This window comes from Streptomyces sp. NPDC001816, from assembly GCF_042892235.1.
In the GTDB taxonomy this organism is placed as follows: Bacteria; Actinomycetota; Actinomycetes; order Streptomycetales; family Streptomycetaceae; genus Streptomyces.
On the sequence record NZ_JBIATY010000006.1, the window covers coordinates 1 to 56233 of the forward strand.

Annotated in this window: 54 protein-coding genes, 2 tRNA genes and 1 riboswitch (1 of these 57 cut by a window edge); of the genes, 40 read left to right on the forward strand and 16 right to left on the reverse strand. The window is 71.9% G+C overall.

The genetic code is table 11. The annotated features are described in order from the left end of the window. Nucleotides 1-396: 396 nt before the first annotated feature. Nucleotides 397-945 (reverse strand): MarR family winged helix-turn-helix transcriptional regulator, encoded by a 549-nt coding sequence (locus tag ACFYZZ_RS21665; RefSeq protein WP_386580518.1) that lies wholly within the window; start codon nt 943-945, stop codon nt 397-399. A gap of 110 nt (nt 946-1055) precedes the next feature. Between ACFYZZ_RS21665 and ACFYZZ_RS21670 the strand changes: the two genes are divergently transcribed. Continuing rightward, entirely contained in the window at nt 1056-2345 is a 1290-nt protein-coding gene (locus ACFYZZ_RS21670; protein WP_389178285.1) for an MFS transporter, read from the forward strand. A 170-nt stretch (nt 2346-2515) separates the two neighbouring features. On the opposite strand, the gene ACFYZZ_RS21675 is transcribed toward ACFYZZ_RS21670, so the two are convergent. Together ACFYZZ_RS21675 and ACFYZZ_RS21680 are read right to left on the reverse strand one after the other, a co-directional pair. Next, on the reverse strand, nt 2516-4159 hold the full coding sequence (locus ACFYZZ_RS21675) for a SpoIIE family protein phosphatase (RefSeq protein ID WP_389178289.1): 1644 nt from the start codon (nt 4157-4159) through the stop codon (nt 2516-2518). A 130-nt stretch (nt 4160-4289) separates the two neighbouring features. Beyond that, entirely contained in the window at nt 4290-5669 is a 1380-nt protein-coding gene (locus ACFYZZ_RS21680; protein WP_389178292.1) for an NAD(P)/FAD-dependent oxidoreductase, read from the reverse strand. A gap of 380 nt (nt 5670-6049) precedes the next feature. Here ACFYZZ_RS21680 and ACFYZZ_RS21685 point away from each other — a divergent pair, with 380 nt between their 5' ends. Continuing rightward, a complete protein-coding gene (locus ACFYZZ_RS21685) occupies nt 6050-6820 on the forward strand; it encodes a TetR/AcrR family transcriptional regulator (protein ID WP_389178295.1) in 771 nt (256 codons plus the stop codon). Between the two features lie 299 nt (nt 6821-7119). After that, nucleotides 7120-9057 carry a sigma-70 family RNA polymerase sigma factor gene (locus ACFYZZ_RS21690; protein WP_389178298.1) on the forward strand — a complete coding sequence of 646 codons (1938 nt, stop codon included), beginning with the start codon at nt 7120-7122 and terminating at the stop codon, nt 9055-9057. Here ACFYZZ_RS21690 and ACFYZZ_RS21695 read toward each other — a convergent pair. After that, nucleotides 9054-12347 (reverse strand): BTAD domain-containing putative transcriptional regulator, encoded by a 3294-nt coding sequence (locus tag ACFYZZ_RS21695; protein WP_389178301.1) that lies wholly within the window; start codon nt 12345-12347, stop codon nt 9054-9056. The two genes, ACFYZZ_RS21690 and ACFYZZ_RS21695, sit on opposite strands and share 4 nt — an antisense overlap. Nucleotides 12348-12421: 74 nt before the next feature. Next, a complete protein-coding gene (locus ACFYZZ_RS21700; RefSeq protein WP_389178303.1) occupies nt 12422-14533 on the reverse strand; it encodes an asparagine synthase-related protein in 2112 nt (703 codons plus the stop codon). A gap of 757 nt (nt 14534-15290) precedes the next feature. Here ACFYZZ_RS21700 and ACFYZZ_RS21705 point away from each other — a divergent pair. The 4 genes from ACFYZZ_RS21705 (at nt 15291) to ACFYZZ_RS21720 (ending at nt 20309) form a co-directional block, all read left to right on the forward strand. Beyond that, nucleotides 15291-16715, forward strand: coding sequence for an MFS transporter (locus ACFYZZ_RS21705; RefSeq protein WP_389178306.1), 1425 nt, complete (start codon nt 15291-15293; stop codon nt 16713-16715). A 75-nt stretch (nt 16716-16790) separates the two neighbouring features. Further along, complete coding sequence (gene lhgO, locus ACFYZZ_RS21710; protein WP_389178309.1) at nt 16791-17999, forward strand: L-2-hydroxyglutarate oxidase; 1209 nt, start codon at nt 16791-16793, stop codon at nt 17997-17999. Between the two features lie 135 nt (nt 18000-18134). Continuing rightward, the gene (gene trmB, locus ACFYZZ_RS21715; protein WP_389178312.1) at nt 18135-18986 is read left to right on the forward strand and encodes a tRNA (guanosine(46)-N7)-methyltransferase TrmB; all 852 of its coding nucleotides are present in this window, start codon (nt 18135-18137) and stop codon (nt 18984-18986) included. Nucleotides 18987-19022: 36 nt separating this feature from the next. Further along, nucleotides 19023-20309: a PrsW family intramembrane metalloprotease gene (locus ACFYZZ_RS21720; RefSeq protein WP_389178315.1), complete on the forward strand. Its 1287-nt coding sequence runs from the start codon at nt 19023-19025 to the stop codon at nt 20307-20309. Between the two features lie 78 nt (nt 20310-20387). On the opposite strand, the gene ACFYZZ_RS21725 is transcribed toward ACFYZZ_RS21720, so the two are convergent. From ACFYZZ_RS21725 to ACFYZZ_RS21745, 5 genes are all read right to left on the reverse strand, one after another. Beyond that, the gene (locus tag ACFYZZ_RS21725; protein ID WP_389178318.1) at nt 20388-21332 is read right to left on the reverse strand and encodes an aldo/keto reductase; all 945 of its coding nucleotides are present in this window, start codon (nt 21330-21332) and stop codon (nt 20388-20390) included. Nucleotides 21333-21405: 73 nt separating this feature from the next. Continuing rightward, entirely contained in the window at nt 21406-22437 is a 1032-nt protein-coding gene (locus ACFYZZ_RS21730; RefSeq protein WP_389178321.1) for a M23 family metallopeptidase, read from the reverse strand. Nucleotides 22438-22444: 7 nt separating this feature from the next. Then, nucleotides 22445-22604, reverse strand: a riboswitch (cyclic di-AMP (ydaO/yuaA leader). Nucleotides 22605-22845: 241 nt separating this feature from the next. Beyond that, nucleotides 22846-24057 carry a PP2C family protein-serine/threonine phosphatase gene (locus ACFYZZ_RS21735; RefSeq protein ID WP_389178324.1) on the reverse strand — a complete coding sequence of 404 codons (1212 nt, stop codon included), beginning with the start codon at nt 24055-24057 and terminating at the stop codon, nt 22846-22848. A gap of 200 nt (nt 24058-24257) precedes the next feature. Further along, nucleotides 24258-24331, reverse strand: a tRNA-Met gene (locus ACFYZZ_RS21740). A 67-nt stretch (nt 24332-24398) separates the two neighbouring features. Continuing rightward, entirely contained in the window at nt 24399-25532 is a 1134-nt protein-coding gene (locus tag ACFYZZ_RS21745) for a dihydrofolate reductase family protein (protein ID WP_389178327.1), read from the reverse strand. 75 nt (nt 25533-25607) lie between these two features. Here ACFYZZ_RS21745 and ACFYZZ_RS21750 point away from each other — a divergent pair, with 75 nt between their 5' ends. Together ACFYZZ_RS21750 and ribA are read left to right on the forward strand one after the other, a co-directional pair. Then, nucleotides 25608-26138 carry a MarR family winged helix-turn-helix transcriptional regulator gene (locus ACFYZZ_RS21750; protein ID WP_389178330.1) on the forward strand — a complete coding sequence of 177 codons (531 nt, stop codon included), beginning with the start codon at nt 25608-25610 and terminating at the stop codon, nt 26136-26138. 146 nt (nt 26139-26284) lie between these two features. Continuing rightward, entirely contained in the window at nt 26285-26920 is a 636-nt protein-coding gene (gene ribA / locus ACFYZZ_RS21755; protein ID WP_389178333.1) for a GTP cyclohydrolase II, read from the forward strand. Between the two features lie 315 nt (nt 26921-27235). Here ribA and ACFYZZ_RS21760 read toward each other — a convergent pair whose 3' ends face one another. Together ACFYZZ_RS21760 and ACFYZZ_RS21765 are read right to left on the reverse strand one after the other, a co-directional pair. After that, entirely contained in the window at nt 27236-28198 is a 963-nt protein-coding gene (locus ACFYZZ_RS21760) for a DMT family transporter (RefSeq protein WP_389178336.1), read from the reverse strand. Nucleotides 28199-28435: 237 nt separating this feature from the next. Further along, entirely contained in the window at nt 28436-29707 is a 1272-nt protein-coding gene (locus ACFYZZ_RS21765) for a glycosyltransferase 87 family protein (protein ID WP_389178339.1), read from the reverse strand. A 336-nt stretch (nt 29708-30043) separates the two neighbouring features. On the opposite strand from ACFYZZ_RS21765, the gene ACFYZZ_RS21770 reads away from it, so the two are divergent. Then, on the forward strand, nt 30044-30334 hold the full coding sequence (locus ACFYZZ_RS21770) for a DUF6087 family protein (RefSeq protein ID WP_389178342.1): 291 nt from the start codon (nt 30044-30046) through the stop codon (nt 30332-30334). Nucleotides 30335-30469: 135 nt separating this feature from the next. Here the strand turns inward: ACFYZZ_RS21770 and ACFYZZ_RS21775 are convergent. The 4 genes from ACFYZZ_RS21775 to ACFYZZ_RS21790 form a co-directional block, all read right to left on the reverse strand. Further along, a tRNA-Lys gene (locus ACFYZZ_RS21775) sits at nt 30470-30542 on the reverse strand. A gap of 202 nt (nt 30543-30744) precedes the next feature. Beyond that, nucleotides 30745-32406 (reverse strand): tyrosine recombinase XerC, encoded by a 1662-nt coding sequence (xerC, locus tag ACFYZZ_RS21780; protein WP_389178346.1) that lies wholly within the window; start codon nt 32404-32406, stop codon nt 30745-30747. Nucleotides 32407-32411: 5 nt separating this feature from the next. After that, nucleotides 32412-32675 carry a hypothetical protein gene (locus ACFYZZ_RS21785; protein ID WP_389178349.1) on the reverse strand — a complete coding sequence of 88 codons (264 nt, stop codon included), beginning with the start codon at nt 32673-32675 and terminating at the stop codon, nt 32412-32414. A gap of 156 nt (nt 32676-32831) precedes the next feature. Next, nucleotides 32832-33260, reverse strand: a complete 429-nt coding sequence (locus ACFYZZ_RS21790; RefSeq protein ID WP_389178352.1) for a hypothetical protein — start codon at nt 33258-33260, stop codon at nt 32832-32834. Between the two features lie 279 nt (nt 33261-33539). Between ACFYZZ_RS21790 and ACFYZZ_RS21795 the strand changes: the two genes are divergently transcribed. From ACFYZZ_RS21795 to ACFYZZ_RS21940, 30 genes are all read left to right on the forward strand, one after another. After that, on the forward strand, nt 33540-33830 hold the full coding sequence (locus ACFYZZ_RS21795) for a helix-turn-helix domain-containing protein (protein ID WP_389178355.1): 291 nt from the start codon (nt 33540-33542) through the stop codon (nt 33828-33830). Then, nucleotides 33827-34147 (forward strand): hypothetical protein, encoded by a 321-nt coding sequence (locus tag ACFYZZ_RS21800; protein ID WP_389178358.1) that lies wholly within the window; start codon nt 33827-33829, stop codon nt 34145-34147. The genes ACFYZZ_RS21795 and ACFYZZ_RS21800 overlap by 4 nt, the downstream gene beginning before the upstream one ends. A 15-nt stretch (nt 34148-34162) precedes the next feature. Next, nucleotides 34163-34648: a hypothetical protein gene (locus tag ACFYZZ_RS21805; protein ID WP_389178361.1), complete on the forward strand. Its 486-nt coding sequence runs from the start codon at nt 34163-34165 to the stop codon at nt 34646-34648. After that, the gene (locus ACFYZZ_RS21810; protein ID WP_389178364.1) at nt 34645-34923 is read left to right on the forward strand and encodes a hypothetical protein; all 279 of its coding nucleotides are present in this window, start codon (nt 34645-34647) and stop codon (nt 34921-34923) included. The genes ACFYZZ_RS21805 and ACFYZZ_RS21810 overlap by 4 nt, the downstream gene beginning before the upstream one ends. Continuing rightward, on the forward strand, nt 34920-37580 hold the full coding sequence (locus ACFYZZ_RS21815; RefSeq protein ID WP_389178367.1) for a bifunctional DNA primase/polymerase: 2661 nt from the start codon (nt 34920-34922) through the stop codon (nt 37578-37580). The genes ACFYZZ_RS21810 and ACFYZZ_RS21815 overlap by 4 nt, the downstream gene beginning before the upstream one ends. Before the next feature lie 360 nt (nt 37581-37940). Next, nucleotides 37941-39578 (forward strand): DEAD/DEAH box helicase, encoded by a 1638-nt coding sequence (locus ACFYZZ_RS21820; RefSeq protein ID WP_389178369.1) that lies wholly within the window; start codon nt 37941-37943, stop codon nt 39576-39578. A 56-nt stretch (nt 39579-39634) separates the two neighbouring features. Then, complete coding sequence (locus tag ACFYZZ_RS21825) at nt 39635-40735, forward strand: DNA cytosine methyltransferase (RefSeq protein WP_389178372.1); 1101 nt, start codon at nt 39635-39637, stop codon at nt 40733-40735. Between the two features lie 61 nt (nt 40736-40796). Beyond that, complete coding sequence (locus ACFYZZ_RS21830; protein ID WP_389178375.1) at nt 40797-41159, forward strand: hypothetical protein; 363 nt, start codon at nt 40797-40799, stop codon at nt 41157-41159. Then, a complete protein-coding gene (locus ACFYZZ_RS21835) occupies nt 41156-41416 on the forward strand; it encodes a hypothetical protein (protein ID WP_389178378.1) in 261 nt (86 codons plus the stop codon). The genes ACFYZZ_RS21830 and ACFYZZ_RS21835 overlap by 4 nt, the downstream gene beginning before the upstream one ends. Next, complete coding sequence (locus tag ACFYZZ_RS21840; protein WP_389178381.1) at nt 41413-42060, forward strand: hypothetical protein; 648 nt, start codon at nt 41413-41415, stop codon at nt 42058-42060. Before ACFYZZ_RS21835 ends, ACFYZZ_RS21840 begins: the two co-directional genes overlap by 4 nt. 354 nt (nt 42061-42414) lie before the next feature. Further along, nucleotides 42415-42750, forward strand: a complete 336-nt coding sequence (locus ACFYZZ_RS21845) for a hypothetical protein (RefSeq protein ID WP_389178384.1) — start codon at nt 42415-42417, stop codon at nt 42748-42750. Next, complete coding sequence (locus ACFYZZ_RS21850; RefSeq protein ID WP_389178386.1) at nt 42747-43901, forward strand: hypothetical protein; 1155 nt, start codon at nt 42747-42749, stop codon at nt 43899-43901. Before ACFYZZ_RS21845 ends, ACFYZZ_RS21850 begins: the two co-directional genes overlap by 4 nt. Then, nucleotides 43901-44053, forward strand: a complete 153-nt coding sequence (locus tag ACFYZZ_RS21855; protein WP_389178388.1) for a hypothetical protein — start codon at nt 43901-43903, stop codon at nt 44051-44053. Before ACFYZZ_RS21850 ends, ACFYZZ_RS21855 begins: the two co-directional genes overlap by 1 nt. Beyond that, nucleotides 44050-44394 carry a hypothetical protein gene (locus ACFYZZ_RS21860; protein WP_389178390.1) on the forward strand — a complete coding sequence of 115 codons (345 nt, stop codon included), beginning with the start codon at nt 44050-44052 and terminating at the stop codon, nt 44392-44394. Before ACFYZZ_RS21855 ends, ACFYZZ_RS21860 begins: the two co-directional genes overlap by 4 nt. 20 nt (nt 44395-44414) lie before the next feature. Further along, nucleotides 44415-44939 carry a plasmid transfer protein TraA gene (gene traA, locus ACFYZZ_RS21865; protein WP_389178393.1) on the forward strand — a complete coding sequence of 175 codons (525 nt, stop codon included), beginning with the start codon at nt 44415-44417 and terminating at the stop codon, nt 44937-44939. A gap of 12 nt (nt 44940-44951) precedes the next feature. Beyond that, nucleotides 44952-46949 (forward strand): plasmid transfer protein TraB, encoded by a 1998-nt coding sequence (gene traB / locus ACFYZZ_RS21870; protein WP_389178396.1) that lies wholly within the window; start codon nt 44952-44954, stop codon nt 46947-46949. A gap of 124 nt (nt 46950-47073) precedes the next feature. Beyond that, nucleotides 47074-47274, forward strand: a complete 201-nt coding sequence (locus ACFYZZ_RS21875) for a hypothetical protein (protein WP_389178399.1) — start codon at nt 47074-47076, stop codon at nt 47272-47274. Nucleotides 47275-47387: 113 nt separating this feature from the next. Next, nucleotides 47388-47558, forward strand: coding sequence for a hypothetical protein (locus ACFYZZ_RS21880; protein WP_389178402.1), 171 nt, complete (start codon nt 47388-47390; stop codon nt 47556-47558). A 36-nt stretch (nt 47559-47594) separates the two neighbouring features. Next, nucleotides 47595-47990: an HNH endonuclease gene (locus ACFYZZ_RS21885; protein ID WP_389178405.1), complete on the forward strand. Its 396-nt coding sequence runs from the start codon at nt 47595-47597 to the stop codon at nt 47988-47990. A 17-nt stretch (nt 47991-48007) separates the two neighbouring features. After that, on the forward strand, nt 48008-48250 hold the full coding sequence (locus ACFYZZ_RS21890; RefSeq protein WP_389178408.1) for a hypothetical protein: 243 nt from the start codon (nt 48008-48010) through the stop codon (nt 48248-48250). 69 nt (nt 48251-48319) lie between these two features. Next, nucleotides 48320-48775: a phage terminase small subunit P27 family gene (locus tag ACFYZZ_RS21895; RefSeq protein ID WP_389178410.1), complete on the forward strand. Its 456-nt coding sequence runs from the start codon at nt 48320-48322 to the stop codon at nt 48773-48775. Next, complete coding sequence (locus ACFYZZ_RS21900) at nt 48744-50513, forward strand: terminase large subunit (RefSeq protein ID WP_389178413.1); 1770 nt, start codon at nt 48744-48746, stop codon at nt 50511-50513. The genes ACFYZZ_RS21895 and ACFYZZ_RS21900 overlap by 32 nt, the downstream gene beginning before the upstream one ends. A 13-nt stretch (nt 50514-50526) precedes the next feature. Beyond that, the gene (locus ACFYZZ_RS21905; RefSeq protein WP_389178415.1) at nt 50527-52581 is read left to right on the forward strand and encodes a phage portal protein; all 2055 of its coding nucleotides are present in this window, start codon (nt 50527-50529) and stop codon (nt 52579-52581) included. 2 nt (nt 52582-52583) lie between these two features. After that, nucleotides 52584-53390, forward strand: coding sequence for an HK97 family phage prohead protease (locus tag ACFYZZ_RS21910; protein WP_389178418.1), 807 nt, complete (start codon nt 52584-52586; stop codon nt 53388-53390). 11 nt (nt 53391-53401) lie between these two features. Next, complete coding sequence (locus ACFYZZ_RS21915) at nt 53402-54676, forward strand: phage major capsid protein (protein WP_389178421.1); 1275 nt, start codon at nt 53402-53404, stop codon at nt 54674-54676. A gap of 13 nt (nt 54677-54689) precedes the next feature. After that, a complete protein-coding gene (locus tag ACFYZZ_RS21920) occupies nt 54690-55043 on the forward strand; it encodes a hypothetical protein (protein ID WP_389178425.1) in 354 nt (117 codons plus the stop codon). Continuing rightward, the gene (locus tag ACFYZZ_RS21925) at nt 55030-55575 is read left to right on the forward strand and encodes a mobile element protein (protein ID WP_389178428.1); all 546 of its coding nucleotides are present in this window, start codon (nt 55030-55032) and stop codon (nt 55573-55575) included. The genes ACFYZZ_RS21920 and ACFYZZ_RS21925 overlap by 14 nt, the downstream gene beginning before the upstream one ends. Continuing rightward, on the forward strand, nt 55572-55910 hold the full coding sequence (locus ACFYZZ_RS21930; RefSeq protein ID WP_389178431.1) for a hypothetical protein: 339 nt from the start codon (nt 55572-55574) through the stop codon (nt 55908-55910). Before ACFYZZ_RS21925 ends, ACFYZZ_RS21930 begins: the two co-directional genes overlap by 4 nt. Beyond that, nucleotides 55910-56215, forward strand: a complete 306-nt coding sequence (locus ACFYZZ_RS21935) for a hypothetical protein (RefSeq protein ID WP_389178433.1) — start codon at nt 55910-55912, stop codon at nt 56213-56215. The genes ACFYZZ_RS21930 and ACFYZZ_RS21935 overlap by 1 nt, the downstream gene beginning before the upstream one ends. Further along, nucleotides 56215-56233, forward strand: the 5' end (the start) of a protein-coding gene (locus tag ACFYZZ_RS21940; RefSeq protein WP_389178434.1) for a hypothetical protein. It continues 365 nt past the right edge of the window; 19 of the gene's 384 nt are visible here — the first part of the coding sequence; the start codon lies at nt 56215-56217; its stop codon lies off the right edge, out of view. The genes ACFYZZ_RS21935 and ACFYZZ_RS21940 overlap by 1 nt, the downstream gene beginning before the upstream one ends.

The following is a 56233-nucleotide window of genomic DNA, read 5'->3' on the forward strand; positions in this document are numbered from 1 at the left end:
GCTGTTGAGTTCTCAAGGAACGGTCGCTTCCTTTGTACTCACCCTCTCGGGCTTTCCTCCGGGCTTCCCTTCGGTGTTTCCGACTCTATCAGATCCTTTCGGCGTCTGACCCCCAGTCAGCGGGGTTTGTCTTCACGGCCGTTGGGCCGTTCCGACGTCTCAAACCTTAGCGGATCCGCCCGGCGATTCCCAATCGGGCCGCCGAGTCCCTATTCGAATTGAATTCGGGCATGCCGAAATCAATCCCATCGGGAGATCGTGCTGGTGGTGTGAGGTGCCGCTCGAAGCGGCGGAGGTGCTGTCGAAGAACCGTTACGGCTCTGCGGCAACCCGGAGAACTTTACGGATCGCGCAGGGGCGTGTCAACCGCCCCTGTCAAGATCTTTTCTGGGTGCCTCAGTCCAGGTCGCTGAGGCGGCCGCCGGCGTCCGGCTGGGCGTGTTCCACTCGGCGGAGCAGCCTGGTCAGGACCTCGCCGAGCACGGTGCGCTCCGCAGGGGTGAGGTCCTGGAGCAGGTCCTCCTCGAAGACGGTCGCCAGGCGCATCGCCTCCAGCCACTTCTCCCGGCCCTCGGGGGTCAGCTCGATGATGACCCGGACGCGGTTGGACTCGTCGCGCTCCCGGGTGACCAGCCCCTCGGTGACCATGCGGTCGATCCGGTGGGTCATGGCGGCCGGCGTGAGGCCGAGTCGCTTGGCGAGGTCGCTGGGGCCCATCCGGTACGGGGCGCCGGAGAGGACCAGTGCCTTGAGGACCTCCCAGTCGGCGCTGCCGATACCGAGGGCGGCGGTCTGGCGGCCGTACGCGACGTTCATCCGCCGGTTCAGCCGGGACAGTGCCGACACGATCTTCTCGACCTGGGGGTCGAGGTCCTGGAACTCGCGCTGGTAGGCGGCGATCTGTTCTTCGAGCGTCGGCTCCGTGACGCCGGGAGTCTCGGACATGGCCGCAGTATCGCACGGAGCCACTTTGCCTTGAAGTCCTTCGGTGTGTACTCTTTAGCTTCGAACTTTAGCTTTGAAGTCTTCACTCCTAACTAGTGAGAGAGGTGAACGTGACCAGGGCGATGGGCGCAGCGATGCGCCGGATCCACGTGGGCAACGCACTCAGCGCATTCGGGCTCGGCTTCACGGTCCCCTACCTGTACGTCTATGTGGCGCAGGTGCGGGGCCTCGGAGCCATGACGGCGGGGCTCGTGCTCGCCGTCTTCGCCGTGGCCGCGCTGATCGTGCTGCCGTTCGCCGGCAGGGCGATCGTGCGGCGCGGCCCGCTGCCGGTCCTGCTCGCAGCCCTGGTCACCGCCGCGCTGGGAGCGCTGAGCCTCGGGCTCGCGGGCAACGCCACCGCCGTACTGCTGTCGGCCGCGGCGCTCGGGGCGGGGCAGGCCGTGATGCAGCCGGCGCTGGCGACGATGATCGTGGACTGCTCGACGGCGGAGACGCGGTCGCGGGCGTTCGCGATGCAGTTCTTCCTGCAGAACCTGGGGCTCGGCGTCGGTGGGCTCATCGGTGGTCACCTCGTCGACGCGACCCGGGTCTCCTCCTTCACTCTGCTGTTCGCGATCGAGGCGGCGATGTTCCTGCTGCTGGTCGTGGTGATGGCGACGGTGCGGATGCCGCACTCGCCGCGGATCGGCGACGCGCCGGCCGCGTCCAGGAAGGGCAGCTGGAAGCGGCTGCTCGGGAACCGGGCGATGGTGCAGCTGTGTGTGCTGGGCTTCGTGCTGTTCTTCGCCTGCTACGGGCAGTTCGAGTCGGGGCTGGCCGCGTACGGCGTGGAGGCCGCGGGGATATCCACCTCCGCGCTCGGTACGGCGCTGGCTGCGAACACGATGATGATCGTTGTCGCGCAGTTCGCCGTGCTGAAGTTCGTGGAGCGGCGTCGGCGCTCTCGGGTGATCGCCGGTGTGGGGCTCATCTGGGCCGTGGCGTGGCTTACGGCGGGGTACGCGGGGCTGGGGCATGGGAGCCAGGAGATGGCGACCGCTGCGTTCGTGTCGACGTACGCGTTGTTCGGGCTGGGTGAGGCGATGTTGTCGCCGACGGTTGCTCCGCTGGTGGCCGATCTGGCGCCGGAGGGGATGGCTGGGCAGTACAACTCTGCGTTTGCCCTGGTCAAGCAGCTGGCGCTGGCTGTTGGGCCGGCGGTGGGCGGTCCTCTCGGAGCGTCGCTGCATGCCCCGTACGTGGTGACCTTCCTGCTGTTCTCCCTTGGCATCACCGTGCTGGCGCTGCGACTGGGACGGCGGCTCACCGTTGCCCAGGATCAGCCGTGGGCTGCGGCGAGGACCAGCCGGGTGGTGGCCCGGGGTGGGGCCGCGGAGCCGGTCGCCGCGGAGGCATAAGGGCACCCGGTGCTGCGGCTGGCCGGGGGTGGGTTCCGCTCACCGGCGCTGGCCGGGTGCCGCTGCGCCCACCCTCCCCCAAGCTCTCGACTTCGCTCGAGCAGGGGGGACCCCCATCGCCCCAGCGGCACGACTTGCCCGCAGCTAAGCGCCTCCCAAAAGGGTGCTCCCTACCCCCTCGGCAACAAGAACTCGCACCACACAGCCTTTCCTCCGCCTGGTGTTCTTCTCGAACCCCAGTTGGAGGCAATGGTCGCCACGATGGCGATCCCTCTCCCCGACTCGTCGCCCGGTTCTGCGCGGCGGCGGCGGGGGAGGTGGTCGTCGCCGTCCGTGACCTCGATGATCAGGCGGCGGTCGGTGCGGCGGAGCCGGAGTCGCATGGGTGGGGTGCCGTGCTGGAGGCTGTTGGCGACCAGTTCGCTCGTCGCCAGGACGCCCAGGTCGTGCAGGTCGGCCGGGAAGCGCCAGCTCGTCAGGACGCCGGAGGCGAACGCGCGGGCGCGGGGGGCCGCCTCCACGCCGCCGAGGAGTTCCAGGGCCGCGTTGCGGAAGAGATCGCCCTCGGGGCCCGTACGGGCGGGGTGCTGGAGGACGAGGACGGCTACGTCGTCGTCGTGGTCGGCGGTGACGCCGGCCGAGCGGACCAGGCGGTCGCAGACGACCTGGGGGGTGCCGGTCGCGCCGGACAGGGCGCGCTCCAGGGAGGCGATCCCCTCGTCCAGGTCCTCGTCGCGGCGCTCGACCAGGCCGTCCGTGTAGAGGACGGCCGTGGAGCCGGGGCCCAGCGCGATCGAGCCCGAGGCGTGCATCCAGCCGCCGGTGCCGAGGGGCGGGCCGGTGGGTTCGTCGGCGCGCAGGACCGTGCCGTTCTCGTCGCGGACCAGGATGGGCAGATGGCCGGCGGATGCGTACACCAGGCGGCCCTCGTTCGGGTCGTGGATGGCGTACACGCAGGTGGCGATCTGGTTGGCGTCGATCTCGGTGGCGAGGCCGTCGAGGAGTTGCAGGACCTCGTGCGGCGGGAGGTCGAGGCGGGCGTAGGCGCGGACGGCCGTGCGGAGCTGGCCCATGACGGCGGCGGCGCGGACACCTCGGCCCATGACGTCGCCGATCACGAGGGCCGTGCGGCCGCCGCCGAGGGTGATCACGTCGTACCAGTCGCCGCCGACCGCGGCCTCCGTGCCGCCGGGCTGGTAGGTGGCGGCGATGCGCAGGTCGTCGGGCTGCTCCAGCTCCTGGGGGAGGAGGGAGCGCTGCAGGGTCACGGCCGTCTCGCGCTGGCGGCGCTCGCTGGCGCGCAGGCGCTCGGCGGCCTCGGCGTGGTCGGTGACGTCGGTGGCGAAGACGAGTACGGCGCCGTCCCCGGCGGTCTCGGAGACCGGGGTGCAGGTGAACGTGTAGGAGCGGCCGTCGAGGGCCCTGCGGGACTTGAGCGTGCGGAGCTTGCCGCTGCGCAGGACCTGGTCGAGGAGCGGGAGCAGACCGAGTTCGGCCAGTTCCGGGAGGCCGTCTCGGGCGGGTTCGCCGAGCGGTCGTACGCCGAAGGCCGCCGCGTAGGCGTCGTTGACGTAGGCGATGCGGTGGTCGGGGCCATGGAGGAGGGCGACGAGGGCCGGGACGCGGTCGAGAACGTCGCGCGCGGGCAGTTCGTCCACGGCGGGTACGGATGGTGCCCCGTCGGCCGGTTGTCCGGCCCGGGCCGCGGGCACGGAGCCTTCCCCCCGCCGGTCCGGGGAGACCGCGGTCTCGGTCCGCGCTGCGGCGCGGCGCTGCGTTCCGGGGAGCCGGGCGCTCCAGCGCGTGAAGTTCACAGTGGGGAAAGCCTCGTGGGTGCTGAGGGCGGGCAGGTGCCCGTCCGAGGACGTGGGGCAGTCTGGCAGGTGACCGTCCGCGGCGATATCCGTCAGACGCCGGGGTGGGCCGGGTAGTTCCTGAGTCCGGTCAGGACGACCCCTTCGGGTTGTCCGAGGGGCTGTGAGGAGGCTTTCCACCGGCCGCGAGTTCGAACTCCGCTCGGGGATGTTCGAGCGAACCGAGCGAGACGATCTCCCGTTTGAAGAGCCCGGCCAGGGTCCATTCCGCCAGCACGCGGGCCTTTCGGTTGAAGGTGGGCACCCTGCTGAGGTGGTAGAGGCGGTGCATGAACCAGGCAGGGTAGCCCTTCAGCTTGCGCCCGTAGAACTGGGCGACGCCCTGGTGGAATCCGAGGGAGGCTACGGAGCCGACGTACTTGTGCGCGTACGTCTCCAGGGGTTCGCCGCGCAGCGCGTGGACGATGTTGTCGCCGAGGACCCTGGCCTGGCGGACCGCGTGCTGGGCGTTGGGGGCGGTGTCGGTGCCGGGTTCGGCGGCGGTGACGTCGGGGACGGCGGCGGCGTCGCCCGCGGCCCAGGCGTGCGGGGCGCCGTCGACGGTCAGTTCGGCGGTGCACTTGAGGCGGCCGCGGCCGCCCAGCGGCAGGTCGGTGGCGGCGAGCAGCGGGTGCGGTTTGACGCCGGCGGTCCACACGACCGTACGGGTCGGGAAGCGCTGGCCGTCGCTGAGGACGGCGACGCGGTCGGCGCAGGATTCCAGGCGGGTGTCGAGCAGGACCTGGATGTTGCGGCGGCGCAGCTCGGTGATGGTGTAGCGGCCCATCTCCTCGCCGACCTCGGGGAGGATGCGGTCGGAGGCCTCCACGAGGATCCACTTCATGTCCTCGGGGCGGAGGTTGTGGTAGTAGCGCGCGGTGTAGCGGGCCATGTCCTCGAGTTCGCCGAGTGCCTCGACTCCTGCGAAGCCGCCGCCGACGAAGACGAAGGTGAGGGCGGCGTCGCGGATCGCGGGGTCGCGGGTGGAGGAGGCGATGTCCATCTGCTCGATGACGTGGTTGCGCAGGCCGATGGCCTCTTCGACGGTCTTGAAGCCGATGCCGTGCTCCGCGAGGCCGGGGATGGGCAGCGTGCGGGAGATCGAGCCGGGGGCGAGGACCAGTTCGTCGTAGCCGAGGAGTTCGGCGGCCTTGCCCTCCTCGGCGGTGGCGAGGGTGGCGACGGCGGCGGTGCGCACCGCGTGGTCGATGGAGGTCACCTCGCCGATGACGACGTGACACTGGTCCAGGACGCGGCGCAGCGGTACGACGACATGACGAGGGGAGATCGAACCGGCGGCCGCTTCGGGGAGGAACGGCTGGTACGTCATGTAGGGCTCGGGTGAGACGACGGTGATGTCGACCTCACCCCGCCTGAGCTCCTGCTTCAGCCTCTGCTGCAGGCGCAGGGCCGTGTACATCCCGACGTAGCCGCCGCCGACAACCAGAATGCGCGCACGTTCCTTCACCATCCCATGACGCACCCGGCGCTGTTGTTTGTCCACAGCCCCGGCAATTTGTGTGACCGGCGAGCGGGTGTGCGCGGGGCCGGGCGCGCCGTCGGGGTCGGGCGAAAGCGGGCAGGTCAGCGGGGGCGGGAGGCAGGGGGCGAAGGCGTGGAATCGGGACATAGATGACCCGTACTCCGATCGGGGGGCGCACTGTGCGGAACCTGCCCCTTCTGAATTGACCCTCACTCAACTATGTTCGTGTGTCGACGGGGTGTAGGGGATGTGGTCGATACGGGTCCGCGACGGGCGGGTCCGGTCGTGACCGATGCCAGTTCCGCGCACTCCGGTGTTCAGTGACGGGGAAGTCTCCGGGGGGAGACGTCATTAACCGGGGGAAACACATGCATGTTCAGGACACTCATTGGTCGTCGGCAGCCGCTCTCGCGTCGGGCGGACCGGCGGTGAGCGCGGCGGTGGGCAACGGGCGCGCGGACGGGATACGTACGACGCCGCTGCGGGTGGACGCACAGCGCAATCTGGAGCACGTGCTGCGTGCGGCGCGTGAGGTGTTCGGCGAGCTGGGGTACGGCGCGCCGATGGAGGATGTGGCGCGGCGGGCGCGGGTCGGTGTCGGCACGGTGTACCGGCGCTTTCCGAGCAAGGACGTGCTGGTCCGGCGGATAGCCGAGGAGGAGACCGCGCGGCTGACCGAGCAGGCGCGGGCCGCGCTCGGGCAGGAGGACGAGCCGTGGTCGGCGCTGTCCCGGTTCCTGCGGACGTCTGTGGCGTCCGGGGCGGGGCGGTTGCTGCCGCCGCACGTGCTGCGGGTCGGGGTCGCGGAGGAGGGCGACGCCGGGTCCGGCGGTTCCGCCGGGTCGGCCGAGGAGGCTCGGGTGCCTCAGCAGCGGTCTCAGCCGGGGTCGGGTGAGCTGCGGCTGGTGCCGGAGTCGGGCCCGGACGACGGTGGGGCCGGTGCTCTGCTCGAGGTCGTGGGGCAGTTGGTGGAGCGGGCTCGGGCCGCGGGGGAGTTGCGGGCGGATGTGTCCGTGGCGGATGTGCTGCTGGTGATCGCCACGGCGGCGCCTTCGTTGCCGGATCCGGCGCAGCAGGCTGCGGCTTCGGCTCGGCTGCTGGAGATTCTGCTGGAGGGGCTTCGGTCTCGGCCGGCGTAAGGGTTGCGGCGGTCGCCTCGGCTTCGCCTTCGGCGGGATTGTGTTCCCACCCGCACCACCCGCACCACCCGTGCGACTTGCACGGTCGGGTGCGGGTGGCCCCTGTTGGGGCGAATTCACCGTCGGCGGGCAACGCGTGGCTCGTGTGCGGCGTCTACGCCAACTTCGTTCGGTCGCTGGGGGTGACAAGTGCGCTCGGATGAGTGGATGGGGCGTACGGGCCGTACTTGAACGAAAGACCATGTGGCACCCTGAGCCGGTGACGGGTTGGGCTGGGCCGGTGTCGGGGGCTTTGCGCGATGGGCGTTGACGGGTGGGACGGGTCACGCGGTGACGGTGACTCCGAGACCGGAGGGCTGACCTCGCCGCAGGTGCCGAGCCAGGGCGGGCGCGGCGGGACGGCCGCGGATCAGAGCGTGCCTGCTCAGCGGGGCGGGAGTGGGTTGCCGCCGCGGGAGACGCCGCCCGCCGACGGTGAGTTGATCGAGCGGATGCGGGCGGGCGACGACTCCGCCTACGAGGAGCTGTACCGGCGGCACGCGGATGCGGTGCGCCGGTATGCCCGTACCTGTTGCCGCGACGGGCACACCGCGGACGACCTCACCGCCGAGGTCTTCGCCCGCATGCTGCAGGCGGTGCGCGGCGGGTCGGGTCCCGAACACTCCGTACGGGCCTATCTGCTGACCTCCATGCGGCGCGTTGCCGCGCACTGGAGCAAGTCCGCGCGGCGCGAGCAGCTCGTGGACGACTTCGCCGTGTTCGCGCAGCAGGCCTCGCGCGGATCCGAGGTGTCCGACGACGCCCTGGATCTCGGTGCCGATGTCCGGGCCCTGCACGAGGCCGAGCAGTCCATGGCCATGCAGGCCTTCCGCTCGCTGCCCGAGCGCTGGCAGGCCGTGCTGTGGCACACCGAGGTGGAGGACGAGTCGCCGAGCCAGGTGGCCGTCCTGTTCGGGCTGGACGCCAACGGCACCCGGGTGCTGGCGAGCCGTGCCCGCGAGGGGCTGAAGCAGGCCTACCTGCAGGCGCACGTCAGCGCCTCGCTCGTCGGCGACGAGGAGTGCTCCCGCTACGCCGACCAGCTCGGCACCTACGCCCGCCGCAAGCTGCGCATCCGTGCCGAACGGGGTCTGCGCAAGCCCCTGGACGAGTGCGCCAGGTGCCGGCTGGCGGCCGCGCAGATCGAGGAGGTCGCGAGCGGGATCCCCGCGGTGGTGCCGGTCGCGGTCATCGGCTGGTTCGGGGTCGCCGGGTATGCGAAGGCGCTCGGGATCATCGCCGGTGGCGCCGGGGTGGGTGCGGCGGGTGCCGCGGCCGCCATCGGTGGGGCCTCCAGCGGTGCGGGTGCGGGTGGTGGTGCGGCCGCTGCCGGTGGGGCCTCCGGTGGCTCGGGTGCGGGGGGTGGCGCGGCTGCCTCCGAAGGACTCGGGGCGCCGGTGAAGGCCGGGATCGCGGCCGGTGTGGTCGCGGTGGCCGTCGCCGTGGTGGCCATGTCCCTGCTGAACGACAGCCACCCGACCAAGGAGGTGGCCAAGCCGGCGCCGTCCCCGCCCGCCGTCGAGCAGCCGCAGCCACAGCCTTCGGCACCCTCGCCCTCGCCCACGCCCACGCCCACGCCGAGCAAGAAGAAGCCCGCTCCGGTGCCGGTGGCGCTGGCCCCCGAGCCGGCCGCCACACCGACGCCCACAACGCCTGTTCCGACACCGACGCCCACGCCCACCTCGAAGCCGGCCCCCACGCCCACACCCACACCCAAGCCGACCCCGACGCCCACGCCCACCCCCACTCCGCCACCGGCTCCCGTCATCTACGAGTGGAGCGATCTGCGCTACGACGTCAACGGCGACGGCACCGGGCCCGAGATGCGGCTGCGCGAGAGCAGCTGGGTCTGGCAGCGGTACGGCATGTCGATCGCCGGCAAGCAGTACGCGCGCGGTGTCACCGTGCACGGCGAGTCGTCCGTGACCATCGACCTCAACCGCCGGTGCACCGCCTACGACGCACTGGCCGGTGTGGACGACATGACTCTCGGACTCGGCAAGGTCTCCTTCTCGGTCTACGCCGACGGGGTGCGGCTGTGGCAGTCCGGCATGGTCAAGGGCCGGGAGGCGGCCGTGCCCGTGCATGTCGGGCTGACCGGGCGCAGGACCGTACGGCTCGTCGTGGAACCGCACAGCAACGTCATCGACCGGGGCGCCCTGGCGGACTGGGCCGAGTCCCGGTTCACCTGCCGCTAGCGGGGCTCACGGGCGCGGGTGGGCTTCGGTGCCGCCAGTTCCCGTAGGACGTCCTCCGTGGTGAGGGAGGCGCCCCGGGCTCGCTCGGCCGCGTAGCGGTCCGGGGTCAGTGCTGTGCGGGCCGCGGTGTCGATCCGCTCGGCCCGGGTGTGCTCCGGCTCGGGGCGCGGGTGGCCGGCGCGCCAGTGCTCGGCGGCCGCGAACAGCCGGACCGCGCCGGCCAGGTCGCCGAGCCTGGCCAGCAGGACGGCGCCGACGTCGACCAGCCCCGCCGTAATCGCCTCGGCGCAGCGCCGCTCCACCGCCTCGCGCAGCGCCGCGGCCACGATCGGCAGGGCGGGCCCGGGACCGGACTCACCTGCCGTGATCAGGGCCTCGACCGTGCTCAGGGCGGCCGTGAACTGCGGTGGCGGGGTGCCGCCCGCCGTGACCGCGCGGGTCATGTCGTACAGCTCGCGCGCACGGGCCAGGTCGCCGTCGTTCTCGGCGATGTGGGCCCGCATCATCAGGATGAACGCCCGGGACTCCGCCACCCCGTACACGTCGGCGGCGGTGCCGGCGTCGTCCAGGGTGGCGAGGGCGCTGGTGCGGTCCCCCGAGCGGTAGGCGATCTCGGCGAGCCGCGCCATGAGGAACGGCGACTCGGCGTAGGCGCCCACCTCGTAGGCGAGCCGCAGCGCTTCCTCGTACTCGGCGCGGGCCTCCTTGAACCTGCCGCGGGCCATGGCCGCCTCACCGGCCGCGCTGCACACCTGCGCCCGCATCCAGCGGTCCCCGACGCGCCGGCTGAGCGCCCGCAGCTCCGCCAGGTCCTCGTCCACGCCCCGCAGGTTGCCCGGCGAGTCGACGACCACATGGGTGCGGTACATCAGGGAGACGCCGATCTCCCAGTCCCCGCCGTATCTGCGGCAGTTGGCGACGGCCGCGGCCATGTCGGGTGCCACGTCGGCCGGGCCGCCCAGGTAGTAGGCGGTCAGCGGCCAGACGATGCCGGGCAGGCGGGCGGCCTGCGGACCGCCGTGCTCGAAGCCGGCCCGCACCCGGGCGATGTACTCCGGGGCGCGCGGGTCGGCCGCGAGGGTCGCCGTGCTCGACTCGGAGGTCAGGAACAGGTCGAGCATCCGCAGGTCCATGCGCAGCTCCCGCAGCGGGTGGCCTTCCTCGCCGGCGGGTGCGGCGAGGAAGGCGCCGACCGGGTCGGCCGACTCCGTCAGCGCGGCGAGACCGGCCTGCCCCGCGCCCTCGGGCAGGGTGTCGCGGGCGACGCCCAGGCGCAGCACCAGCTGCACCCACTCCATGGCTTCCTGGCGGTAGTTGCGCAGCCACCAGAACCAGCCGATCGCCAGGACGATCGCGCCCGCCTCCGCCTCGTCGCCGGCGCGCAGCGCGCGGTCCAGGGCCGCGCGGATGTTGTCGAGTTCGCTCTCCAGGCGGCCGATCCAGGGCAGTTGGGCCGCGGAGCGCAGCTGGGGCTCGGCCTGCTCGACCAGTGCGCGCGCCCAGGCGCGGTGGCGCCGCTCGGCCGTCGCGCGCAGCTCGGGGATCTCGGCGGCGCGCTCGGTGGCGTACTCGTGGATGGTCTCCAGCATCCGGTAGCGCATGCCGAAGGAGTCCGGGCCGTCCGGGGCTGCCACGACGAGGGACTTGTCCACGAGGGCGCCGATCAGCTCCGCCGCCGGGCCGGTGCACACGGCCTCGGCCGCCGTGAGGTCCCAGCCGCCGGCGAACACCGACACCTCGCGCAGCGTCGTCCGCTCCCGCTCGTCCAGGAGGTCCCAGGACCAGTCGACGACCGCGCGCAGGGTCTGCTGGCGGGGCAGGACCGTGCGGCTTCCGGAGGTGAGCAGGCGGAAGCGGTCGTCCAGCCGGTCGGCGATCTGGCGCGGGGTGAGCAGTCTGAGCCGGGCCGCGGCCAGCTCGATGGCGAGCGGCAGCCCGTCCAGGCGGCGGCAGATCTCCGCGACGGCCTCGGTGTCGCGGAGCACCGCGTCGGCGTCGGGACGGACGGCCTGCGCGCGCTCCGCGAAGAGGCGGTGGGCCTGCTCGGGGACGAGGGGTTCGACCGGGCGCACCGACTCACCGGGGACGCCCAGGGGTTCACGGCTGGTGGCGAGGACCGTGAGCCCGGGGCAGTGGGTGAGGAGGGTCTCGGCGAGGGCGGCGGCCGCGCCGATGACGTGTTCGCAGTTGTCGAGGATCAGGAGTTGGCTGCGCGGGGCGCAGTACTCGATCAGCAGGGCCGTGGGGTCGGCCTGTGGTGTCGCCAGGTCGTTGGCCAGGAGCACGGTCTCGCGCAGACCGAGGGCGCTGACCACGGCGCCGGGCACCGCCTCGGGCCGGTCGAGCGGGGCCAGCTCGACCAGCCATGCCTGGGGCAGCCCTGCGGCGGCCTCCTCGGCGAGGCGGGTCTTTCCCGAGCCGCCCGGTCCGGTGAGGGTGACCAGGCGAGCCCTGTGCAAGTCGGAACGAATGGCTTCGAGTTCGGGTTCCCGGCCGACGAAGGACGTCAGGCGGGGGCGCAGGTTGCCCGTCCGCTCCGGGGGTCGGGTGGGGGCGGGGGCGGCCGCGGGCAGCTCCTGCTGCAGCAACGAGGCGTGCAGGGCCTGCAGTTCCGGGCCGGGGTCGGTGCCGAGGGTGTCGGCGAGGGTGCGGCGGGCGGACTCGTACGCGGCAAGGGCGTCGGCGGTGCGGCCGGTGTCGCGCAGGGCGCGGATGAGGAGCGCGTGCAGGGGTTCGTCGTAGGGGTGGGCGGTGGTCAGTTCCGTCAGGTCCGGTACGACGTCCTGGGCGCGGCCCAGGCGCAGGCGGGTCTCGGCGCGGCCCCGGAGCGCCTCCAGGCGGAGCGCGTCCGGGCGGGCGGCGGCGGTGCGGTCGGGGAGGTCGGCGAGGGCGGGTCCGTGCCACAGGGCGAGCGCCTCGTCCAGGTCGCGGGACGCGGTCCGGGCGTCGCCACGGTCCAGAGCCGCCTTGGCCGTGCGCACCAGGGACTCGAAGACGAAGAGGTCCACGTCGTCCTCGGTGGCGGCGAGGCGGTAGCCGCCGGGTTCCGAGCCCACGGTGTCCTTGCCGAGCGCTCTGCGGAGCCGGCCCACCAGGGCCTGGAGGGCGGCCGGGGCGTCCTCGGGCGGATCGTCGGCCCAGACCTCGTCGATCAGGGTCTGCGGGGCGGTGACCCGCCCGGGGCGCAGCGCCAGTGCGGCGAGCAGCGCGCGCAGGCGGGGGCCGCCGACCGCCTTGACGGTTCCCTGGTCGTCCTCCGCCTGGGTGACGCCCAGGATTCTGTACCGCACCGGCACATTGTCGCCGGAGGCGGGAGCGGAGGCACGGGGGTTTGCGTGCTCCCCGCGCGGGGTCGTACGGCGGCCTAGCCGCTCAGTCCCGCGGCACCGGCGGCACCCGCGGCTCCCGCGCCCAGGGCGCCCCGGCGCGGTGCGATGCCCGCGGGGACAGCACGCGCGCGTGCGGGTGTGCCGGTCCAGCAGGTGCCTCGGCGGGAGAGGAGGCGGCGGAGCCAGAGTTCGAGGGAGATCAGGTCGGCCAGGCCGTCCAGGGGGAGCGGTTCGCCCTCTGCCGCCGCCCGGAGGGCCTTGCGGACCACCCGGGCCTCCACCAGACCGGCCTCGGCCAGGAGGGGGGTGGAGAAGAGGTCCACGAGGGAGTCCGCCGCCACGCGCAGGCCCGTGCGCGCGGCCGCCGCGGAGGAGCCGTGGGAGGGGGCGCCCCAGCCGGGCGGCAGGCCCGCGACGCCGGCGCCCTCAAGGACCGTGCGCAGGACGGCGGAGCGGGCTCCGGGCTGGACGCGCAGGGCCTCGGGGAGGGCGCGGCAGGCGCGGACGACCTGGTTGTCGAGGAAGGGCGCGTGCAGGCGCTGGGAGCGGATCTCGGCGGCCTGTTCGAGGACGCGCAGGTCGGCCGCGTGGCGGGCCAGGACGGCACGCGCGCGGAACTCGCCGGGGCGCTGGGCGGAGCCCCCGGAGGAGCGCTCCGCCTCGCTCTGGAGCAGAACCGATACTTCAGCCAGAGCCTCCCCCGTCAGCCAGCGCGCCGCCGGCCCCGGTCTCCCCCAGGTCAGCGCAGCGAGGGACGCGCCGACGGCGCCCCCGGGCTCCTCGAAGCGGTGCCGGATCAGCCGCTCGGCGAGCAGCTCAAGACCGGCCCGGTACGGAGTGCGCGCCAGCCGCCGGGCCGCGCCGTACACGCGCGCGGGGACCATCACCGAGCCGTCGGCCCGGGCGAGTGCCGCGACCGGCCGTACGAGGTGGCGTCGTTTGCGGTCCATCAGGAGGTCCGCGAGGCGGGCGGGGTGGGCATCCAGGACCTGGCGGGCGCCGTGGCCGGTGAAGTGGTCGGCGCTGCCGGCGGCGAGCCGGGCGCGGTGGCGGGCGGCCGTGACCAGGGAGGGGCCCGGCTCGTCGGTGAGGGGGCCGTCGAGGTCGGCGTACGGCAGGGTCTCCTCGCCGCCGGTCACCACCACGTGGTGCAGCCGCGGGTTGGCCGCGAGGGCTCCCGCGCGCTCCAGTTCGGCCTCGCGGCCGCCGACGGCCAGGTCGTTGAAGGTGACGGCGAGCAGCCGCTCCCCGGAGCCCGTGCCGTGGCCGAGCAGTGTGCCGGGCCGGCCGGGCAGTCCGGCGGCCAGCAGCGCCAGCGTGCCGGAGGCGGGCCCGCCGGACAGGTCGGCGCCGATGCCCGGCGCCGGCATCCCGCGCGCGGCCCGCCGCTCCGCGGGGCCCATGCCCGGCACCGGCCCGGGGTCGAGGTCGGGCACGTGCCGCGGCGCCGACAGCCGCGCGCGCACCGCCTCGACGAGCGCGTCCCGTACGGCGTCCACGGCCTGGTCGGGGTCCGCCGGGGGCGCGGCCACCGCGAGGGAGGCGACCGGCTCGTACCCGGCGATCTCGCGCGCTCCGGCGCGCAGGACGAGGGCATGCCCCGGAGGAATGCGCCGCACTCCGTCGTACGGGGTGGTGTCCCGCCGGGCGGCCGGTACGTCGGGGGCGGCGAGCAGGGCCGCCAGGTGGCCGAAGTCGAGGTTGGCCTCGATGAGGTCGGCGAGCGGCAGCGCGGCGGTGGCGTAGGCCGTGCCGCCGGCCCAGGGGGTGTGGAACACCGGGCGGGCGCCCGCGAGATCGCCGCAGACCGTGATTCTCCGGCCCACCTGGACGACGGCCGTGTAACTGCCGGGCCAGGTGGTCAGATGGCGCAGTGCGCCCCCGCGCGCGGTGAACAGTCCGCGCCGCAGCTCCTCGTCGGTCGCGCCGCAGGTGCCGAGGACGGCGATCCGGTTCTGCGCGTCGGCCTTCACCACGCGCACCTCGTCCGGGCGCCAGTCGCCGACGGCCCACAGGGGATCGGGGTCGCCCCACAGGAGTTGGGAGCCGACCGGGTGCAGGGTCTCGCCGTCGTATCCGGTGGCGCCCGCGGAACCGATTCCGGAAGCGCCCGCGGCGGTGCTGCTCCAACCCACCAACCACCGCATCGACACCTCCACAGCCTGTGGACAACCAGTGCACCGCAGAAACCGGGTCCCCATGCTGCCATGAAGAACGCGGTGTGGAGGGGCGGTGGCGCCGCCTTCGATCGAGGGAATGCCGATGTAACGCCGCGCGGACGCCGCGGAGAAGCCGCCCGGGTGGGCGACGGGCGGGCGGCTGAACGCCGGTACGACGCGCGGCGGATGACGGCAGAGCCCCAGGTGGGTGCGACGCGAATGCGCCCCCGATATGCGCCCCGAAAACACCCTTCGCGCCCTCAAGTCCCATGGTGGGAGCGGAAATCACCCTCCGAGAGCTGGGTCGATTTTCAGCCAAATCGGCGGCGGCCCCGTGAAATTGAGCACGCTCCGTACAGGCCTGCGGAGCGCCCGGCGGCGCCGGAACGCGCACAGTCCGGGAGGCGGGCATCGCCTCCCGGACCGGTCCGCCACCCGCGGGGATGAAGGTGGCGGTGTCCCCCAGCCCACTGGATCCAGTACAGCGGGCCGACCCACGCAACAGCCATGGAACCGCTCCCCCGATGGCTGGAGAAGAGCGCACGGACGGGCGCACGGCCACACGGGCGGGGGCACGCCGCGACAGCGTGTGCACGGTGCGTACAGGGCCGCACTCGCGTACGGACCACAATCCCGCCAACCGGAACAATGCCCCTTAACGCTTGGGATGCGGCGAACTACGCTGGGTTTACGAATGCCGCACGGTTATGCCAGTGCGGCAGCCGTCTGTGTCGAGGGGTGGCGCATGTCCAGGGAGCAACGCGGGCCGAACGAAAAGCTCGGCGCCGTTCTCGCCCTCGCGGGAATCAGCAATGCAGGACTCGCGCGACGCGTCAACGATCTTGGCGCTCAACGCGGGTTGACGCTTCGCTACGACAAGACCTCGGTGGCGCGCTGGGTGTCGAAGGGGATGGTGCCGCAGGGAGCGGCGCCGCACCTCATCGCGGCCGCCATCGGCCAGAAGCTCGGCCGCCCGGTGCCGCTCCACGAGATAGGCCTGGCGGACGCGGACCCCGCACCCGAAGTGGGTCTCGCCTTCCCCAGAGACGTGGGACAGGCGGTGAAGTCGGCCACTGAGCTGTACCGGCTCGACCTCGCCGGGCGCCGGGCCGGCTCCGGGGGCATCTGGCAGTCGCTCGCCGGGTCGTTCGCAGTGAGCGCATACGCAACGCCTGCCTCGCGATGGCTGATAACCCCCGCCGACAGCTCGGTCGCGCGGGAAGCGAACTCTGCCGAAGAATCCGGTGCACCGATCAAAGTCGGCCACAGCGATGTGCAGAAGCTGCGGGAGGCCGCGGAGGACGCCAGGCGCTGGGACTCCAAGTACGGAGGCGGCGACTGGCGTTCGTCGATGGTGCCGGAGTGCTTGAGGGTGGAGGCGGCGCCGCTGCTGCTCGGCTCGTACTCCGACGAGGTCGGCCGCGCCCTGTTCGGGGCCACCGCCGAACTCACCCGGCTCGCGGGCTGGATGGCCTTCGACACCGGTCAGCAGGAGGCGGCGCAGCGGTACTACATCCAGGCGCTGCGGCTCGCGCGCGCGGCCGCCGACGTCCCGCTCGGGGGCTATGTGCTGGCCTCCATGTCGCTGCAGGCGACGTACCGGGGTTTCGGCGACGAGGGCGTCGATCTGGCGCAGGCCGCCCTGGAGCGCAACCGGGGGCTGGCGACCGCGCGCACGATGAGTTTCTTCCGGCTGGTGGAGGCGCGGGCACATGCACGCGCGAGCGATGCGCAGGCCGCCGGCGCTGCGCTGAAGGCCGCCGAGGGGTGGCTCGAGCGGTCACGGGAGGGTGACAACGATCCTTCTTGGCTTGGTTTCTATGGATACGACCGTTTTGCCGCTGATGCTGCGGAGTGCTACCGCGATCTGAAGGCACCTCGGCAGGTGCGGAGGTTCACCGAGCAGGCGTTGTCCAAGCCGACGGAGGAGTTCGTGCGGTCGCACGGACTGCGGCTCGTCGTCTCTGCCGTCGCCGAGCTGGAGTCGGGGAATCTGGATGCCGCGTGCGAGCAGGGGGTTCGGGCCGTGGAGGTGGCCGGGCGGATCTCTTCCGCTCGGACCACCGAGTACGTGAAGGATCTTCTGCACCGGCTGGAGCCGTACGGGGACGAGCCGAGGGTGGTGGAGCTGCGGGAGCGGGCCAGGCCGTTGCTGATGGCTCTGGCGTAGCCGCGCGACACCCCTCCGGCGTTTGAAGGCGCTGTCAGTGGCGCAGTGCACTATCGAGGTGGGAGGTGGTGCACGGTGCGGGTCGGGGCGTACGACTGTGATGTGCTCGTGGTCGGGGGTGGGATCGTCGGGCTGTCCACGGCGTATGCGATCACGCGGTCCGCGCCGGGGACACGGGTGACCGTGCTGGAGAAGGAGCCGGGCCCGGCCCGGCACCAGACGGGGCGCAACAGCGGGGTCATCCACAGCGGGATCTACTACCGGCCGGGCTCGCTCAAGGCGCGGTACGCGGTGCGGGGCGCGGCCGAGATGGTCAAGTTCTGCGCCGAGTACGGCATCGCGCACGCCGTCACCGGCAAGCTGATCGTCGCCACCGAGCGGGAGGAGCTGCCGCGGCTGCACGCGCTCGTCCAGCGCGGGCGGGAGAACGGGATCCCGGTGCGGGAGCTGGGCGCCGCACAGATCGCCGAGTACGAGCCGGAGGTCAGGGGACTCGCGGCCATCCACGTCGGCACAACCGGGGTGTGCGACTTCGTGGGCGTCGCCCGGCAGCTGGCGCGGGCCTCGGGGGCGGAGATCCGGTACGGGGCCCGGGTCGTCCGGGTGGACCGGCGGCCGGAGCGGGGTGTGGCCGTGCTCACCGCGGGCGGCGACGTCGTGCGCGGGCGGGTGCTGGTGAACTGCGCCGGGCTGTACTGCGACGAGGTGGCGCGGCTGACCGGGGACGAGCCCGAGGTGCGGATCGTGCCGTTCCGGGGGGAGTACTACGAGCTGGCACGGCCCGAGCTGGTGCGGGGGCTGGTGTATCCGGTGCCGGATCCGGCGTTCCCCTTCCTCGGCGTGCATCTGACCCGCGGGATCGACGGGGGCGTGCACATCGGGCCCAACGCGGTGCCGGCGCTGGCCCGGGAGGGGTACGGGTGGAGGGTCGTACGGCCCCGGGAGCTGGCCGGGACGGTGGCGTGGCCGGGGTCCTGGGTGATCGCCCGGCGGCATTGGCGGTACGGGGCGGGGGAGCTGCGGCGGTCGGTGTCCAAGGGGGCGTTTCTGCAGGCGGTGCGGAGATTGTTGCCCGCGGCGGAGGAGGCGGATCTGGTGCGGGCCCCTGCCGGGGTGCGGGCGCAGGCGGTGCTGCGGGACGGGACGCTGGTGGACGACTTCCTGATCCGGGAGGGGGCTCGGGCCGTGCATGTACTGAACGCGCCGTCTCCTGCGGCTACCGCTTCGCTGCCGATCGGCAGGGAGGTTGGGCGCCGGGCGCTGGACATGCTCGGCTCGCTGTAGTGCCGTCCCAGGGGGCTCCGCCCCCTGGACCCCCGGCCTATGCCCACCCACCACCCGACTCGGTGGGTCGAGAAGGCACCGTCCCGGCCCCGGTCGGCTCGGGCGGTCGGAGAGGCGCCGTAAAATCGAGGCACTGTGTCTGACTCCCTCAACGCCCCCGAAGCCCCCCGGTCCGCTGCTGCCGATGCTGCCGAGCCGGTGTCCTCGCATGTCCCCGGTGTGTCCGTTCGGCACAGCCGGGCCAAGGGGGAGCCGCGGTTTCCGGACGGGCCCAAGGCCGATCCCGCCGGGTCGCACTTCGAGCGGCGGATCCGGAGTTTCCAGCCCCGCCGCAGCCGGGTGACCGCCGGGCAGGCGGACGCGCTGCAGCGGCTCTGGCCCAAGTGGGGGCTGGACATCGACGGGCAGCGCGTGATCGATCTCGGCGAGCTGTTCGGGAACGACAAGCCCGTCGTGCTGGAGATCGGGTTCGGGATGGGCGAGGCCACCGCACAGATGGCCGCCGGGGACCCGGACACGAACATCCTCGCCGTGGACGTGCACACGCCGGGCCAGGGCAACCTGCTCAACCTCGCCGACCAGAACGGGCTGTCCAACGTCCGGGTCGGGAACGGGGACGCGATCATCCTGCTCCGGGAGATGCTCCGGCCCGACTCGCTCGACGGGCTGCGCGTGTACTTCCCGGACCCCTGGCCCAAGAAGCGGCACCACAAGCGGCGGCTGATCCAGCCCGAGTTCCTGTCGCTGGCCGCGACCCGGCTGAAGCCCGGGGCGATCGTGCACTGCGCGACGGACTGGGAACCGTACGCCGAGCAGATGCTCGAAGTGCTCGCCGCGCATCCGGACTTCGAGAACACCCAGGCCGACGGCGGTTTCTCGCCGCGTCCCGAGTTCCGGCCGCTGACCCGTTTCGAGGGACAGGGACTGGACAAGGGACATGTGGTGAACGATCTGCTGTTCCGTCGCGTACCGCATCAGCAGCAGTAGCAGCCCCTTCGTCCTGTCATCGTTAGGGTCGATGCCGTGGCCATCAGTCCTCCGTACCCGACCTACTCCCCCGGACCCGGAAGCGGAGCGCATCCGCACTGGTGGCAGCGCCGGTGGGTGCGTTACGGGGCGCTGATCACGCTGCTTGCCCTGTCCGGCCTGGTGATCCTCGCGCTGGTGCGCCGGCAGACCGGCACGGAGGGCTTCCTGGTCGGGCTGGGCCTCGCCGTCCTGCCCGTACCCTGGCTGATAGCCGCCTTCCGGTGGCTGGACCGGGTCGAACCGGGCCCCTGGCGGAATCTGGTCTTCGCGTTCGCCTGGGGCGCCTGCGCGGCGGCGCTGATCGCCATCGTCGCCAACAGTTTCGCCACGAAGTGGATCGCCACCTCGACCGCCGACCCCGCCGGCGCCGACACCCTCGGCGCGACCGTGATCGCGCCCATAGTGGAGGAGTCCGCCAAGGCAGCGTCCGTGCTGCTGGTCTTCCTCTTCCGCAGACGCGACTTCACCGGGATCGTCGACGGTGTCGTGATAGCCGGGGTCACCGCCACCGGGTTCGCGTTCACCGAGAACATCCTCTACCTGGGCACGGCCTTCGGGACCGACCAGCTCACCGGTGACCGCGGCATCGCCTCCGTCACTGCCGCCACCTTCTTCGTGCGCATCGTGATGTCCCCGTTCGCGCATCCCCTGTTCACCGTGCTCACCGGCATCGGCTTCGGGATCGCCGCGCTCTCCTCGGAACGGCAGCACGCCCGGCGCGTCCTGGTTCCGCTCGGCGGGCTGCTGCTCGCGATGAGCATGCACGCCTTCTGGAACGGCTCCTCGGCCTTCGGCGAGTTCGGGTTCTTCGCCGTCTACGGCGCCTTCATGCTGCCCGCCTTCGGGCTGCTGACATGGCTCGCGATCTGGACGCGGCAGCGGGAGCTGCGGACCGTGCGGGAGGAGCTGCCGGCGTATGTGTACGCCGGGTGGCTGGGGCCGGCCGAGCCGTTCGTGCTCGGGTCGATGCGGGCGCGGCGGATGGCCCGGGACCACGCCCGGCAGCACTTCGGAGGGCGGCCCGCGGCCCGGGCCGTGGCGCAGTACGAGGCGTACGCCACCTCGCTGGCGTTCCTGCGGCAGCGGGGGCGGCGGGGGCGGGCCGGGGCCGACTTCGTCGTACGGGAGCAGGAGTTGCTCGCCGAGCTGTGGCGGCGCAGGGGCGTCGCCCGGCCGGCCCTGGAGTACGCGGCTCGGGCTTCCGCTCCCGCGCCGGTGTTCTGGGGGGCATACGGCCATCCGGCGATGCCGCAGCCTCTGTACAACCCCTATCGGTCGTAGACCCTCGGGTTGCGGAGAGTCCGGCACCGCCGGTTCACGCCGCCGTAGTTGAGCGCCGGCGCGGCGGAATCGGAGAGGTCAGGCGGAAGCCTGGGTCAAGCGGTCCACTTCCTCCGTGGTCAGCTGCAGCTCCCCCACCCCCAGCAGCGCCGGCAGCTGCTCCACCGTCCGCGCCGACGAGATCGGGGCCGTCACCGTCGGCTGGGCGGCCAGCCAGGCGAGGGCGACCGTGGCGACGGGGGCCTCGTGGGCGGCGGCGATCTCGTCCAGGGCCGTGAGGACCTTCTGGCCGCGCTCGGACTCCAGGTGCCTCGCGGCCGAACCGGCGCGGGCGCTCTCGACCGTCGTACCGGGGCGGTACTTCCCGGTGAGGAAACCGGAGGCGAGGGCGAAGTACGGGACCGCCGCGAGGCCTTCACGGGCGGCGAGGTCCTGCAGCGGGCCTTCGTAGGTGTCGCGGGAGACCAGGTTGTAGTGGGGCTGGAGGGCGACGTACCGGGCCAGGCCCTCGCGCTCGGAGAAGTCCAGGGAGGCCTGGAGGCGCTCCGGCGAGATGTTCGAGGCGGCGATGTGCCGGACCTTGCCCGCCTTCACCAGCTCGTCGAGTGCACCGATGATCTCCTCGACGGGCACCTCGGGCTTGTCGAAGTGCGTGTAATAGAGGTCGATGTGGTCGGTGTCCAGGCGGCGCAGGGAGGCGTCGGCGGCCGCCTTGATGTTGGCCGCGGTCAGGCCCTGGTACTGGGGGTGCTGGCTGACCTTGGTCGCGATGACGACGTCGGAGCGGTTGCCGCGGGCCTTCAGCCACCTGCCGATGATCGTCTCGGACTCCCCGCCCTTGTGGCCCTCGATCCACGCCGAGTAGGAGTCGGCGGTGTCGACGAAGTTGCCGCCGGCGGCCGTGTAGGCGTCGAGGACGGCGAAGGAGGTCTCCTCGTCGGCGGTCCAGCCGAAGACGTTGCCGCCGAGGGCCAGGGGGAAGACCTGAAGGTCGGATGAGCCGAGTGTGCGCAGGGAAGTCATGCTCTACGACAACACCGGCGGTGAATGATCGCATTCCGCTGCCGGTGCCGAGTTCCCGCAGGAGAAGGACGTGTCAGGGGGCGAGGCCCTTGTCGCGCAGCCACGCCATCGGGTCGATGCCGGTTGCCTGGCCGCCCGGGTGGACCTCCAGGTGGAGGTGCGGGCCGGTGACGTTGCCGGTGGCGCCGACACGGCCGATGACGTCGCCGGTGCTGACCTTCTGCCCGACGGAGACGCCGATCGAGGACTGGTGGCAGAACCACAGCTCGGTGCCGTCGTCCAGGGTGAGGACGGTGCGGTAGCCGTAGGCGCCGGCCCAGCCCGCCTGAGTGATGGTGCCGCTGTGGATGGCCTTGATGAGGGTGCCGGTGGGCGCGGCGAAGTCGAGGCCGGTGTGGTAGCCGGAGGACCACATCGATCCGGGCTGGCCGAAGGTGCCGGTGATCGTGTACGAGACGACCGGCAGCTTGTACTGCTTGGCCAGCGCGGCCAGGCGCTCTTCCTCGGCCTTCTTCTTGGCCGCGGCCTCCGCCGCCTTCTTGGCCTCGGCGGCCTTGGCTGCGGCTTCCTTCTGCGCCTTGGCGGCCGCGTCGGCGGCCTGCTTCTCGGCGGTGGCCGCCGCTATCGCGGTGGCCTTGCTGTCGGCCTTGCTCTGCTGCTGCTCGGCCTGGGCCATGATCCGGTTGCGCAGGGCCTCGCCCGCGTCGCTCTGGTCGCTTGCGGCGTCGGTCGTGCCGACGTTGGTCAGCGAGGCCGTGGTGGCCTTGGGCGCGTCGGAGGAGGAGCCGTCGTCGAACAGGGAGCTGACGGAGTCCAGGTCCGGCATGGAGATGGAGACCGGCGGCTTGCCGGTGTGGGCGCTGGCCATGCCGCCCGCGCCGACGGCGGCGATGACACCGACGCCGAGGACCGTGGAGCTGCGGGCGAGTCCGCCGCCGCGCTGCTTGCCCACGCGGTGCCGACCGCGTACCGGCCGGATGGACTCCTCGGTGGGGTTCCACTCCTCCCAGGGGCCCTCGTCGGTGCTCTGAGCGCCGAAGTAACCGAAGGTCTCGGTCTCGCTCGGCATGAACGGGGCTTCTGGGGCAGGCCGGTTGGACGCCACGAAGGCGCACTCCTTTCCTTCCTCCGCCTACCGGGTTAGCTGACGGGTTCGGAGCAGGAAGGTCTCCTACGCGCGTATACCTGCCGTGCTTCCACGGCGGCATCCGCGTGATTCACCCCAAGGTGGTGGTTCCCCGGTTCCCTTGCGGGATTCGGCGCGTGCGCACGGAGCCGCCTCTTGTGACGGCTGGGACGACCGCGCTGCGTTATCGAACGTTAATAGACCCGGACGTCAGATTCCAAGCCGTTCTGCTTGATCATTAACGTTTTTCGGGGCGGACGTAGGCGTCAGGACCGGTGGAAAACGGGCGAGTTGACCGGCGTCCAGGAGTCTCGGCAGTTTTGATGGTGTCTCAGATGTTATGCGGAGGGCTTCCGTCCGATCACCTTGGGTGACACTGGCGGGTCGTCAGGGCCGCCGTACGGCCAGCAGCGCCATGTCGTCCGTCATCCCGCCCCCGGAGTGCCGGCGCACCTCCGCGGCGAGGCGGCCGAGCAGCGCGCGGGGGTCGGGGAAGCGGCGTCCGGCGAGCCGGCGAAGGGGGTCGTAGAAGCGGCCGTGGGCGTCACGGGCCTCGGACAGGCCGTCGGTGTAGAGCAGCAGGGTGGCGCCGCTCGGGAAGCCGGACTCGGTCGCGCGGTCGGGCCACCGGCCGAGGTCGGCCATGCCGAGCGGCAGCGCGGGTTCGTGCGCGGCCAGGGTGCGCAGGGTGCCGTCGTCGTGCAGGAGCAGCGGTGGCGGGTGGCCGCGGTTGACGATCCGGACGACGCCGTCGTCACTGCCGCCGCTGCCGCCGTGCGGGAGTTCGGCGAGGACGGCGGTGGTGAAGCCCTCGAAGGCGTCGGTCCCGTCCCGCCGGGTGCCCTCGCGGGCCAGCGCCCGCTCCAGCCGCGCGGCCACCGCCTCCAGCGTGGTCTCCTGCTCGGCGGCCTCCCGGAACGCCCCGATGACCACTGCGACGGCGGCGACCGCGTCCATGCCCTTGCCGCGTACGTCCCCGACGACCAGCCGTACGCCGTGCGGGCTGTCCTGCACCGCGTACAGGTCGCCGCCGATGAAGGCGTCCTCCTGTGCCGCCTCGTACCGGGCCGCGATGTCGAAGCCGGCGATGCGGTCGTCCGGTTCGGGCACGACGGCTCGCTGGGCGGCCTCGGCGATCTCCCGGGCGGAGGCGAGCCGCTGGTCGCCGAGGCGCAGGACGCGGTTGATGGCGGCGGCCAGCACGGCGACCGTGGCCACGGTGACGATCTCGGTGATCGTGTGCACGTCCGTGGGGGGACCGGTCCGGGTGGTGACGACGACGGTGGCGACCAGGGCGGCGAGTCCGGTGAGCAGCGTGGTGCGCAGCGAGGACAGGGGCGCGGCGATCAGCGGGGCGGCCGTGAAGAAGGGCACGGCGGTGAAGGCGCGCGGCGTGAGCAGGTCGTACCCGATCCCCGCGGCGACCAGGAGGGCGGGCAGGGCGCGGGCCAGGGCGCGCGGGGTGGGGTGGCGGCCGCGGCGCCGGCCCGACGGCAGGGGCGCGCGGTCCGAGCCGGGGCCGGGGTTCGGGGCGCGGTCGCGCGGGAGTCGGCTGCCGGCCCTGGCGTACGGGCTCTCCTCCAGCTCACCAGGGCGCACTGCTCTTCTCCCGTGTCCTTGACCTGCGTCCAGCGTGGCGGGAGCGGGGAGGGCGGGCGACCGCTGTGGACCGAGCGGATGACAGACTGTGACGTATGCCACTCGGCGTTCTGCCGCAGAACTGCCTCGGCCGTCCACGAAGGAGCCGGGAAACACTCAGGGCCGGAATCCATTGCTGGATTCCGGCCCTGAGCCTTCAGTAGCGGGGACAGGATTTGAACCTGCGACCTCTGGGTTATGAGCCCAGCGAGCTACCGAGCTGCTCCACCCCGCGTCGTTGTGTCTCAAGCATACGTCATCCGCAGGACACGATGCACACGGGTTTCCCGCGGGGGTGCCGGTCAGGGCAGCAGGTGGGCGTTCGGCTCCTTCGCCAGGCTCTCGTACTCCGGCAGCACCACGGCCGCCACGCCCGCGCTCTGCAGCATCCCGGTACCGTCCGCCGCCGTCACGAAGGTGTCCGGCTCCCGCCAGGCCGTGACCACCCGCCGTACGCCCGCCCGCAGGATCAGCTCGGCGCAGGGGGCGGGGCGGGAGGCGCGGCGGGTGCAGGGTTCCAGGCTGCTGTAGACGGTGGCGCCGGGCAGCCGCGGGTCGGCGGGGTCGATCTTCGCGAGGGCCGCCTCCTCCGCGTGCACCACGGGGTCGCCGCCCTCGCGCGAGTGACCGCGGGCCAGCTCCGTGCCGTCGGCCGCGACCACCACGGCGCCGACGCTGAAGGCGGTCTGCGAGGGCGGGCACAGGGCGGCGAGTTCGCAGGCGGTGCGCAGCCAGTGGCGGTCTGCGGCGACGGGTTCCGGGCCGGTGCCGGGTGCGGTGGGCTCGTAGTGCATGAGGACGACGTCCTCGATCCGGCGGGTCTCGGTGAGGCGGAGCCGGCCGCCCTGGTACGCCCCCGGGCCGAACAGGCGCGGAGCCGCCGGGTCGCCGACGAACAGCGGGGCGAGGACCAGCTGGAGTTCGTCGGCGAGGCCCTGCTGGAGGAGCTGGGTGTGGACGGTTCCGCCGCCCTCGACCATCAGGCGGCGCACCCCGCGCACGTCGTGCAGGTGCTCCAGCAGGGCGCGCCAGTCGAGGTCGGGGCCGAGGGAGACCACGTCGGCGGTCCGGCCGAGGGCGCGGGCGGCCCGCTCGGCGCCCTGGTCCGTCGTGTACACGAGCTTCTCGCCGCCGGTGTGCCAGAAGTTGGCGGCGGGGTCGAGGTCGCCGGCGGCAGTGACGGTGACCTTCAGCGGGTATGCGGGCCGGCCGGCGGCGGTGCGGGCCGCCCTTCGCTCGGGCGAGTTCACCAGCAGGCGCGGGTTGTCGGCGCGGATGGTGCCGGCGCCGATCAGGATCGCGTCGACCGAGGCCCGTACCTCGTCGACCCGGTCGAAGTCGGCCGGGCTGGAGAGCAGGAGCCGGTCGGGTCCGGTGTCGTCCAGGTAGCCGTCGAGGGAGACGGCGGCGGACAGCAGGACGTACGGGTACGGCATCGGCGCGGTCTCCCTGGCGAGCGGTCACGAACGGGCGATCTTGGTTCAAGTTTGAAACAAACCTACACTGGTGGCATGACGACCCGCTGGCTCACCCCCGAGGAGCAGCGCGCCTGGCGCGCCTACATGGCCGCTTCCCGGCTTCTGGAGGACGTGATCGACCGGCAGCTCCAGCAGGAGTCCGGCATGCCACACCTGTTCTACTCCGTGCTGGCCAACCTCTCCGAGGCACCCGACCGGCGCCTGCGCATGACCGACCTCGCCGAGACGCTGAAGATCACGCGCAGCAGGCTGACGTACGTGGTGACCCGACTGGAGCGGGACGGGCTGGTGCGGCGGGAGGAGTGCCGCTGGGACAAGCGCAGCAGTATCGCGGTGCTGACGGACGCGGGGACGGCCGTGCTGGAGCGCACGGCGCCCGGGCATGTCGAGACGGTCCGCGCGACCCTGTTCGACCGGCTCACACCGGAGCAGGTGGGACAGCTGGAGGAGATCTGCACCGGGATCACGCGGGGGCTGCAGGGCGACGACAGCGAGGCCGGGGCGGGTGACGTCCCGTGGCGGCGCCGGTCGTCCTGCTCCTCGTCCCGGCCGGCCGACTCCTGAGTCACACAGCCAGTCGCAAGCCGAGTCACACGCCGAATCACACGCCGAATCACACGCAAGACCAATTGCTTTAACTTTTAAGCATGAGGTAGGGTCCCTACGACCGACTGCTTCAAATATGAAGCAAGCCCATCCGGAGGACCCGCATGCCCGACACCCCCGCCGCCACGCAGCGCGCCCGCGTCCGGGTACCGCTGCACTTCCACGACGGCTACCGCGTCGACGCCGAACTCGTCACCTTCCACGGACTGACCGACGGCCAAGAGCACGTGGCCGTCGTCCTCGGCGACCCCGGCCCCGTCCCGCTGGTCCGGCTGCACTCCGAGTGCCTGACCGGGGACGTCTTCGGCTCGGCCCGCTGCGACTGCGGTCCCCAGCTGCGCGAGGCAGTCGAGCGGATCGCCGAGCGCGGTGGCGTCCTGCTCTACCTCCGCCAGGAGGGGCGCGGCATCGGCCTCTACAACAAGCTGGACGCCTACGCCCTCCAGGACCAGGGCCTCGACACCTACGAGGCCAACGCCGCGCTCGGCCTCCCGGAGGACGCCCGCGACTACACGGCCGCCGCGCAGATGCTCGCCGCCCTCGGCATCGGGGAGCTGGACCTCCTGTCCAACAACCCCGACAAGGCGGAGCAGTTGCGCTCGCTCGGTGTCGTCGTACGGGACCGGGTGCCGACCGGCGTCTTCACCACGGCCCACAACGTCCGCTACCTGCGCGCGAAGGTCCTGCAGACCCAGCACACGCTGCCGCTGGGGGAGCTGACGGAGCTGAGCGCGGGCTGAACCGCGAGCCGGCTGCGGGTGTACGGAACCCGGGCTTGGGGGTCTCGACGGTGTCGGGTTCGCCGAGGGGGGTGAAGGTCTCGACGCCCCGCACACCTACCGCGGCTCGGGCACCGGAACCTGGCACCTGATCATGACGGTCCACCTGCCGCCGGGCGCCCTGCCGGGTCCGGGTCCGGTCCCGGAATGACCGGGACCGGACCGAAGGAGAGCCCGGTGGCTACCGGCCCCGACCGCCCGGTGACTACTGGCCCCGCCTACCCGGTGACTTCCGGCCCCGCCTACCGGCGACCACCGGCCTGGCCTACCCGGTGGCTACCGGCCCCGGCTACGTGCGCCGACGGGAACGGCCAGAAGGACCAGGCCCAACCCCAGGACGGCCAGCCCTCCCCACGACGCGGCCGGCAGGCGTTCGCCGAGGAGGGTGACGCCGAGGACCGCGGCCACGGCGGGCTCGGCCAGGGTCAGCGAGGTGGCCACCGACGCCGGGGTGCGGCGCAGGCCGTGCCCGAAGAGCCGGTAGGCCAGGTAGACGGTGAACACGGCGAGGTACACCGCGACCGCCGCACCCCGGGCAGTGGCGAGCCACCCCGTGCCGACGAACACGACGAGCGGCAGGACGAGCAGCCCGGCCGCGCCGAACAGCACACCCATCACCGCGCCGGACGGGTGCCCGCGGGCGATGAGCCTGCCGCCGACCAACGCGTAGACGGCGTACGACAGTCCGCCGCACGCGGCGAGGACGACGCCCGTCGGATCCATCGGCGTGGCACCGCCGGTCAGTTCGGGCCCCAGCACCAGGAGGGTGCAGCCGAGCACGGCGGCCACGGTGGCGCCGGTCCAGCGTGCGGTCGGCCGGGCCTGTCCGGTGATCCAGGCCAGCAGTCCGGCGAAGACCGGCGCGCTGCCCAGCGCGATCACGGTGGCCACGGCCACGCCGGTCCGGGCCACCGCCGGATAGAAGGTGACCGGATATCCGGCCACCGCCGGCGCGCCGAGGACGAGCAGCCACCGCTCGCCGCGCGTGCAGGAGGCGGGCAGCGAGCGGGCGCCGCGCGAGGTGAGGAACAGCAGGATGCCGCCGAGGGTGAGCCCGGCGCAGCCGATGGCCGCCGCCGGTGCGCCGGCCGGTGCCAGCGAACTGGCGGTCCCGGTCGTGCCCCACAGCACGGCCGAGGTCAGGACGGGAGCGGGGCCACCGAGAAGCCCCGCGCGAGAAGGACGCGGGCCGGCGGCGGCCGGGCGCGCGGGAGTCAGAGGGGTGGTGCGGTTCGGCACAGTCGTGAACTTCCGTCGTCGAATGTCGTCTGGGACTGGATCCGAAGCGGGCACACGACAACGACAGGCCCCCTCGCCGCCCTATGGGTCGGCCGGGGCCGGAAAACAAACCGTCAGTGTCTGCGCCCGGTCAGGCGCAGAGCGGCGGCAGAACGACGTGCCAGTAGGAGTTCACCCCGTGATGGTACCGGCGGGAGGCGGATGTGCCGAAGGTGCCGGATAGGTCGGTGCGGCCCGTCAGGCCCGCCAGTCGGCCGCCTGGTCCGTCCCGTGAGGCTGCCCGTCGGGCACGTCCGCGGACAGGGCGGCGGCGAAGCGGGGCCATGTCAGCAGGACGATCGGGTAGATGGCGTAGCCGATGCGGGTCGCTGGGGACAGCGCTATCGCCAGGGTCAGACCGAGTGCCAGTCGGTCGGCACCGGCCACGGCGCTCCGTGGCGGGCGGATCAGCAGCGAGAGGCCCACAGCCGCGGCACTCAGTGCGATGAGTGCCATCGTGACCGCTTCGCCGTGCGGGACCAGCACAGCGATCAGATGCCCCAACAAGGGGCTCTGCGCGGACGATGCGGTGGGGCCGAGACCCAACGGGTAGAGGACGACGTTGCGGTAGAAGGCAACGCTGTCCACCAGGGCCACGGGCAGGACGGTGATCAGGGCGATCCCCACGGATCCCGCTGCGCACTTGAGCGCGGCTCGCCGCCCGCCGCGCACCGCCAGGACGGCGACGAGCACCGGGATGGCAGGCCAGGCGGTCCACTTCAGCGCGGCCGCCGCCCCCAGGGCCAGCCCGGCCCGTCCGGCATCGCCCCGCTGCGTGAAGGCCAGGGCCAGGCACATCAACCCGATGACCGGCGGGTCCACACCGCCGATGGTGAGCGGCAGCGCGACGACAGGACATGCGATCAGCCACAACACGCCCGTCCTACCGGTGACCCCGCGCGGGGTGCCGACCCGACCGGCGTCCGTTTCCCGGCCGCTCGCCAGCACCCGTATCGCGCCCGCTACGGCCGCCAGGAAACCGGCGAGGAACCACAACCGGGCGCTGGTGAACGGGGTGTCGCCGAACAGCATGTGCGGTATGCCGAAGCACGCCATGCCGGGGAGGTAGGGATTGAAGTCCCGCACCATGTGCGGCGTGTGGTGGTACGGGCTTCCGGAGGCGAACAACAGGTCGGCCGCCCGTTCCACAACGCCGACCTCCATCTGCTCCTTGCTGATCACCGTCAGGTACAGCAGGGGCACGACGACCGCACCGACGACCGCGACCACGGCGGGCGCCGGCGCCCACGGCACGGACGACCTCGCCGCGACGAGTGCGGCGCAGCCGTAACCCAGTGCGGCGGCCAGCCCCCACGCTTCCTGCGAGGTGTCGGCGGGCGACAACAGGCCCACCACGAGCGCGGACACGGCACAGACCACCAGCACGGGCCAGTCCCACCGCCGCCCGGCACGCGGCGACCCGCCGGTGGCTGCGGTGCCCGACTCCCGTGCGTCAACGGCGGTTGACATCAGGCACCGGCCTTTCGCCGGATGCGGACGACGGGGTCGGCGGCATGGTGCCGCCGCTGACACGTGACGGACCCGGCGAGGCCGAGCGGAGGGGGGTTGATGATCACGGCGCACCCTTGCAAGTTGGTCTGTGCACGTCACGTCATCAACAGCGGCTGTACGCGATCTTCACCTCATGGGTACCCGCGGCCTCCGACGCGGCGAGGCGGTCGGCCTGGAAGAGAGCGAAACTCGCCTCCGGGTTCCGTCCGACAGCCGTCCGGCTCGGAAATCCGAACGGCCCGCAGTGGCCGCTACCCTCCTGACACAGCCGCCGCAGACGCGAGGAAGGCCAGAATGGACGACGAGCCGCTGAGGAACTGGGCGGAACGCCGCGACGCGAAGATCGGCCGACTTCGCGCCGTACCCGTCGTCTCCGGCGACGGCCCCAGGGCATCCCACCTGAACCCGGAGGCACCACGCGCCATCGAGCGCTGGAACGGGCACATGTGGGAGCCGTACGGGTTCGCCGCCAACCTGGCCGAGGCCAAGGCCGTCCTGTACCCGGAAGCCGGCGAGCCGCCGCCCGCAGGCCCGGTGCCGAAGCCGCTCGGCTCCGGCACCGGTAAGCACCGCAAACCCCGGTGAAGGAGGCTCTCATCCGCAGGCCGCGAGCGCTCCCGCTCACGCACGGGGCCGGAAACGACACAGCGCCCGAGCCGACCGAAGTCGACCCGGGCGCTGCACAGCAGGTCAGAGGGGATCAACCCTCCCCCGCAGCCGTAGGCCCTGTGGGACTCGAACCCACAACCAATGGATTAAAAGTCCACTGCTCTGCCAATTGAGCTAACGGCCCTTGTATCTGACATTGTATCGTCGCGCCCCATCTCACCCCAAGGAGCGCAGGTCAGCGAGCCGCTTTCCGCAGGCTCCAACCCCGTCTCACCCCATCTCACCCCAGCGAGAATCACGCCGTTGTATGGCGTTCGGGCCAGCACCGGGCCAGCAAGAAGGGCCCCCAACCCGCAGGTCGGAGGCCCTTTGCCTGTGCCCCAAGTCTACGCCGAGGGGGCCTCATTGTCAGTGCTGGCCCGTACGGTGGAAGCGTCCATTTCAGCGTCTGCTGGCTGCAACGCTGCTGCGCCCGGCCCCTGCCCCGGTACCTCGTCCGGAGCAGGGGCCGAGTCACGCGCACGCCGTGCCCGGGGGACGGCAGCGGCCGCGCGCTCGGTCAGGTCCTGCTCGTACTCCTCGAACAGCTCCATGTAGGTGTTCGAGGTGAGCACGACCGTGGAGTGCCGCAGCTTCTTCTTGGCGTCATGGATGTCCCCGCCGCCGGCCTTCACCAGGGCGGCCGCGCCGTGGCGGAGGTCGCGCAGGTTGATGGGCGGCAGGTCGGCGGCCTCGACCAGCCGCTTGAATTCCTTGCTGACGTCGTCAGGGTGCAGCCAGCTGCCGTCCTCGTCCGTGAAAATCTTGCCGGTGTCGGCCCAGGCCTTGCCGGCCTTCAGCCGTGCCGCGCGGGCGGCGTCCTGGTCGGCGCGATGCTTCTTCAGCACCTCTACCGTCTCGCGGTCGAGCATGACGGACGACGCGCTGCTGTCTGTCTTCGGGGCCGTCTCGATGACCTCCCAGACGTCCACCACCAGCTCGGTCAGCACGTCGATACGGGGCGGCACGATGTCCAGGTGCGCGTTCGTCCAGTCGGCGCCGACGCCTTCACCACGGCGCAGGCCATGGTGCGCGACCAGGTGGTAGAAGGCGTACAGGCGGGATGACTCGGCCTCGTCCAGGAAGGCGCCGAGCTGCTCAGGCGTCCACACCATGACCGGGCTGGGAACCTCACCGGTCGCTCGCCACCGGGCGACGCGCTCGGCCGTCCACAGCAGGCCCTTGGGGCGTGCGCTCGGGCCCAGTTCGACGTGAGAGGCAGCGTTGAAGGTGATCAGCTGCTGGCCGATGGCCTTGTTGAGGGCGGCGCGCAGGGTCCGGCGGATGGCGTGCCTGGTCGCTGCCGTGTTCGCCTTCCGGTACGGCTTCATCGCGTGCAGCTTGGCGCGCTCGGCGGCGAGGCGTTCGCGCTCGCTGGCCGGCGGCCTGCCAGGCTTGGTCCACTTGGCGCGCGCTTCCTGCTCTTTCCGGGCCTTGTTCTCGGCGCGGATCACGTCGCTTTCGTCGGCGATGGCGTCGAACATCGCCTGGACGTGACCGACCGTCAGCCGGTCGAGGCGGAGGTGACCAAGGTGGGGCTTGAGGTGAACGCGGATGTGGGACTTGTACGCGTTGTTCGTCGTGGGCCTGGTCTTCTTCGCCGCCATCCAGCGGTCGAGCCAGGCGGCCACGGTCATCTTCCCGTCGAGCGGGACGCCCACCCCGAGGCGCCGCTGGACCTCGGAGACCTGGGGGATGTCAGCACGACGCGCGGAGATGTCGGCGAGTAGATCTCCGACGCGTACCTGTTCGCTCGGTTCGTCTCCGGGCAGTTCGAGGATGGCCTGAAGGCGGGAGAGGTCGCCCTGGGCCTCCGTCACTTGCTTGTACCCGGTGCGCCGGAAGGTCCGGCGTTTCCCGTCGGCGTCCGGTGGCAGTTCCTGCCGGAGGGCGACGGACCCGTGGGACTTCTTCTTCAGCTGCGGGCACTTGTTGCTCAGCAGCTTGCCGTCCGGCCCGCGGCATTCGCATCGGCGGTAGACGCTTCCTGCCCGGCGCGCTGACGGCATGGGGACTACTCCTCTCCCTCGGGGGGCTCGTCAGGCTCGTCCCCATCCTCCGGCGTGCCCTCATCCCCCACGTTGAGGATGCCAAGCCCGAGACTCAGAACAAACTCTGTGTTCTCGTTGAGCCGGTCGAGCATTGGCTGATCCATGCCGCTGTTGGGGCGTACGGCGAACGCCAGCCCGTGCTTGGACGTGATGGGCACAAGAATCTCGCCATCTGGCAGTTCATCACTGAAGAAGTACCAGACCCGAGGGCTGCGCAGTGACTCCATGCATTGTCCCCCATCTCCCGCTCACGCGTTCGATTCCTACCCTAGACCAGCACCCTTTCTTCCAAAGGCGTCCGCACATGATCGCACCAGGAGTCCCACAGGTCTACAGGGTGCTTTCACATGTGACTTAGGGTGACGCAAAGGGGAATGCTTGATTCACTCGCCCGCGAGGTCCGGGGGAACCAGGGTGTCGATGAGGCGCAGCAGCCGGTCCCGCTGGTCCTTGGGCAGCTGGTCCAGCTTGTGCACATAGGCCTTGGCCTCGGAAGACCCACTCTTCAGCGGGTCGACCCCGAAGAACTGTGAGCTGGCCGCATCCTGGAGCGCTTCCACTGGCAGCCGGCAGGCTTCCGCGAGGGCGCACAGTTCCTCGTAGCCGGGAGCGGTGACCGTCTGGCCTGATTCCAACCGGACGATCCAGCCACGCGTGACCCGCTTCCCGGACACCGGGTCGACTGCCTTCCCCGCGAAGACGTCCAGGCTCTCGTTCAGCTCGGCGCGACGACCTCGGATGAGGTCCCTGAACTGTTGGCGCTGTTCAGGCTGCCCTGGCGTGTCGCTGGGCGTCGTTGGGTTGGCTGCCATGGGGGCCATCCTGCCACTCCTGTGGTCAAAGGGAGATGCGGGCCGTTCAGGGTCTGCAACGTCTAGTGAGACGTACGGGCAGGTCAGTTGGGGCGTTCATTGCGTGCACTGAACGGATTGTTCAGCACGTTGGCCGATCACGCCAGGTTGCACTGGGTCATTGACTGATTACTTACGCGCCACTTACTCATTCAGTCCACTGGACAAACCGTTCAGCGCATGGAATGCTCGCGCTCATCGCCGTTCAGTGCGATGAATGATCTGTACCGCGAGGTGAACGTGAGCGAAAGCGCACCCACGATGTACGCCGTCGCCAGCGGCGACCGACTGAAGACGCTCATGGAGCGCACCGGCACCGGTGAAGCGATCACCAGCCGCGAACTGGCCACCGCCGCCGGCGTGGCCCACGGGACCATCGGCGCCCTCATGTCCGGCGCCCAGTTGACCGTGCCCGAGGACAAGGCCCGGGCCATCACTGCCGCCCTCGGCGTGGAACTGAAGGTCCTGTTCATACGCGCCGAGCGGGTTGGCCGCACGTTCGTCCCCGTCGAGAGGGAGGCCGCCGTATGACCACCAAATTGGCAGCGCTTACCCCGGAGCAGGTCCTGGCCCTGCCGGCCATGCCGCCCGTAAAGCAGGCGTTCGCCGCCATGAACATCTCCGAGGGCACCGGCTACGGCCTGATCCGCGCGGAGCAGTTCCCCATCAAGGTCATCGAGTTCGGGCGCGTCCTCCGCGTCCGCAAGGTCGACCTGGTCGAGTTCCTCGGCCTCTCCCCGCTCGCTGCTGCCGAGGTCCAGTCGGCACCAGCGGCCACCAACAGCGACGCCCCCGGGGTCCAGCCGGAGGCGTCGCGTACCGAGCAGCCCGTGCCCACCAGCAAGTAGAGAACGGAGCAGCTCATGAAGCAGCTTCCCACGGCGCCGACCTCGGCGCCCGAGACTCCGGCCGTCTCCCGCGCCCTCGCGAACATCGAGGCCGCCAAGGAAGGCGCCGACCCCGCCGTGGCGGAGTTCCTCGACTCCCTCGCCGACCTCGTCCGCGAGCACGGCGACCCGGACGCCGTATTCGACTCGGTCATGAACCAGCTGTCCCGTGAGCAGCTGCGCGTCACCGCGGCCGCGCACGGCCTGCGCCTCTACTCGTCCACCGAGGCGTCGGTGGACGACGGCACCGTGACCGAGGTCGTGGCGTTCTGGCCCAGCTTCGCCATCGTGCCCCACGGCCAGCAGCCGGCCGACAGCCTCGCCCAGCTACGCGCCCGCATCGCCGAGCGCGCCGAAGAACAGCGGCTGTCCGAGGCCTTCCAGGCCAAGGTCGCCAGCGGATTCGTCGGCGACGTCGGCGAGTGGTTCGCCTGGATGCGGACGGGCGAGGCAGCGCAGTGACCACCACGACCGCGGGCGCCCGAACCCACGCCGGGCGCCCGCCCCAGCTCCAGCGCGTCGAGGGCGCCCTGTTCGTGGACCTCGACGGCCGCCGCGCCCGGTACGAGTGCTACCGCCCCGGCTGCCAGCACCCCATGGAAGGCCCGGTCCGCGCCATCGACAAGGACCCCAGCGACACGACCGGCAAGCGCCGTATCGGCATCGACGGCCTGGTGGCCTTCATCGACGGCGTCAAGGACCGGCACCTGAACACGCACCACGGGAGCCCCCGTTGACCGACTCACAGACCACCCCAGACCTCCGGGCCGCCGCCCGCGAGATGCACGACGCTGGCCTGTGCGTCCTGCCCATCAAGGCCGACGGCACCAAGAAGCCGGCCGTGTCCTGGCTCCAGTACAAGGTCGACCGCAGCACGCCGGACGAACATGACGCCTGGTTCCCTGAGGGCCGCCCCCGGGGCCTGGCCGTTGTCTACGGCGAGGTCAGCGGCGGCGTGGAACTGCTGGAGTTCGAGGGCCTCGCCATCCGCGAGGGCCTGCTGGACGAGGTCACGGAGATCATGGAGGCCTCGGGCCTCGCCGAACCGTGGGCCGCCGTCCTCAACGGCTGGGTGACCGAGTCGCCCAGCGGAGGCCGGCACTACCGCGTCCGCCTCGACGGCGCCCCCGTTCCTCCGAACCGCAAGCTGGCCTCCAGGCTGGCGCGCGAAGACGAGTACACCCCCGAGGAACGGCAGCGCGTCGCCGAGAAGCCCAACAGCAAGATCGTCCGTGTCCTCATCGAGACGCGCGGCGAGGGCGGGTACGGCCTGGTCGAGCCTTCCGGCGGCACCGTGCACGCCACCGGCCGCCCCTACGTCCGCGTCGCCGGCTCGCCGGCGTCCATCCCCGTCATCGACCCGGGCGTGATGGACGCGATCCGCACCGTCTGCCAGATGCTCGATGACCTGCCCAAGGCGGAGACCCCGAAGACGGCGCCGGCGCGCGACCTGCCGCCGCTGCCCGACGGCGGCCTGCGCCCGGGCGAGGACTACGAGGCCCGCGCGGACTGGGCGGACATCCTGCGCGGCACCTTCCGGCCCCTCATCACCCGCGGGAACACGACCTACTGGCAGTGGGCCGACGGCGTCGGCGGCGTGAAGGCCACGACCGGGCGGGACCCCGAGCGGGACCGGCTGTACGTGTTCGCCACCGGCTCGGAGTTCCAGGCCGAGGTGCCGTACACCAAGTTCGGCGCCTACGCCCTGTTGCAGCACGGCGGCAACCACAAGGCCGCGGCCTCCGCCCTGCGCTCCCAGGGCTACGGCTCGCCGCCGGAGCGGCGCCGCCTCACCTCGGTCCCCGCCCAGACCCAGCACTTCAGCGACGGCTCGACCGCGCTCGACGCCGAGCACGCGCCCGAGCAGGAAGGGTTCGAGGGCGGCCCGCAGCTGCGCGCCGTGCCCTCCAAGCCGGACCTGGACATCACCAACGAGGCCGACGCCCTCGACGGCGTCCTGAACCTCATGGGCACCGGGCAGCTGCCCGACCTCTACAAGCGCAGCGGCGGCCCCTGCTGGGTCCACCGGGACGACAACGACCAGCCGCGTATGCAGCAGCTGGGCACGGACAACCTGCGCGCGTACCTCGCCGACCACGTCCAGAGCTACACCGTCAAGCGCGGCCCGGACGAGGTCGAGCGCGAGGAACGCGAACTGTTCATGCCGAAGACCTGCGGCACCATCCTGGGCCGCAAGGACTGGCCGCTGCCCCCGCTGCGCGGCATCGTCACCTCGCCCGTGATCCGCCCCGACGGGACCCTGCTCGACGCCCTCGGCTACGACCGCCCGACCGGCCTGTACCTCGAACCGCGCGTGAAGCTGCGCCGCCTCCAGCCCCAGGTGACCACCGACAGCCTCAACCGGGCCAAGGAGATTGTCCTGGAGCAGGTCCTGGCGGACTTCCCCTGGGTGGCGCCGAGCGACCGGGCCCACTACGTCGGAGCGCTGCTCACCCCGATCCTGCGGCCGTACTTCCAGGGGCCCACGCCCATGTTCGTGCTCACCGCGACGGCGGCCGGCAGCGGCAAGTCCCTGCTGAAAGACATCTTCGGCTACTGCTACGGCACCGCGGACACGCCCTGGCCCGAGAACGACACCGAGCTGCGGAAGTCCATCACGACCCAGCTCTACACCACCGGCCAGCCGGTCGTCGTCCTCGACAACCTGCCGAACGGCTACGTGGTCAAGTCACCGGTCCTCTCCGCGCTGCTCACCGCGGAGACCTGGGGCGACCGCGTCCTGGGGTCGACAGCGTCCGTGACCATGCCCAATGACCGCCTGTGGATCATCACCGGCAACGCCCTGCGCACGGGCGGGGACAACGGCCGCCGGGCGATGTGGGTTCGCCTGGACCCGAACTGTCCCGACCCCGACCAGCGCGACGGATTCCGCATCGGCGACCTGCGGCCGTGGCTCCGCGCGAACGCCAGCACGCTGGTGGCCGCCTTGGTCACCCTCGTCCGGGCCTGGCTGGCCGCCGGCGCCCCGACCATCCGCACCCGCAAGGGCGACTACAGCGAGTGGGCCTCCCTCATGGCCGGCCTGCTCAACTACCTCGGCGTCGAGGGCTGGATGGCCGACCGGGACGACGCCCGCGACCAGGACGACGAACTGCTGGAGTGGGCCGCCTTCCTGGAGATGTGGCGCGAGAAGCTCGGCGCCGACCCGGTCCCGACCGGCGCCATCATCTCCGCCCTGCCCGACCACGTCCCGCGGCACCCGAAGACCGGCGAACTGCCCACCCCCAACCTGCTCGGCGGCTGGCTGAAGGCCCGGGACGGCCGGTACTTCGGCACCCACAAGGTCGTGAAGGTCTGGGACGCACACCGGCGACAGAACGTCTGGCGCGTCGATGTGCACGCCGACCGCGGCACCGGACGGCACGAGTCATGACGCCCGCCGGCGCAGGGAGTGCAGGGACCGCGCAGGGAGCCCTGCGGGGACCCGTCGCGCTCCCTGCACCCCATCCCACCTGCCCGAACGCAGGGAGGCAGGGAGTTGCGGGGACTCGCCCGCGCTCCCCTATGGCGCGCACGTCACACATGCACCGCACAACACACAACGACGCATGCCGTCGAACGACGTTGCCCGACTCCCTCACTGCGAAGACCTGAGCACAACTCCCTGCAACTCCCTGCCTCCCTGCAAAACCGCAGATCAGACCGCAGCAGGGACCGCAGCGCACTCCCCGCATCACCCCCCGCAGGTCCCTGCACTCCCTGCAAACCCCCAGCAACCGAACCGAGGTGAACCATGAGCACCGCCACCGCCACCGCCGTACCGCAGACCTTCACCCCCCGCCCGTACCAGGTCGAGGCCATCAAGGCACTCACCGACGGCTGGGCCGGCCCCCACAACCGGCTCGCCATCGTGCTGCCGACCGGCGCCGGAAAAACCGTGATCATCGCCAACCTGGTGCACCAGCTGCTCGACGGCCTCAACGGCCGCCGCGCCCTCGTCATCGCGCACCGCGAGGAACTGCTGGAGCAGGCGGCCGCCAAGCTGCGCGCCGTCGACCCCGCCCTGCGCGTCGGCATCGTCAAGGCCGAGCGCGACGAACACCACGACGTTGACGTGATCGTGGCGAGCATCCAGACCCTGGCCGTGCCCAAGCGTCGGGAAGCCATCCGCGACATCGGTCTGGTCGTGGTGGACGAGTGCCACCACGGCGCCGCGCGCACCTACATGGAGGTCCTCGACCACTTCGGCGCCTGGCGCGGCGTACCGACCGCGGGCGTGACCGCCACGATGACGCGCACCGACGGCGGCCTGTCCGAGGTCTGGCAAGAGGTCGTCTACACCCTCGACATCCTCGACATGATCACCGACGGGTACCTGTGCGACGTCCGGGGCCTGCGCATCACCGTGGACACCCTGGACCTCGACAAGGTCCGCACCCGCAACGGCGACCTGGTCGACGGCCAGCTGGGCCAGGCCCTGGAGGACTCCGGCGCCATCGACGCCATCGCCAAGGCCTACGCCGACCACGCCGCGGACCGGGCCGGCATCGTCTTCACCCCCACCGTGGCCACGGCCCAGCAGGCCGCCGAGGCCATGCGGGCGGCCGGCATCTCCGCGGCCCCGGTCTGGGGCGAGATGAGCCGCGACGACCGCCGGGAAACCCTGGCCCGGTACGAGGCCGGCGACGTCCAGGTGCTCACCAACTGCGCCGTCCTGACGGAAGGGTTCGACGCCCCGCACACCAGCTGTGTGGTCATCGCTCGCCCCACCCAGTCGCCCGGCCTCTACGTCCAGATGGCCGGCCGAGGCCTGCGCCCCGCCCCCGGGAAGTCGGACGCCCTGCTGCTCGACGTCATGGGTGCCTCGACCCGGCACAAGCTGGCCTCCATGGTCGACCTGACCGGGCGGGAGGTCGGCCAGGTCGAGGACGGCAAGACGCTCCGGCAGCTGGCCGAGGAAGCGGAGGCCACCGAGCGCCGGCACACCATGGCGGCCCGCGTCGAGGCCGAGGAGTTCAACGCGTTCGGGCAGTCGGCTATCCGCTGGCTCCGGACCGAGGACGGCACCTGGTTCATCCGCCTGACGAACCAGATGTTCCTGTTCCTCGTCCGCGACCCCGGGACCCGGCTGTACCGGATGCGCCGCTGGACCGAGGCGGAAGGCGTCTGCCCGCCCAAGGACGACACGCCGCGGCCGCTGTCCGAGGCCCTGACCTGGCTGGAGATGCAAGCCCGCACCATCGTGCCCGGGGTGTTCGTCGCCCGTCAGGCCCGCTGGAGGGCCGGACAGCCGACCTCCAAGCAGCTCGGCCTCTGCCGCCGCCTCGGCCTCAAGGTCCCGCGCGGAAGCACCGCCGGCGACGTCGCCGACCTCATCGACCAGGACCGCGTCGGCAGCGTCCTCGGCCAGCTGATCCTTCCCGCCGCGTGACTCCCCCGGCCTGTCGCTATCAGGCCGGTGTCCACCCACCCCAGAGAGGACGCGCCATGCGCCCGGACATCATCACTGACCTGTTCTCCGGCCCCGGCGGCTGGAGGGAGGCCGCCCGACAGCTCGGCCTGCGGGACGTCGGTTTCGAGTTGGACGGCGACGCCGCCCGCACCTCGCACGCCGCCGGACACCCCGTCATCCAGTGCGACGTGACCCAGTACCCCACGGCCCCCCTCGTCGGCCGCACGGTCGGCGTGAAGGGGTCGCCCGTCTGCACCCCCTACTCGCAGGCCGGCAGCCGCAGGGGCATCATCGACCTGCCGCACGTCCACCAGGCGATTCACGACCTGGCCCACGGCCGAGACACCCGGGCCGAGCTGGCGGCCGCATGCAAGGACGAGAAGTCGATTCTGGCGGCCGAGCCGATGCGCTGGCTGTACGACCTCCGCCCGGAGTGGGTCTGCCTGGAGCAGGTCCCGGGCGTCCTGCCCCTGTGGCAGCAGTACGCAGGGCTGCTCCGCGGCTGGGGCTACAGCACGTGGGCCGGAGTCCTCAACGCCGCTGACTACGGCGTGCCCCAGACCCGGAAGCGCGCCATCCTCATTGCCTCCCGCGTCCGCCGAGTCACCGCGCCAGAGCCGACCCACGCCGAGAAGCCCCTGCTGGACCTGTTCGGCGTCTGCCTGGACAAGTGGGTGTCCATGGCCGACGCCCTGGGCCTGCCGCCCGGGGTGACCGTGAACACCCGGGGCGACCGCCCCAAGGACGCCAAGGGCCGCGCGGCTGGGGGCAACGAATTCTCCGCGGACGGCCCGTGCAACGCACTGACCGGCCGCGCGCGGTCGTGGGTGCTGCGCAGCGGGCAGTCGGTCGCTGGTGTCGGACGCGCGGAACGCTCCCTGGAGCAACCGGCGTTCACGATCACCAGCCGCGCGGACCTGTGCAAGTGGGTGGGCGACGACACCGAGCGGCCCCTGTGCGTCGAGGAAGCGGCCGTCTTGCAGTCCTTCCGCGCTGACTACCCGTTCCACGGGACCCGCACTTCCCAGTTTCGGCAGGTCGGCAACGCCGTGCCGCGGCTGCTCGCCCTGCACGTCCTGTCCGCAGCTACCGGCATCCCGGTGCCGGCGGCCGCGCCGTTCGAGGTCGCCGCGTAAACGGTCCGGGCCTGTCGCTATCAGGCCCGGACCTCCCACCCATCCCATCACGGAGGACAGCATGAAGTCTCACCAGGTACTCGACCGCACCGCCCGCTTCATGTGCTGGGCGTACGTCCTCGGCGGCATGCTCGCCGCCCACTGTGGCCTCAACAGCGCGCGCAACGGCGCCCCCTGGTACGCCGCCGGCCTGTTCGCCGTCTCGCTGCTGCTCGGCGTCGCCGTCGCGCGGGAGTACACCGCCGCGGACGAACGCCGCGCGGCCGCCGTCAGGGCCGAGCGCGCCGCGCGCCTCCGAGCGCAGCAGGACGACGCCGCCCTGGGCTGGGCCGACCTCGAACGGTCCTGCTGCCTGCGCGCCTGGGAGTCCCACGGCACCGAGCACGACACGCACCACTGCACCCGGAAGGACCAGGCCGCATGAAGCGCCACACCGCCAGCAGCATCACCGACCCCGCCCTGGACGCCCTGTACGAGAACGCGAACCGAGGCTGGCGCCGCGGGGACGAGTGGAAGGCCCGAGCCGTAGCGGCCGAGGCCGCCCTGGAGCGGCTGACCACCTGGTGTGACCAGCTGGACCAGGGCCTGCGGGAGTTGATTCACGACCGCACCGCCGTGCATCCCGTCGCCGCGCACGTCCGGCACCGCCTGGCCGACCCCGAGGAGAACAGCGCACCGTGAACATCTGCGGACTGTGCGAGGAGCAGCTGGAGCACGGGCACCTGTGCCCCGGCTGCACCCTCGCCACCCTGGAGCGGCTCAACCGGATGCCCGGCCTGTGGCGCTCCCTGGAGGACTTCCTGGCCCCGGGCAGCAGCGCCAGCCCGGTATACGGCCGCACGCCGATGGTCGAGGCCCCGCTGCCCGCCTCCGAGGACGCGCTGAGCCTGCGCGCCGTCGGCGGCATCGTCGGCACCCTTGAGGACTGGTACAGCGCCATGCGCGTGGACCGCGGCTGGGCGCGACCCGTGAAGGACCGGCCGGACGGCGAGGGGTTCGCCGCGCGGGTCGAGGCCGCCGCCCGGGCCCTGGTCGTGAACCTGGAATGGATGGCCGCCTACTGGTGGCCGGCTGGTGAGTTCGCCAAGGACATGCGGCGCCTGGAAGGCGAGGTCCTGTCCATCGTGGACCCGCGCGACCCGCGCGAGCGCGGCCGCCGCTTCGGGTACTGCGTCGCCCTCAACCAGGACGGCGAGGTGTGCGGGGCCGTCCTGCGGCTGTACGAGGGCGAGACGGCGCTGACGTGCCGATGGTGCCGGTACGTCTATCAGCCCTCGGAGTTCCTGCTGTTGCACCACTTCCAGCCGGACCAGACCGTTGCCTAGAACACTAGGGTTCGGGTACTGTGGCCAGCGTGCCAACTACCACTTGGCGCGCGAGGGTTGAGGCCGAGGACCAGCAACAGAAACACCTGCTGGACCTGATCTCAGCAAGCGCCCGGAGGCGAGCGGCAGCGCTCGAAGACGGCGTGAGGGAACTGGGCAGCAAGTCGGAAGTCGCCCGGGACCTCGGCATCAGCCCAAGCGCAGTACGAAGGTCCATCCGCGAGCACGGAACGGGAACGCTACGCCCGGCCGGCTCCCCGAGCACAACTGAATAGCCCGGAAAGCGGGCAACCCCCGGCCAGCCGACGCTACCGGCCGCCGGGGATCACCACTTGATCACGAGGAGTGCACCTCATGACCCAGCGGAACCCTATCGCCCCGCGGCCGCCTGCCGGCCAGGGCGCCGCCGCGCTGCTCCAGCAGTGCGCCGCCGACTACAAGGGCGCCGAACTGTCCCGGCAGTCCGTGCGCGAACCCCTCTGGGGCGTCGCCGCCGACGCCGTCCGCGACCAGCTGCGCGACCCCGCCGACCTGGCCACGGCCATCAGGGTCGGCCAGCGCATGCTCGACGCCTACGGCACCGTCGACAGCGCCGACATCTTCGCCTACGCCCAGGCCCACGGCGGCCTCGCCGAGGCCCTGCGTATCCTGCTCCGCGCCCTCGACGCCCCGGTGGGTGAGCAGCTGTGAGCACGCGCGAACTGTCCACCGGGCAGGGTGTCGTCCTCGGCGCGGCCGCCGTCATCATGGCCGCCGTCGGAGGCTTCGGCGCATGGGGCACCTACACCAACGTCATGGCCCAGTTCCACCGCGGCGCGACCGCGGCCGGCGTCGTCGCCGCCGGAGAGGGCCTCGCCCTCGTCCTCGCGCTGACGATGCTCGGCCTGACGATGCTCGGCCAGTCCTCCCCCACGGTCGTACGGGTCGGCCTGTGGCTGGCCCCGATGGGCGCGTGCCTGACTGGCCTGTCCATCGCCACCACCACGGCCGAGGCCGTTGTGTACGCCGTGACCCCGCTCGCCATGTCCGGCGCCGCCGAGGGCCTCGGCCTCATCGCGCGCCGCATCGTGGTCTTCCGCACCGGTGTGGACGCCGAGGTGCAGCGCCGGAACGCGGACGCCGTCCAGCGGCTGGCCTACCAGCAGGCCGTCGCCCGGAACCACCCCGACGAGAAGACCCGGCAGGCCGCCCTGCGGGAGTCCTGGAAGCTGGCCGAGCAGGTCGGCGTCGGCGACGCCGCGCTGGGCGCCGACCTCGTCCAGGTGCAGCGCGTCCGCCTCACCGAGGGCGCCGACACGGCGCTGGGCGACATGTACGCCGGCGAGCAGGCCCCAGCGGCCATCGAGCAGGCCCCGGCGGCCGCCGAGCAGCAGTCCGAGGCGCCCCGGACGCACAACGCGACCGAGGTGCTGCGCGTCCGCTTCGCCCAGATGGACCCGGCGGATGCGATCCGGCTTGCAGCTGATGCGCGACCTGATGCGGCCCCCGCAGAGCTGGCCGGAGTGCTGGGCGCCTACGGCCTGACCGTGGACCCCGTCGCCGTCGCCCTGGTCCTCGGCGAGCAGCCCTCCGCCTACGAGGTGCATCGACCTGATGCGGCTGATGCGCAGCAGGTCAGCGCGCTGCCGCCCGTCGACCTCCAGGGCGCCGTCGAGGAAGCCGCATCCATCCTCGGACCGGACGCCAAGGCCGAGGCCATCGCCGAGCACGTCGCCCGACACCGGCGCCTGGTCGTCGCTCCGAACTACGTGCGCACCGCGCTGTCGAGGGCCGCGAAGAAGCCTCCCCAGGAGACAGCGCCACCGGTGACGCGCGACGAGGGGAACGGGGGATACGCCTGATGCGCTGGCCCCTGATCGCCCTGCTGATCGTGCTGGCCGCAACCTTCCCGCAGCTGGCCCTGTCCGTGATCACCGAACCCATCGTCTGGGCGTTCGGCGGCGGCCTCGCCGTCGGCGCCCGCCGGTCCCGATTCGGCAGGTGGTACCGGTGACCGACACCAACGACGCCCTGACGAACGCCCTTGCCGCGGCCGCCGAGGCAGGCCAGGACTCCCGTGAGCTGGAGCTGGTCAAGGCCGTCCTGGTCGCGCAGACCATCGCCCAGGCCATCCAGCCCCAGCAGTGCCAGCACGATCAGAAGCCCCAGCAGCCGTTCGACGCCCGGAAGTGGTGGACCATCGGCGGCCTGGCCTGTGTGGGCGGATGCGTCGCATGCGCCCTCGCCCTCGCGTTCGCCATGGCGGCCATCGCCGTGGCCATCGGCGCAACCTGCGCGACCGGCTGCTTTCTGGTCCTGCGCTCCCTCTACCGCGACTTCACCAACGGCCGCTGACGGCCGAGGAGGACCCACCCATGACGAACACCACCAAGGGCGCCCCGGCCAGCGGCGCGAACGGCTCCCAGGCCAAGGGCGCCAAGAACTTCGGCGCCACCTTCGCCCCCGGCTTCACGGTCAACGTGAACGCCAACAAGACCACCACCAACGGCGCCCCCGCCCAGCAGGGCGGCGGCCAGGGCAACAGCCGCAACCTGCTGCCGGCCCCGGAGTTCTACTCGCCCGCCCAGACCCGCAACTACTGCAACGCCGTCCGCGCGGCCGCCGTCGCCCTGGCCATCGAGGTGTCGATGGGCGCGCAGATCCTCAAGGCCACGTTGTCCCAGGTCCCGGACCCTGAGGGCCGCGCGTTCGGCTCCCAGCGTCGCGCCCAGCGGGTAGCGCGGAAGCTGGACAAGGCCGCGGACGGCCTGGCCGCGGCCGCGAAGAACGCCGCCGCCGCGTACTCGTCCTACACTCAGGAGTTCAAGCAGGAGATCGAATCCGTCCGTCACCGCGCCCGGCGCCCCCAGCAGCCGCGCGTCAACTGGGCTGACCAGTAAGGAGGCTTGGCCATGGGAGAGAAGAACACCGCCGACCAGCAGCACGAGGACCAGCTGCGCGGCAGCTCGGACGCCGGCGGCGTCGGCAAGTACCTGCTGCACCGGGCCAAGCCCCACCTGCCCCCGTGGCTGGGCATGGGCGGAGTGCTCGGGGCCGCCGCGCTCGGCCACTGGAAGTGGGCAGACGCGCCGTACGCCGGCGCAGGCCTCACCCTCGCGTCCGTGGCGCTCACCGGGGCGACCTGGTGGGCGGGACGGACGACCAGCAGGCAGCGACAGCTGCACTCGGCCATCACCGTGGCCGCCAGCTCGGCCTGGCTCACCGCGGCCTGCCTGTCCGGGCCGACCGCGGGACCGATCGATGACCTGTACTGGATGTTCGGCCCGACCCTGGCGCTGACCTGGAACGTCCGCATGGTCATGCGCCGCAACCCCGAGGCCGTCAGCGGCGAGGACAGCGACAAGGGCCTGCTGGCCAAGGTAGGCCTGGCCCGCACCAAGCTGGGCAACGTCAAGGTCGAGCCCAACAAGGTCAGCGTGCCCTACGCCCTCCCCGCCGGCGAGGGCACCAACCAGGACGTGTCCAAGGCCCTGCCGCTCATCGCCTCGGCCCTCGACGTCCCCGCCAGCGCCGTGCGCAACCGGCCCGACCCCGACTCGGCCCGGCGCGGCACCTTCACGGTCGTCCCGCTCGACATGCTGAAGGAAGTGATCTGGTACCCCGGTCCGTCCTCCCCCGCCGGATCGATCGCTGAACCGCTGGTCATCGGCGTCTACGACGACGGCCGCCCCCTCGTCCTCACCCTGGCCCAGGCCATTCACCTGCTCATCATGGGCGTGACCGGCGCAGGGAAGACCGAGGGCGCCATGGACGTGATGTGCGAGGTGCTGACCCGCCGTGACGTCGCCGTATGGCTGTCCGACCCCAAGCGCGGCCAGGACCTCGGCGAGGCCTTCCCGGCCTGCGACTGGGTGGTGGAAGACGCCGCTGGCGCGGAAATCATGATCGAGGCCCTGAAGGTGGCCGTTCCCGCCCGCCAGAAGTGGCTGGGCGCGCACTCCTACCGGTCGTGGGAGCCTGCGGCCGCCGAGGTGCAGAACGACCCCGCCCACTCCTGCCAGCAGGGCACGGCCTGCGGATGCCCCGGCATGCCGTACCTGCTCGCCTGGTTCGAGGAAGCGGCCAACACCCTGCGCGCCACCGATGACGACGCCTTCACCGGCATCGCCCAGGAAGCGCGCTCGGCCGGCGCGTCCCTGGTCATCTCCATGCAGCGCGCCTCCGGCTACCAGATCAGCACCGACACCCGGGCCAGCCTCCCCTCGGCCCTGTGCTTCGGCGTGGACGAGCGGGACGCCGGATTCGCGCTGCCCTCGGAGGTCCTCGACGCCGGAGCGAACCCCGGCGCCTGGGGCAACAAGCGGCCCGGCTACTGCTACCTGGTCAGCGCTGGTGTGGACGAGGAACTGTGGTCGACCCCGTCCCGCACCTTCCGCAACGACCCGGTGTCGCTGGAGTGGGTGGCCCGGGCGTTCGAGCCCATCCGCATGGGCATTGACCCTGTGACCGCAGCGGCGGCCGCCAGCGTCGCCGGACAGATCTACACCGGCCGCGCGGTCGCTGCCCACCACGACCAGGCGGCCCCTGCCGTCGAGGAAGGCGAGGACGTGACCGACTCCCTGGTGGACCCGGAGGACAGCGGCATTGACCCCGAGGCCGAACTGCCCGAGGTCGAGGACGGCGACGACACGCCCCTGGTGGCCCCGGAGGCCGGCCACAAGCCGGACCCCGAGGAAGCCAGGCGCCTGCTCGCCGAGGCCTTGGCGGAGTTCGAGCGCAAGGGGCAGATGGTCGTAGGGCCCAAGGACTTCATGGACTGGTGCGACAGCAACGGCTACTCCCGTCCTTGGGTGTCCGCACGGCTGAAGGAAGCGGCCGAGGATGGCCGGCTGGAGCCCACCAGCCAGACCGGCCGCTGGCGCATCGTGCCCACCCTGACGCCTGCCTGACGCCTGACAGCGTCACGACCGCCTGACACCCGATCTACCTAGGGATATGGGTGTCAGGCGGCCCCCTGACACCGGCCCCTGACACCATCCGTCGGGGGCCGTTCTGCTGCCGCATCATGGAGGCATGGAGCAGCAGAACATCCGCCCCGGCTACCTCACCGCGCACCAGACCGCGCGCGTCCTCGGCATCGGCCTGGGCGGCGTCCGACAGCTGGTCCGCCGTGGCCAGCTGGAGCGCGCCGGAGGTACCGAGCGCCAGCCCTGGTTCGCCGTGGGCGACGTCCAGGCCCTCGACGCCAAGCGTCGCGCTCGGGCAGCTGCTTGACCGCAGGTCAGCAGCGTGTAACGATCTCGGCGTACAACTGTGTCCCGAAACGGACGCCACAGACACCCGAGGCCCCGCCCACCAGCGGGGCCTTTGTCATGCCCGGAGGCGCCATGTCCGCCCCATACAACAGCGGCACCCAGGCGCCCCGTAGCGCCGCCGAGGCTGCCCACCTGCTCGCCAGGCAGGGCAAGCACATCCACATCGTCAGCGAGGGACACGGGACCTGCCTCAAGGGCGCATGCGACACGCACCCCCAACTGCCCCCACCCCCAGCCGAGTAGCCCCCCAGGGCTACCCACCCCCCGGGAGGTACCCCGGTGCCCACCCGGCCCCCCTCTCGCTGTACCGAACCCCGGTGCTCCCTGTTCGCCACCAAGCGCGGCAGGTGCGACGATCACCAGCCCATCCCGTGGGCAGGCAGGGACGACAAGGCCGCGCGGTACGGCATCAGCTCGGGCAGATGGCGCACGCTGAAGCGACGCGTGGCCGAGCGGGACAACGGCTGTTGCTACCGATGCGGCATCGAGCAGCCCGACCAGGACGACGACCCCGACGGCGAGCACCAGCACCAGCTGGACCACATCACGCCACTGTTCGAGGGCGGCGCCGTCGAGGACCTCGACAACCTCGGGCTGATCTGCGAGCCGTGCCACCTCGTCAAGTCCAAGGCCGAGGCCGCGCGCGCCAACAAGGCACGGCGCAGGCCTCGCTGACCCATGGAGGCTCACCCATGCCCGCTGAGATCAGCAGCCCTGTCCACCTGGTCACCGAGCTGCCCGACGGCGTCGAGGTCCGCACGGAGGTCGGCACGCTGACCGTGGCCGTCCACCCCGACGGCGTCGACCTCGGCGAGGTGCGCGAGCAGCTCGGCGGCCTGCTCCGCGAGGCAGGGCTGTACCTGCTCACCGGCGGCGTCGTGGACGACCTCCCCCGTGCCTTCCCGGGGGAAGGGGAGTCTGGATCTCCAGCCTGATCGTCTGGGGACCCGGCGCCGTCAGCTCGGCGCGTGCGTGCACAGAATCCCGAGGGGGGGTCACCGGCCATGGGCCGCACACCGCAACCTGCCACCCTGAAGCTGATCAAGGGCCGCGCGCCCGGCAAGGACTCCGCCGGCCGCACGGTCAACCCCGGTCCGGCCTTCAAGCGGCTGCCGCCCGAGGCGCCGGCCTGGCTGTCGGACGAGGCCCGCGCCGAGTGGGACCGCGTCGTTCCTGGCCTCTCTCGCCTCGACCTGCTGAAGCCCGAGGACCGCGGCGCCCTGGCGGCGTACTGCGAGGCCTGGGCCACCTTCCGCGAGGCGACCGAGCAGGTACAGCGGGAGGGCCTGACGTTCGAGGCCAAGCAGGGCACCCTGCCCCACCCCGCGGTCGGCATCGCGCGTGCGGCCGGTCGTGAGCTGCGCGCGTGGGCGGCGCACTTCGGTCTGACGCCCTCGACCGAGCAGCAGCTGGCGAGGGGGTCTGAGCATGAGCCAGACCCGGACAACCCCTTCGGGTAGCGACGTCCCCGCGGCGTACCTGGACGAGGACCTGCTGGCCCGGCTGAAGCTCAGCCCGGAAGTCGCCTGGTACCTGGTCGAGCGCGGCATACCGCTACCCGACTCCCCGCCGCTGATCAAGACCCCGGAACCGCGGGACGTGCCCGGGGCCGTGTTCGACGCCGAGCGCGTTGACCGCGTCCTGCGAGCGTTCGAGCAGCTGCGCCACACCCAGGGTGCGCTGGCCGGCCAGCCGCTGCGCCCCGACCCGTGGCAGGTCGCCTACATCCTGGCGCCCATCTTCGGCTGGGTGCAGTGGGACGACGACGCCGACATGTACGTGCGGATCATCCGCGAGGTCTACGTGGACGTCCCGCGCAAGAACGGGAAGACCACGCTGGCGGGCGGCATCGCCCTGTACCTGATGGCCGCGGACAACGAGCCTGGCGCCCAGGTCATCACCGCGGCCGTCACCAAGGAGCAGGCCGGCCTGCTGTTCAAACCGGTCAAGGCCATCGTGGAGAAGTCGCCGGCGCTGAAGCGCGTCATGCAGCCGCTGGCGGGCGTGATCCTTCACCCCAAGTCGGACTCCTACTTCAAGCCGGTGTCGTCCCTCGCCGGCGCGCAGCACGGTCTGAACCTGCACGGCGGCATCGTGGACGAACTGCACGAGCACAAGTCGCCCGAGCTGGTGGAGACCATCGAGAGCGGCACCGGCTCCCGCCGTCAGCCGCTCATCTTCATCATCACGACCGCGGACGCCGGTAACCGACAGTCGGTCTACCACCGGAAGCGCGAGCGGGTCGAGCAGCTGGCCCGCGGCGCGTTCGCCGCGCCCGCTGTCTACGGCGTCGTGTTCGCCGCCGAGCGGGGGGACGACCCGTTCAATGAGGCGACCTGGAAGAAGGCGAACCCCGGCTACGGCGTCAGCCCGACCAGGGCGTACCTGCGGACGGCGGCGGACAAGGCCAAGCAGTCGCCGGCCGAACTGGCGTCGTTCCTCCGGCTGCACTGCGGCGTCCGCACCAAGCAGACCACCAAGTTCCTGACGCTGGAGTCCTGGACGGCGAACGGCGCGCTGGTCGATGAGGACAAGCTGCACGAGCGGGAGGCCTACGGCGGCCTCGACCTCGGCGCCGTCTCCGACCTGAACGCCCTGTGCTGGCTGTTCCCGGACGACCGCGACGGCAGCGTGGACCTGGTCGTCAGGTTCTGGACGCCGGAAGAGAACATCCCGGACCTCGACCGGCGCACGGCTGGCAACGCGTCCGTGTGGGTGCGCGAGGGCTGGCTGAAGACCACGCCCGGAAACGTCACCGACTACAGCGTGATCGGCGACCAGATCCGTAAGGACCTGGACACGTTCGACGTGAAGTCCCTTGGGTTCGACCGCTGGTCGTCCACCCCGCTGACCAACGACCTGGAGGGCGAGCGGGCGCCGATGGTCGGCGTCGGCCAGGGCTACAAGTCCATGTCCCCCGCGCTGAAGGCCGTGCAGCGGCTGCTGCTCCAGGGGCAGCGGCAGGTGCGCGAGGGCGGCCGCCCGATGCTGCGCCACGACGGCAACCCCGTCATGGCCTGGATGGTCGACAACCTGGCCGTGGCCATCGACACCGCCGGGAACGTGAAGCCGGACAAGTCCCACGGCGGCGACAAGATCGACGGCGTCAGCGCTCTGTGCGACGCCATGTCCGAGGTCCTCGCCCGCCCACCCAAGCGCGTGTCCGCCTACGAGGACGCCGAGTTCGAGGCAATCTGAAGGGGGTGGGCGCATGCGCTGGTGGCCGCGCCGCCGCAAGGCCGCAGGGCCCGGACAGGTCATCGACCAGGCCGGCGTGCCCGTGCTCGCCAAGGCAGCCGAGCAGTTCGCCGACCTGAATCAGCTGGGCACGTACCTGTCCGCGGCTGGCATCCGTGTGGTCGACCCGGGCGTGCCGCTGTCGAACTACTCCGACACCGCGGCCGCCGCGCGCGTGTGGGAGACCCAGCCCAGCGTGCGGAAGGTAGTCGACTACATCGCCCGCCAGCTGTGCACCTTCCCTTGGCACGTCTACGAGCGGGTCAGCGACACGGACCGGCGGCGCGTCACCGATCACCCGCTGGCGCAGCTGCTCGGCCAGCCAGGCCCGGGCCGCTCGCCTTCCCGGCTGTGGCACGCCACGCTGGTGGACTGGCTGATTTACGACCGGTGGTGTGTCCAGGTCCTGCCGAGCGCCGACACCGCCTCGGGTTGGGAGTTGCGCCGGAAGCCGGCCCGGCGCTTCCACGTGCTGGCGGACGACGACGACCAGCCCATGGCCCTGTACCTGATCTCATCGCGCGGGCCGGCGCAGACCGTCATGCTGCCGGCGCCGTACCTGTACGACTCGGGTTACGCGACCATCGGCGCGGACGGCACGTCGCCGATGACGACGTTGCAGCAGATCCTTGCCGAGCAGTCCGAGGCCGTCGAGTGGCGCCGCCAGGTGTGGAAGAACGGCGCCCGAGTGCCCGCCGTCATCGAGCGGCCGGCGGACGCCCCCGGCTGGTCCGGCACCGCCAAAGAACGGTTCATCGCCGGTTTCAACGCCTTCATCGGAAGGGCTGGCCAGGCTGGCGGAACGCCGATCCTGGAAGACGGCATGAAGCTGGTCACGGTCAACGCCTTCAACCCCATGGAGACGAGGGACATCGAGGGCCGTCAGCTGACCGACGCTGAAGTGGCCTCCGCGTACCACATCGCCCCCGAGCTGGTCGGCGCACGGGAAGGCACCTTCAGCAACATCGACGCCTTCCGGCAGATGCTCTACACCATCAACCTCGGGCCGTACGTCACCCAGTGGCAGGACGTCCTCAACTCCATGTTGGTGCCGCTGCTCGCCCCCGGCAGCAACCTCTACGTCGAGGCCAACCTGGAGGCCAAGCTGCGCGGCAGCTTCACCGAGCAGGCCTCCCTGCTCCAGACTGCCGTCGGCGCCCCGTACATGACCCGGGCCGAGGCCCGCGCCGTGCAGAACCTGCCGCACGTCGAGGGCACCGAGGAACTGGTGACCCCGCTGAACGTCCTTGTGGGCGGCCTCGCCTCGCCCACGGACACCGCGCCCAAGCCGGAGGACCAGCCCCCAAAAGCGCTCGGCCGTCTGCGCCTGGTGAAGGCAGGGCGGCCGGATGACCTGGGGACGTTCGACGTCGAGCGCGACGCGTTCGCCACGGCGCTGACGTCCTGGGCGCAGCGCCAGGCCGACGGCCTGCTGGAGCGGGCCGACGCCAAGGCCGACGGCCCGCCCGACTTCTACGACCTGTGGGCCGCCTCGTCTCCCGAACGCCAGCAGCAGCTGGCCGCGCTCATCCAGGGCTACGGCTTCCGCCTCGCGCAGGTCGGCGCCTGGGACGTCCTGGGCGTATGGAACCCCGAGGCGGACGGCTGGGACCCGGCCGTCATGGAGGCCTGGCTGGCCAAGGCCGCCGAGTCGCACGCCGCCCAGTACGAGCAGGCGGCCTACGCCACGGCGACGGCCGCCGTGCGCGAGGACGGCGACTGGCGCGACAACCTGCGCGACGGCCTCAAGTCGTGGGTGGTCGGCGCCGCCGTGCGCGCCGTCACCGCCTCGACCGAGGCCCGGTCGTTCGGCTCGCACGACGCCGCGGGCGCCTCGGGCCTGACCCACAAGGTGTGGCGCACCGGTGGGAAGAACCCCCGGGCCTCACACGTGCGCATGAACGGCGACAGCGTCGAACTGGGCCAGACGTTCGCCAACGGCCTGCGCTGGCCAGGCGACGCGAACGGCGATGCGGACGAAACCGCGAACTGCAACTGCCGCCTGGACTACACACGAGAGGGGGGCTGATCGTGCCCCGCACCAAGGAAGCGCACGCCCGGATCAAGGCCGCCGGCCCCGCCGATGGACTCCAGGAAGGCCAGTTCCGGGCCCTGGTCAGTGTCTTCGGCAACGAGGACTCCATGGGCGACGTCATCGCCCCGGGCGCGTTCGCCCAGGTCCTCGCCGAGTGGAAGGCCTCCGGCGACCCCATCCCGGTGGTCTGGTCGCACAAGTGGGGCGACCCGTTCGCCCACATCGGCAGCGTCCTGGAGGCCACGGAGACGGCCGAGGGCCTGGAGGTCCTCGCCCAGATCGAGGACATGGACACCAACCCGACGGCCAAGCACGTGCACGGCCTGCTCAAGGGCCGCCGCATCAAGCAGTTCAGCTTTGCCTATGACGTCGGAGAGGGCGGCTGGGTCGACACGGACGACCTGGTGAACCACCCCTGGGGTGAGTTCTACGAGATCAAGCGCTTCAGCCGGCTCTACGAGGTCGGCCCCTGTCTGGTCGGCGCCAACCAGGAAACGGCGTTGCTCGCCGCCAAGGCCGCCGACATCGCCCGCGGCGTGAAGGAAGGTCGCGTCCTCGCCGGCGTCCACTACGACCGCCTGGTGTCCGCGCACGCCGCCATCGGCGAGGTCCTCGCCGCCGCTGAACCGCAGAAGTCTTCCCGGCCCCTCGCCCCCGCGGCCGCGGGCCGGAGCAACCCCGAGCAGGAGACCGGCCACCGGCCGGCCGAGCAGCCCGCCGCCGCCCCCGAGGCGCCCGCGAAGACTGACGGCCCGTCGCCCGCCCAGGTGCTCGCACGGGCCACCATCCGCAAGTACCTGTAGGGAGGGGCCACATGCCCACGCTGCGCGAGCAGTACCAGGAAACCGTCGACCGCCTCGCCGAGCTGGCGAAGACGGCCAAGGACGAGGACCGCGACTTCACCGAGGACGAGGTCAAGGAGGTCACCGAGCTGTCGGCCAAGGCGGACGACCTGGAGGCCAAGGTGAAGGCGGCCGACGCCGCCCAGGCCGCGGCCGCCAAGCACGCCGGGAAGGGCAGCGCGCCCAAGCCCCCGGCCGGCCAGCTCCAGGTGAAGGACCGCGAGGAAGACTGCGACGCCGCCACGTTCGGCGAGCGCTTCACCAAGTCGGACCTGTACGCGGAGTTCCGCAAGCAGCACCCGAGCGGCCTCGGGCAGGGGTCCGCCGTCGACATCGGGCGCGTCAAGGTCGGCTCCATGAAGGAATGGCTGTCCGGCCGGAAGGCCACGGCCTCGCCGCTCCAGGTCGCCCTCGGCCACGTGCAGCCGGTCCGCATGCCGATGGTCGACCAGGTCGACCGCGACAACCTGACCATCCTCGACCTCATCAGCCGCGGCCAGGCGGACGGCCCGTTCGAGTACCTCCAGGTCACCGGAGTCACCCGCAATGCTGCGGTCGTCCCGGACGAGATCCTGCCGGGCGACGCGACCGTGAAGCCCACCAGCACCATCCAGACCGAGCTGGCGGACGCCAAGCCGTACACCTACGCGGACGGCTACGACGTCACCAACGCGCTGCTGTCCGACGCGCCGGCGCTGGCGACGTACATGAACAACGAGCTGGAGTACAGCCTGGACTGGGTCATTGAGGACAAGCTGCTGAACGGCACCGGCACCTCGGGCGACCCCAAGGGCATCCTGCACACGACCGGTGTGCAGGAACTGACGTACACCCCGGGCACCGACGCCATGGCGCAGGTCAAGGCCATCCGCCAGGCCATCACGAAGATCACCACGCTTCCCGGCGGCAACGTGACCGCGTGCCTGATGTCCCCCGAGGATGACGAGGCCTGGGACCTGCTCCAGGACGCCAACGATCGGTTCTTCGGCCAGGGCCCGTTCGGCCAGGGCCCGAACACCAGCTGGGGCCGCGCCCGCGCCCTGTCCCAGCGGCTCGCCCCGGGAACGGTCATCCTCGGCGACTGGCGGCAGGTCGCCCTGCTCGACGTCGAGGGCCTGTCCATCCTCGCCTTCAACCAGCACAAGGACTACGCCCAGCGGAACCTCGTCTACGTGCGGGCCGAGCTGCGGGCCGAACAGGTCATCTGGAAGCCCAACCGGCTCATCGTCGTGAAGCCGGCCCCGTAAGGAGGACAGCAGCATGCCCGAGCACAAGATGGTCACCATCGGCGGCATCCGCGTGCGCCTGGAGGACGAGGCCCGATACCGCGCGCGCACGGGCCCGGGCGCGGACGCGCCCGCGGCCCCGCTCACGCGCGCGCAGGCACACCTGCCCGGGGACAAGCAGGGCGCCGCGGACGGCCCGTTCGACCCCAGCGCGCACGACCTGCCGGCCGTGAACGCCTACCTGGCCGAGGCGGACGAGGCCGAGACGGCGCGCGTCCTCGATGCCGAGGCGGCCGGCAAGGGTCGCAAGACCCTGGTGGACCGGCGTGAGGAGTACCTGGAAGAGGCCCGGCAGCGGGCGGCAGGCGGCACCGGTGGCGGGGCCTGATCCGTACCTGGCCGACCCGCAAGACCTGGCCGTCCTGCTGAAGCTGCCGGCGGACGACGTGCGGCTGCTCGCTGCCCTGCGCGCGGCCACGCGGCGCTTCCGCGGCCAGGTCCGTCACCCGGTCAGCAAGGTCACGGAGGACCAGGTGTTCCTCGACGGCACCGGCCGCCCGGTGCTGCGCCTGCCGGCGGCCCCGGTGCTCGCCGTGCACTCGGTCCTGGTCGACGGCGAGGAACTGACCGGGGTGAAGGTGCGGCGGCAGGCCGGCCTGCTGCTGCACCCGTCCGGCTGCTGGCCGGAGTGGTCCGAGGTCGCCGTGACGTACGACCACGGCAACGACCCCGTTCCCGAGGACGTCGCCGAGGTCGTGGTGGACCAGGCCCGCACGATCTACCGCACGGACCCCGCCATCCAGCAGGTGACCACCGGCACCGAGTCCGTGTCGTTCGCGGCCACGGCCGCGGTCGGCATCACCGAGCAGTGGCGAGCGGCCGTCGAGGCGCACCGCCTGAATCGGGGGGACGACGCGTGACGTTCGCCAACCCGCTGCGGCGGCACACCGTGACCGTCATCGACCGGGTCAAGACCGGCGAGGACGACCGCGGGCACGACGTCTACGAGGACGTCGAGCGGGAGGTGTCGGACTGCAACATGCAGCCCGTCAGCTCGGCCGAGCAGAACGACGGCCGTACGCAGGTCGTCACCCGCTACCGGCTGGCCGGACCTCCCGACCTCGGCCTGACCGCACTGTCCCGCGTCCGCTGGCGCGGCGTGCTGTACGAGGTCGACGGCGACCCGGGCGAGCACGAGTCGTTCGCCGGCCTGCTCGACCACACCGAGGCGTTCCTGAAGGTGGTGAGCGGCTGATGTCCGGCATCCGTTTCGAGTTCGACCCGACCTGTCTCCCCGAGGTCATGCGCTCCGAGCAGGTGCGCGGCGCCCTGCGCACGACCGCCGAGGAGATCGTGCCCCGGGCCAAGGCCATGGCGCGCGCGGAGGTCAGCGAGGAGTTCGCCGCCTCCATCACCGTGTCCGAGGAGACCCGGCCCCGCGGCCGCCCCACGGCAAAGGTGATCGCAGACCGCGAGGACGCCTCCGATCACGAGTACGGCACGACCAGCACCGAGCGGCGGCGGCTGCTCGGCCGTGCGGCCCGCACCAGGGAGAGCTGATGTGGCCCGACATGGAGC

Coding starts and splice junctions, on each gene's coding strand:
- ACFYZZ_RS21665 (WP_386580518.1), bottom strand. CDS start 945: ATGTCCGAGACTCCCGGCGTCACGGAGCCGACGCTCGAAGAACAGATC.
- ACFYZZ_RS21680 (WP_389178292.1), bottom strand. CDS start 5,669: ATGGTGAAGGAACGTGCGCGCATTCTGGTTGTCGGCGGCGGCTACGTC.
- ACFYZZ_RS21685 (WP_389178295.1), top strand. CDS start 6,050: ATGCATGTTCAGGACACTCATTGGTCGTCGGCAGCCGCTCTCGCGTCG.
- ACFYZZ_RS21690 (WP_389178298.1), top strand. CDS start 7,120: ATGGGCGTTGACGGGTGGGACGGGTCACGCGGTGACGGTGACTCCGAG.
- ACFYZZ_RS21700 (WP_389178303.1), bottom strand. CDS start 14,533: ATGCGGTGGTTGGTGGGTTGGAGCAGCACCGCCGCGGGCGCTTCCGGA.
- ACFYZZ_RS21705 (WP_389178306.1), top strand. CDS start 15,291: ATGTCCAGGGAGCAACGCGGGCCGAACGAAAAGCTCGGCGCCGTTCTC.
- ACFYZZ_RS21725 (WP_389178318.1), bottom strand. CDS start 21,332: ATGACTTCCCTGCGCACACTCGGCTCATCCGACCTTCAGGTCTTCCCC.
- ACFYZZ_RS21745 (WP_389178327.1), bottom strand. CDS start 25,532: ATGCCGTACCCGTACGTCCTGCTGTCCGCCGCCGTCTCCCTCGACGGC.
- ACFYZZ_RS21750 (WP_389178330.1), top strand. CDS start 25,608: ATGACGACCCGCTGGCTCACCCCCGAGGAGCAGCGCGCCTGGCGCGCC.
- ribA (WP_389178333.1), top strand. CDS start 26,285: ATGCCCGACACCCCCGCCGCCACGCAGCGCGCCCGCGTCCGGGTACCG.
- ACFYZZ_RS21765 (WP_389178339.1), bottom strand. CDS start 29,707: ATGTCAACCGCCGTTGACGCACGGGAGTCGGGCACCGCAGCCACCGGC.
- ACFYZZ_RS21770 (WP_389178342.1), top strand. CDS start 30,044: ATGGACGACGAGCCGCTGAGGAACTGGGCGGAACGCCGCGACGCGAAG.
- xerC (WP_389178346.1), bottom strand. CDS start 32,406: ATGCCGTCAGCGCGCCGGGCAGGAAGCGTCTACCGCCGATGCGAATGC.
- ACFYZZ_RS21785 (WP_389178349.1), bottom strand. CDS start 32,675: ATGGAGTCACTGCGCAGCCCTCGGGTCTGGTACTTCTTCAGTGATGAA.
- ACFYZZ_RS21790 (WP_389178352.1), bottom strand. CDS start 33,260: ATGGCAGCCAACCCAACGACGCCCAGCGACACGCCAGGGCAGCCTGAA.
- ACFYZZ_RS21800 (WP_389178358.1), top strand. CDS start 33,827: ATGACCACCAAATTGGCAGCGCTTACCCCGGAGCAGGTCCTGGCCCTG.
- ACFYZZ_RS21805 (WP_389178361.1), top strand. CDS start 34,163: ATGAAGCAGCTTCCCACGGCGCCGACCTCGGCGCCCGAGACTCCGGCC.
- ACFYZZ_RS21820 (WP_389178369.1), top strand. CDS start 37,941: ATGAGCACCGCCACCGCCACCGCCGTACCGCAGACCTTCACCCCCCGC.
- ACFYZZ_RS21825 (WP_389178372.1), top strand. CDS start 39,635: ATGCGCCCGGACATCATCACTGACCTGTTCTCCGGCCCCGGCGGCTGG.
- ACFYZZ_RS21830 (WP_389178375.1), top strand. CDS start 40,797: ATGAAGTCTCACCAGGTACTCGACCGCACCGCCCGCTTCATGTGCTGG.
- ACFYZZ_RS21835 (WP_389178378.1), top strand. CDS start 41,156: ATGAAGCGCCACACCGCCAGCAGCATCACCGACCCCGCCCTGGACGCC.
- ACFYZZ_RS21845 (WP_389178384.1), top strand. CDS start 42,415: ATGACCCAGCGGAACCCTATCGCCCCGCGGCCGCCTGCCGGCCAGGGC.
- ACFYZZ_RS21855 (WP_389178388.1), top strand. CDS start 43,901: ATGCGCTGGCCCCTGATCGCCCTGCTGATCGTGCTGGCCGCAACCTTC.
- traA (WP_389178393.1), top strand. CDS start 44,415: ATGACGAACACCACCAAGGGCGCCCCGGCCAGCGGCGCGAACGGCTCC.
- traB (WP_389178396.1), top strand. CDS start 44,952: ATGGGAGAGAAGAACACCGCCGACCAGCAGCACGAGGACCAGCTGCGC.
- ACFYZZ_RS21875 (WP_389178399.1), top strand. CDS start 47,074: ATGGAGCAGCAGAACATCCGCCCCGGCTACCTCACCGCGCACCAGACC.
- ACFYZZ_RS21880 (WP_389178402.1), top strand. CDS start 47,388: ATGTCCGCCCCATACAACAGCGGCACCCAGGCGCCCCGTAGCGCCGCC.
- ACFYZZ_RS21890 (WP_389178408.1), top strand. CDS start 48,008: ATGCCCGCTGAGATCAGCAGCCCTGTCCACCTGGTCACCGAGCTGCCC.
- ACFYZZ_RS21895 (WP_389178410.1), top strand. CDS start 48,320: ATGGGCCGCACACCGCAACCTGCCACCCTGAAGCTGATCAAGGGCCGC.
- ACFYZZ_RS21900 (WP_389178413.1), top strand. CDS start 48,744: ATGAGCCAGACCCGGACAACCCCTTCGGGTAGCGACGTCCCCGCGGCG.
- ACFYZZ_RS21905 (WP_389178415.1), top strand. CDS start 50,527: ATGCGCTGGTGGCCGCGCCGCCGCAAGGCCGCAGGGCCCGGACAGGTC.
- ACFYZZ_RS21915 (WP_389178421.1), top strand. CDS start 53,402: ATGCCCACGCTGCGCGAGCAGTACCAGGAAACCGTCGACCGCCTCGCC.
- ACFYZZ_RS21920 (WP_389178425.1), top strand. CDS start 54,690: ATGCCCGAGCACAAGATGGTCACCATCGGCGGCATCCGCGTGCGCCTG.
- ACFYZZ_RS21935 (WP_389178433.1), top strand. CDS start 55,910: ATGTCCGGCATCCGTTTCGAGTTCGACCCGACCTGTCTCCCCGAGGTC.